The organism is Micrococcus sp. CS26, from assembly GCF_055522295.1.
The window spans coordinates 1-57671 of record NZ_JBVFVY010000014.1 but is presented as its reverse complement, the minus strand read 5'-3'; the positions used below and the strand labels follow the sequence as shown (position 1 = coordinate 57671).

Annotated in this window: 44 protein-coding genes and 1 tRNA gene (1 of these 45 running past the window's edge); 22 read left to right on the top strand and 23 right to left on the bottom strand. The window is 75.5% G+C overall.

All coding sequences use genetic code 11. The annotated features are described in order from the left end of the window. The 3 genes in view from ACZ1IK_RS07750 to ACZ1IK_RS07740 are tightly spaced (at most 37 nt apart) and all read right to left on the bottom strand, a layout consistent with a single transcriptional unit that may run on beyond the window. Positions 1-463, bottom strand: partial view of a cysteine desulfurase family protein gene (locus ACZ1IK_RS07750; protein ID WP_465098441.1) — the start only. The gene continues 740 nt to the left of window position 1, outside the view; the window shows 463 of its 1203 coding nt (coding positions 1-463); it begins with the start codon at positions 461-463; the stop codon falls past the left edge of the window. Positions 464-500: 37 nt separating this feature from the next. Next, a complete protein-coding gene (locus tag ACZ1IK_RS07745) occupies positions 501-1190 on the bottom strand; it encodes a potassium channel family protein (protein ID WP_044659771.1) in 690 nt (229 codons plus the stop codon). Further along, a complete protein-coding gene (locus ACZ1IK_RS07740; protein ID WP_044659770.1) occupies positions 1183-2541 on the bottom strand; it encodes a TrkH family potassium uptake protein in 1359 nt (452 codons plus the stop codon). The genes ACZ1IK_RS07745 and ACZ1IK_RS07740 overlap by 8 nt, the downstream gene beginning before the upstream one ends. 65 nt (positions 2542-2606) lie before the next feature. Here ACZ1IK_RS07740 and folP point away from each other — a divergent pair, with 65 nt between their 5' ends. Genes folP through ACZ1IK_RS07715 form a run of 5 tightly spaced genes read left to right on the top strand, consistent with a single transcriptional unit; the run spans position 2607 to position 7376 of the window. Then, on the top strand, positions 2607-3599 hold the full coding sequence (folP, locus tag ACZ1IK_RS07735; RefSeq protein ID WP_098092348.1) for a dihydropteroate synthase: 993 nt from the start codon (positions 2607-2609) through the stop codon (positions 3597-3599). Beyond that, entirely contained in the window at positions 3596-4387 is a 792-nt protein-coding gene (locus tag ACZ1IK_RS07730) for a dihydrofolate reductase family protein (protein ID WP_448940972.1), read from the top strand. Before folP ends, ACZ1IK_RS07730 begins: the two co-directional genes overlap by 4 nt. After that, a complete protein-coding gene (locus ACZ1IK_RS07725; protein ID WP_448940973.1) occupies positions 4384-5337 on the top strand; it encodes a J domain-containing protein in 954 nt (317 codons plus the stop codon). The genes ACZ1IK_RS07730 and ACZ1IK_RS07725 overlap by 4 nt, the downstream gene beginning before the upstream one ends. 40 nt (positions 5338-5377) lie before the next feature. Beyond that, the gene (locus ACZ1IK_RS07720) at positions 5378-5938 is read left to right on the top strand and encodes a tRNA (cytidine(34)-2'-O)-methyltransferase (protein WP_044659766.1); all 561 of its coding nucleotides are present in this window, start codon (positions 5378-5380) and stop codon (positions 5936-5938) included. 7 nt (positions 5939-5945) lie between these two features. Beyond that, positions 5946-7376, top strand: a complete 1431-nt coding sequence (locus tag ACZ1IK_RS07715) for an anti-sigma factor (protein WP_041105211.1) — start codon at positions 5946-5948, stop codon at positions 7374-7376. 23 nt (positions 7377-7399) lie between these two features. Here ACZ1IK_RS07715 and ACZ1IK_RS07710 read toward each other — a convergent pair whose 3' ends face one another. Together ACZ1IK_RS07710 and ACZ1IK_RS07705 are read right to left on the bottom strand one after the other, a co-directional pair. Next, positions 7400-8179: a PIG-L deacetylase family protein gene (locus tag ACZ1IK_RS07710; RefSeq protein ID WP_036314367.1), complete on the bottom strand. Its 780-nt coding sequence runs from the start codon at positions 8177-8179 to the stop codon at positions 7400-7402. Next, entirely contained in the window at positions 8176-9456 is a 1281-nt protein-coding gene (locus tag ACZ1IK_RS07705) for a S1C family serine protease (protein ID WP_465098440.1), read from the bottom strand. The genes ACZ1IK_RS07710 and ACZ1IK_RS07705 overlap by 4 nt, the downstream gene beginning before the upstream one ends. A gap of 254 nt (positions 9457-9710) precedes the next feature. On the opposite strand from ACZ1IK_RS07705, the gene ACZ1IK_RS07700 reads away from it, so the two are divergent. The 3 genes from ACZ1IK_RS07700 to ACZ1IK_RS07690 all read left to right on the top strand — a co-directional run bounded on the left by ACZ1IK_RS07700 (position 9711) and on the right by ACZ1IK_RS07690 (position 14358). Next, positions 9711-11843, top strand: a complete 2133-nt coding sequence (locus ACZ1IK_RS07700; RefSeq protein ID WP_102708466.1) for a TPM domain-containing protein — start codon at positions 9711-9713, stop codon at positions 11841-11843. Between the two features lie 116 nt (positions 11844-11959). Continuing rightward, complete coding sequence (locus tag ACZ1IK_RS07695; protein WP_002854906.1) at positions 11960-12778, top strand: PspA/IM30 family protein; 819 nt, start codon at positions 11960-11962, stop codon at positions 12776-12778. A gap of 179 nt (positions 12779-12957) precedes the next feature. After that, complete coding sequence (locus ACZ1IK_RS07690; RefSeq protein ID WP_036341163.1) at positions 12958-14358, top strand: sodium/glutamate symporter; 1401 nt, start codon at positions 12958-12960, stop codon at positions 14356-14358. Between the two features lie 133 nt (positions 14359-14491). Here the strand turns inward: ACZ1IK_RS07690 and ACZ1IK_RS07685 are convergent. The 3 genes from ACZ1IK_RS07685 to ACZ1IK_RS07675 form a co-directional block, all read right to left on the bottom strand. After that, positions 14492-14565: transfer RNA gene (locus ACZ1IK_RS07685), tRNA-Met, on the bottom strand. A gap of 175 nt (positions 14566-14740) precedes the next feature. Next, positions 14741-17884: a UPF0182 family membrane protein gene (locus tag ACZ1IK_RS07680; protein ID WP_061867014.1), complete on the bottom strand. Its 3144-nt coding sequence runs from the start codon at positions 17882-17884 to the stop codon at positions 14741-14743. A gap of 110 nt (positions 17885-17994) precedes the next feature. After that, positions 17995-19065 (bottom strand): YlbL family protein, encoded by a 1071-nt coding sequence (locus ACZ1IK_RS07675; protein WP_230594532.1) that lies wholly within the window; start codon positions 19063-19065, stop codon positions 17995-17997. A gap of 196 nt (positions 19066-19261) precedes the next feature. Here ACZ1IK_RS07675 and ACZ1IK_RS07670 point away from each other — a divergent pair, with 196 nt between their 5' ends. Continuing rightward, positions 19262-20662 carry a zinc-dependent metalloprotease gene (locus tag ACZ1IK_RS07670; protein ID WP_041105129.1) on the top strand — a complete coding sequence of 467 codons (1401 nt, stop codon included), beginning with the start codon at positions 19262-19264 and terminating at the stop codon, positions 20660-20662. A gap of 64 nt (positions 20663-20726) precedes the next feature. On the opposite strand, the gene ACZ1IK_RS07665 is transcribed toward ACZ1IK_RS07670, so the two are convergent. Further along, positions 20727-21398, bottom strand: a complete 672-nt coding sequence (locus tag ACZ1IK_RS07665; RefSeq protein ID WP_041105127.1) for a M48 metallopeptidase family protein — start codon at positions 21396-21398, stop codon at positions 20727-20729. 97 nt (positions 21399-21495) lie between these two features. Here ACZ1IK_RS07665 and ACZ1IK_RS07660 point away from each other — a divergent pair, with 97 nt between their 5' ends. Next, on the top strand, positions 21496-22224 hold the full coding sequence (locus ACZ1IK_RS07660; RefSeq protein ID WP_041105125.1) for a ThiF family adenylyltransferase: 729 nt from the start codon (positions 21496-21498) through the stop codon (positions 22222-22224). 42 nt (positions 22225-22266) lie between these two features. Here the strand turns inward: ACZ1IK_RS07660 and ACZ1IK_RS07655 are convergent, their stop codons facing one another. Together ACZ1IK_RS07655 and nudC are read right to left on the bottom strand one after the other, a co-directional pair. Further along, complete coding sequence (locus ACZ1IK_RS07655) at positions 22267-24396, bottom strand: ATP-dependent DNA helicase UvrD2 (RefSeq protein WP_041105123.1); 2130 nt, start codon at positions 24394-24396, stop codon at positions 22267-22269. A 15-nt stretch (positions 24397-24411) separates the two neighbouring features. Further along, on the bottom strand, positions 24412-25401 hold the full coding sequence (gene nudC, locus ACZ1IK_RS07650; RefSeq protein WP_036314348.1) for an NAD(+) diphosphatase: 990 nt from the start codon (positions 25399-25401) through the stop codon (positions 24412-24414). A gap of 72 nt (positions 25402-25473) precedes the next feature. Between nudC and ACZ1IK_RS07645 the strand changes: the two genes are divergently transcribed. Further along, positions 25474-26580: a phosphotransferase gene (locus tag ACZ1IK_RS07645; RefSeq protein WP_041105121.1), complete on the top strand. Its 1107-nt coding sequence runs from the start codon at positions 25474-25476 to the stop codon at positions 26578-26580. On the opposite strand, the gene ACZ1IK_RS07640 is transcribed toward ACZ1IK_RS07645, so the two are convergent. The 3 genes from ACZ1IK_RS07640 to ACZ1IK_RS07630 are packed head-to-tail and all read right to left on the bottom strand — an operon-like array spanning position 26555 to position 33914. Next, entirely contained in the window at positions 26555-30079 is a 3525-nt protein-coding gene (locus tag ACZ1IK_RS07640) for an ATP-dependent helicase (RefSeq protein ID WP_465098439.1), read from the bottom strand. The genes ACZ1IK_RS07645 and ACZ1IK_RS07640 overlap by 26 nt on opposite strands. Next, a complete protein-coding gene (locus tag ACZ1IK_RS07635; protein ID WP_061867017.1) occupies positions 30067-33507 on the bottom strand; it encodes an ATP-dependent helicase in 3441 nt (1146 codons plus the stop codon). The genes ACZ1IK_RS07640 and ACZ1IK_RS07635 overlap by 13 nt, the downstream gene beginning before the upstream one ends. Continuing rightward, entirely contained in the window at positions 33504-33914 is a 411-nt protein-coding gene (locus tag ACZ1IK_RS07630; protein ID WP_061867018.1) for an MGMT family protein, read from the bottom strand. Before ACZ1IK_RS07630 ends, ACZ1IK_RS07635 begins: the two co-directional genes overlap by 4 nt. Before the next feature lie 44 nt (positions 33915-33958). Between ACZ1IK_RS07630 and ACZ1IK_RS07625 the strand changes: the two genes are divergently transcribed. Then, complete coding sequence (locus ACZ1IK_RS07625) at positions 33959-34645, top strand: 3'-5' exonuclease (RefSeq protein WP_049147285.1); 687 nt, start codon at positions 33959-33961, stop codon at positions 34643-34645. Positions 34646-34673: 28 nt separating this feature from the next. Here the strand turns inward: ACZ1IK_RS07625 and hemL are convergent, their stop codons facing one another. Beyond that, positions 34674-35999 carry a glutamate-1-semialdehyde 2,1-aminomutase gene (gene hemL / locus ACZ1IK_RS07620; protein ID WP_061867019.1) on the bottom strand — a complete coding sequence of 442 codons (1326 nt, stop codon included), beginning with the start codon at positions 35997-35999 and terminating at the stop codon, positions 34674-34676. Then, on the bottom strand, positions 35996-36982 hold the full coding sequence (hemB, locus tag ACZ1IK_RS07615; RefSeq protein WP_036314332.1) for a porphobilinogen synthase: 987 nt from the start codon (positions 36980-36982) through the stop codon (positions 35996-35998). Before hemB ends, hemL begins: the two co-directional genes overlap by 4 nt. Positions 36983-37089: 107 nt before the next feature. Here hemB and brnQ point away from each other — a divergent pair, with 107 nt between their 5' ends. The 3 genes from brnQ (at position 37090) to ACZ1IK_RS07600 (ending at position 39970) form a co-directional block, all read left to right on the top strand. After that, the gene (gene brnQ / locus ACZ1IK_RS07610) at positions 37090-38484 is read left to right on the top strand and encodes a branched-chain amino acid transport system II carrier protein (RefSeq protein ID WP_465098438.1); all 1395 of its coding nucleotides are present in this window, start codon (positions 37090-37092) and stop codon (positions 38482-38484) included. A gap of 10 nt (positions 38485-38494) precedes the next feature. Next, positions 38495-39589 carry an NYN domain-containing protein gene (locus tag ACZ1IK_RS07605; protein ID WP_465098437.1) on the top strand — a complete coding sequence of 365 codons (1095 nt, stop codon included), beginning with the start codon at positions 38495-38497 and terminating at the stop codon, positions 39587-39589. A gap of 99 nt (positions 39590-39688) precedes the next feature. Further along, positions 39689-39970: a hypothetical protein gene (locus ACZ1IK_RS07600; RefSeq protein ID WP_036314326.1), complete on the top strand. Its 282-nt coding sequence runs from the start codon at positions 39689-39691 to the stop codon at positions 39968-39970. Positions 39971-39997: 27 nt separating this feature from the next. On the opposite strand, the gene ACZ1IK_RS07595 is transcribed toward ACZ1IK_RS07600, so the two are convergent. Genes ACZ1IK_RS07595 through hemE form a run of 6 tightly spaced genes read right to left on the bottom strand, consistent with a single transcriptional unit; the run spans position 39998 to position 46821 of the window. Then, a complete protein-coding gene (locus tag ACZ1IK_RS07595; protein WP_119217196.1) occupies positions 39998-40837 on the bottom strand; it encodes a uroporphyrinogen-III synthase in 840 nt (279 codons plus the stop codon). A gap of 1 nt (position 40838) precedes the next feature. After that, positions 40839-41972, bottom strand: coding sequence for a hydroxymethylbilane synthase (gene hemC, locus ACZ1IK_RS07590; RefSeq protein ID WP_119217195.1), 1134 nt, complete (start codon positions 41970-41972; stop codon positions 40839-40841). Positions 41973-41976: 4 nt separating this feature from the next. Continuing rightward, positions 41977-43326, bottom strand: a complete 1350-nt coding sequence (locus ACZ1IK_RS07585) for a ferrochelatase (RefSeq protein WP_465098436.1) — start codon at positions 43324-43326, stop codon at positions 41977-41979. Continuing rightward, positions 43326-44042, bottom strand: a complete 717-nt coding sequence (hemQ, locus tag ACZ1IK_RS07580) for a hydrogen peroxide-dependent heme synthase (RefSeq protein WP_115166073.1) — start codon at positions 44040-44042, stop codon at positions 43326-43328. Before hemQ ends, ACZ1IK_RS07585 begins: the two co-directional genes overlap by 1 nt. Before the next feature lie 50 nt (positions 44043-44092). Then, entirely contained in the window at positions 44093-45601 is a 1509-nt protein-coding gene (locus ACZ1IK_RS07575) for a protoporphyrinogen/coproporphyrinogen oxidase (RefSeq protein WP_101965984.1), read from the bottom strand. Further along, a complete protein-coding gene (gene hemE / locus ACZ1IK_RS07570; protein WP_095694759.1) occupies positions 45598-46821 on the bottom strand; it encodes a uroporphyrinogen decarboxylase in 1224 nt (407 codons plus the stop codon). The genes ACZ1IK_RS07575 and hemE overlap by 4 nt, the downstream gene beginning before the upstream one ends. 136 nt (positions 46822-46957) lie before the next feature. On the opposite strand from hemE, the gene ACZ1IK_RS07565 reads away from it, so the two are divergent. From ACZ1IK_RS07565 to ACZ1IK_RS07545, 5 genes are all read left to right on the top strand, one after another. Further along, a complete protein-coding gene (locus tag ACZ1IK_RS07565; RefSeq protein ID WP_095694760.1) occupies positions 46958-48310 on the top strand; it encodes a glutamyl-tRNA reductase in 1353 nt (450 codons plus the stop codon). A 25-nt stretch (positions 48311-48335) separates the two neighbouring features. Beyond that, a complete protein-coding gene (locus tag ACZ1IK_RS07560) occupies positions 48336-48992 on the top strand; it encodes a TetR/AcrR family transcriptional regulator (RefSeq protein ID WP_465098435.1) in 657 nt (218 codons plus the stop codon). Positions 48993-49112: 120 nt separating this feature from the next. Beyond that, on the top strand, positions 49113-49337 hold the full coding sequence (locus tag ACZ1IK_RS07555) for a DUF3107 domain-containing protein (RefSeq protein ID WP_036339227.1): 225 nt from the start codon (positions 49113-49115) through the stop codon (positions 49335-49337). Positions 49338-49407: 70 nt separating this feature from the next. Further along, entirely contained in the window at positions 49408-50973 is a 1566-nt protein-coding gene (locus ACZ1IK_RS07550) for an RNB domain-containing ribonuclease (RefSeq protein ID WP_465098434.1), read from the top strand. Between the two features lie 250 nt (positions 50974-51223). Beyond that, positions 51224-53032, top strand: coding sequence for a DEAD/DEAH box helicase (locus tag ACZ1IK_RS07545; RefSeq protein ID WP_061867030.1), 1809 nt, complete (start codon positions 51224-51226; stop codon positions 53030-53032). 118 nt (positions 53033-53150) lie between these two features. On the opposite strand, the gene ACZ1IK_RS07540 is transcribed toward ACZ1IK_RS07545, so the two are convergent. Continuing rightward, the gene (locus tag ACZ1IK_RS07540; RefSeq protein ID WP_049147253.1) at positions 53151-54011 is read right to left on the bottom strand and encodes a PHP domain-containing protein; all 861 of its coding nucleotides are present in this window, start codon (positions 54009-54011) and stop codon (positions 53151-53153) included. A gap of 64 nt (positions 54012-54075) precedes the next feature. Between ACZ1IK_RS07540 and ACZ1IK_RS07535 the strand changes: the two genes are divergently transcribed. Next, complete coding sequence (locus tag ACZ1IK_RS07535; RefSeq protein ID WP_465098433.1) at positions 54076-55674, top strand: aminopeptidase P family protein; 1599 nt, start codon at positions 54076-54078, stop codon at positions 55672-55674. 33 nt (positions 55675-55707) lie between these two features. Further along, complete coding sequence (locus ACZ1IK_RS07530; protein WP_144786568.1) at positions 55708-57513, top strand: pyruvate kinase; 1806 nt, start codon at positions 55708-55710, stop codon at positions 57511-57513. Positions 57514-57671: the final 158 nt, after the last annotated feature.

The window sequence follows — 57671 nt, the reverse complement described above, 5'->3', positions numbered from 1 at the left end:
GCGTGGCCAGGGCGGTCTGCTCGGGCGCGGCCGCCAGCGCGGCCTCCCATGCGGCGAGGTCGACCCGCCCGTCGTCGTCGACCGGGACGAGCACCGGCTCGGCGCCCTCGTGCGCGGCGAGCCAGTCCACCACGTCGAGCACCGCGTGGTGCTCGATGCCGGTCAGCACGATCCGGGTGCGCTCCGGCGCGGCCGCGCGGCGGGCCCGGTACAGCCCCTGGACGGCGAGGTTGTCCGCCTCGGTGCCCCCGGACGTGAGGATCACCTCGGTGGGGTGCGCCCCGAGCGCCGCGGCGATGCGCTCCCGCGCCTCCTCGAGTCGCAACTTGGCCCGGCGGCCGGAGGCGTGGAGGGAGGCCGGGTTGCCGGGCAGTGCGGCCGCCTCGGCCAGGGCCGCGAGCGCGGTGGGGCGCACCGTCGTGGTGGCGGCGTGGTCCAGGTGCACGCGGTCCGGGGTGGTCACCCGGCCAGTCTAGGAGCCGCGCCGGATGTGCACCGGCTCAGTCTCGGGCGAGGAACCGCTCGACGTCACGGGTCGGGCCCAAAAGGAGGATCGTGTCCTCGGGCTCGAGGACGTAGTGACTCGGCGGGTAGAGCCACGTGTCGCGGCTGCGGACGGCGACCACGCGTATGCCCCGCTCCCCCGCGAGTCCGGTGGCTCGCAGGTCCCTGCCCAGCAGGCGCGACGGCGGCGTGGCCCGGACCATGGCCAGGCCCGGCTCGACCTCGACGAAGTCCTGGAAGGACGTGCTGACCAGGTGCGCCACGCGGCGGCCCATGTCCCGCTCCGGGTGGACCACGTGCTCCACGCCGAGCTGACGCAGGATCTCGCCGTGGCGGTCGTCATTGGCCTTGGCCCAGAGCTGGTGCGTCCCGAACCGCCGCATCAGCGAGACGGTGAGGATCGAGTCCGCGAGGTCGCCGCCGATGGCGACGACGACGTGGTCCATCTCGTGGACCGAGAGCTGGCGCATCGCCTCCTCGTCCGTGCTGTCCGCGCGGACGACGTGGGTCAGCCGGCCGTTGAGCGCCTGGACGGCCTCGGCATCGGCGTCGACCCCCAGCACGTGGCAGTCGGACTCCATGAGCTCGCGGGCGACCCCGGAGCCGAACCGGCCGAGCCCGAGGACGGCCACGGTGGGGCGGTCGCCCCGGCGGGGGGCGAACAGGGAACGGGTGAGATCAGCCAATGAGGGGCCTCTCCTTCGGGTACTCGAAGTGGCGGGTGCGGTCGGTCAGGGCCAGGCTGCCGGCGACGGTGGCGGGGCCGATGCGGCCGACGAACATGAGGAGCATGAGGATGCCCTGCGCGGCCGGCGGCAGCTGGGCGGTGATGCCGGTGGACAGGCCCACCGTGCTGAACGCGGACACGCACTCGAACAGGATCTGGTCGGTCGTGAACGAGGACAGGCCCATGAGCGCCATCGTGGCGACGGCGATCGCGGTCGCGGAGAGCATGATCACGGTGATCGCCTCGCGGTGCGTGGTCCGGGAGAGCCGGCGGCCGAACGCATGGACGGCGCCCTCCCCCCGGATCTCCGCGAGCACGATGAACAGCAGGACGCTCGCCGTCGTGATCTTCACGCCCGAGGCGGTGCCGGCGGGGCCGCCGCCGATGAACATGAGCACGTCGGTGGCGAAGAGCGTCACGGGGTGCATCTGCCCGTAGTCCAGGGTGTTGAAGCCGGCGGTACGGGTCGTGACGGACTGGAAGAACGCCGCGAGCACGCGCGAGGCCGGGTCCAGACCGCCCAGGGTCCGCGGGTTGGACCACTCGAGGACGAGGTACATGAGCGTGCCGCCCACCAGCAGCACCGCGGTGCCCACGAGCACGAGCCGGACCGTGAGGTTCCACCGCTCGGGTCGGCGCAGGTCTCGCCGCAGGGTCAGCACGACCGGCAGGCCCAGGCCGCCCAAGATGATCGCCGCCGCGATCGGCAGGCAGATGAACGGGTCCGAGACGAAGCCCATGAGGTTGTCGCTGAACAGCGCGAACCCGGCGTTGTTGAATGCGGAGACCGCGTGGAAGACCCCCTGCCACAGTGCCTGGCCCGGGGACATCCCCGCGCCCAGCCAGAAGCGCAGGCTCAGCAGCAGCGCCACCGAGGCCTCGACGGCCGTGGAGTACAGGATCAGGGCCCGCAGCACCCGGGGCAGGTCCCCGATCCCCTCGGCCCGGGTGGAGGCCGCGGCGTCGAGGCGCTGGGTGAGGCCGAGCCGCCGGAGGATCACCAGCCCCAGCAGCGACGTGAACGTCATGACGCCCAGGCCACCGAGCTTGATGAGGGCGAGGATCACGACCTGGCCCAGGGGTGTCCAGAACGTCTGGGTGTCCACGACGCCGAGGCCCGTCACCGTGGTGGCGCTGGTCGCCGTGAACGCGGCCTCCAACGGGGTGGGCGCGCGGCCCTGATACGAGGCGGGCAGCAGCAGTGCGCCGGTGCCCGTCACGATGGCGACGAGGAAGGACCCGACCACGAGCTGGGTCGGACGGATGCGGGGCCGGCGCGGGCCGACCCGCGGCGACGAGGTGGATGCCACGGGAGGGAAACATAGTCCTCCGGGGGCGCACTGTCACTGTGCGGCGCCGGTGGTTGAATGGCCGGGTGCCGACCCCCTCCGTCCCCCTCGTCCACCCGGTGCACCGGTTCGCCCACCAGGAGATCGACTTCCGCCGCCGGATCGTCACGATGGCCGTGGTCAACCGCACCCCGGACTCCTTCTACGACGACGGCGCCGGCGCCGTCCTGGAGGACGCCCTCGCCCAGGCCCACGCCGCGGCGGACGCCGGAGCCGAGTGGGTCGACGTCGGCGGCGTGCCGTTCGCGCCCGGGACTGAGCTCGACCCGGCCGAGGAGGCGGCGCGGGTGGTCCCCCTGATCGCGGCCCTGCGGAGCGGGGACGGAGCCGGGTCCTCCGAGGCGTCGCGCCGGCTGATCCTCTCGGCGGACACGTTCCAGCCGGCCGTGGCCGAGGCGGCCCTGGCCGCGGGGGCGGACGTCGTCAACGACACCACGGGGCTGTTCCACGCGGACCTGGGCCGGGTGGTGGCCGCCGCGGGCGCGCACCTCGTGGTCACCCACTCCCTCGCCCACGTGCACGGACCCCGGGCCGTGGTCCCCCGGCCGACCTACGGCGACGTCGTCACGGAGGTCCGCGACCACCTGCGGCGCACCGTCGACCGGGCCGTGGCGCTCGGCGTCCCCGAGGAGAGGATCATCGTGGACCCCGGCCACGATCTGAACAAGAACACCCGGCACACCCTCGAGATCACGCGGCGGCTGGACGAGATCGCCGCCCTGGGGCTGCCCGTGCTGGCCGCGGTCTCGAACAAGGACTTCATCGGCGAGAGCCTGGACCGGCACCGGCACGAGCGCCTGCCCGGCTCGCTGGCCGCGGCCGCGGCCTGCGTGTACGGCGGCGCCCGGATCCTGCGCATGCACGACGCCGACGCCTCCGTCTCGGCGGCCCGCATGCTCGAGTGCGTGTTCGGGTGGCGTCAGCCGGCGCGCCTGGTCCACAACATGGGCGCGGAGAACCCGCCGCCGGACCGCAGCACCCTGGCCGAACACCGCGCCCACCGCGGGGGGCGGGCATGAGACGGCTGACCGAGACCGGCCCCGGCCTGGACGACGACGCCCTCCGCGCCGCCCTCGCGGCCCCGGCGGCCGAGGACACCGGCCCCGGAGCCTGGGTCCGCGTCGTGTTCATCGCCTCCGCCGACGGTGCGGCCACCCTGGACGGCCGTGCGGGCGGGCTCGGCTCCCCCGCGGACCAGCGCCTGCTCTCGCTGTCCCGGCACGACGCCGACGTCGTGCTCGTGGGGGCCGGGACCATCCGGGCCGAGGGCTACGAGGGAGCCCTGCTGTCCGATGCGGACCGGCGTCGACGCGCGGAGGCCGGCGGGCCCGCGGACCCGCCCGTGGTCGTGGTCAGCGGCAGCCTGGACCTGGACCCGGCGTCCGCGTTCTTCACGGCCGCCCCGGTCCGCCCCTGGATCCTCACGTCCCGGGCCGCCCTCGCGGCCGAGCCGGAGCGGGCGGCGGCGCTGGCCGCGCACGCGGACGTGCTGACGGTCGGCGAGGAGCACGTGGACCCCCAGACCGTGGTGGCGACCCTGCACGCGCGCGGCGCCCGCGTCGTCCACTGCGAGGGCGGACCGCGCCTGTTCGGCAGCCTCGCGGCGGCCGGCCTCGTGGACGAGGTGCACCTCACCGTGGCGCCGCTGCTGGCCGGACCCGCCGCCGGCCGCGTCCTGACCGGTGAGGACGGCCCCGGCCTCCCCGCCCGGCTGCAGCTGGTCCAGGTGCTCCACGACGACGGCATGCTGTTCCTGCGCCTGCACCACGAGCGGCATGCCTCCCCCGGCCCGGACCCCACGCCGTGAGCGCGGCCGAGGAGCACCGCACCGCCTACGAGGTCCTCGGCGTGCCCCGCGACGCGACCGCCGAGGAGGTCCGGCGGGCCTACCGCCGCGCGGCCCGGGCCGCGCACCCCGACGTCGGTGGCGACCCCGCCGCCTTCCGGGCCGTGACGCGGGCGTGGGACCTGCTCGGCGACGCCGAGGCCCGGCGCCGGTACGACCTCTCGCTGCCCGGCCCGGACGTCGGTCCCCGCAGCCCCCGCGCGACGGCCGGACCAGGGCGGGCGAGACCGTCGGGACGGTCCGGACCCGGCGGACGTGCCGCCCGCCCCGTGCGCTACGAGCCCCCGCCCGGCGAGGCGGAGGCGGACCCGACCGTGCTGGACCTGCCGCGATCGAGCCAGCGCGTCCACGGGGCGCCGCGGCCGCGCGGGATCCTGCCGGACGAGCACCGGGTGCGGCGGCAGGCCCGCACCCTCGACGTGCTGCTGCGCCACGTGGCGGACGCGCTGCCGGCCGCCCGGGTCCTGACCGGGCTGCGGCTGGGCGGGCGCTGGGGACGGCACCTCGACGTGGACCACGCGGTGCTGTGCGGCCACCGCCTGGCGCTGATCGGCTCCGTCATGGTCCCGGAGGGGACCTACACCTGGGACGGGGCGGACCTGCGTTCCCGGGCCCGTCCCGTGGCCCCGCCGCTGCTCGGCCCCGCGATGATGGCGTGGCAGCAGGCCCTGCCCCAAGTCACCGTCGGCGGATTCGTGCACGTGATGACGGACCGCGACGCGCGGCACGCACCCGTGATCCGCCACACGCGCGGCGCCGACGCGCCGGAGGCGCAGGCCGACCTGCTCACCGCCCCGCCCGCACCCGGGATCGCGTTCGCGCGCGAGGTCGCGCTCTTCCTGGGCACCGGCACGGACCCGGACCTCGTGGACCGGCGCGCGCTCGGCGCGCTGGTCGACCGGCTCCACTGAGGCACGCCCCCGCCCGGCGGCGCCCCACTAGGCTGGGCGCGTGCCCGACTCCCCCACCCCACCCCGACCGAACCCGCACGAGGGCGCCGACCGCGCCCCGGCGCCCGGCACCCCCGGCTTCCGGATCCTGCTGCTCACCCCGGAGATCCCCGGCAACACCGGCAACGCGATCCGGCTCGCCGCCCTCACGGGGGCCGAGCTGCACCTCGTGGAGCCGCTGGGCTTCGGGTTCGAGGACGCCCACCTGCGCCGCGCCGGCCTGGACTACCACGACCTCGCGGTGGTGACGGTGCACCCGGACCTCGACGCTGCGCTCGCGGCCCTCGCCCCCGCCCGTGTGCTGGCCTTCACCGCGCGCGGGTCCGTGCGGCACGACCGGGTCGCCTACCGGCCCGGCGACGTGCTGCTCTTCGGCCGCGAGTCCACCGGCCTGCCCGAGGAGGTGCTGACCGATCCGCGGGTCACCGAGACCGTCTGCCTGCCCATGCAGCCGGCCCGTCGGTCCCTGAACCTGGCGAACGCCGTCTCCATCGCCGTGTACGAGGCCTGGCGCCAGCACGACTTCGCCGGGTCCGCTGCCCGCCCCGATTCCCTAGACTGAGGCCACCATGCAGACTCCTGACGCGTCCGAGCCCCACGCCGACCGCCCCGATGACGCCGGCCAGCCCGCCCTGGACACCCTCCTGCGCCGCAGCGCCGAGGGTGACCGGGCCGCGTTCTCCGCGTTCTACGACGCCACGGTCCCGTGGGTGCACGGCCTGGCCGAAGCGATGTTCGGCCCCGGCGACGACGCCGCCGCGGCCACGGTCCGCACCTACCTGACGGCATGGGAGGAGGCCTCCGAGGCCGGGCTCGACCTGAGCGAGCGTGACGACGCGACCCACCGCGAGCGCCAGGTGTTCACGTGGCTCGAGGTCCTCGCCCACCGCGTGATGACCTCGCTGCGCCGCGCCGGCGGCTCCGCGGCGGAACGTGGGCGTCGTCCCGGCCCGGCCGGGCCCGCGCCGTTGCCCGAGGACCTCGTCGACCGCGTGGCCCCGGACGCCTACGAGGCCGTGCGACTGGCGTGGCTGGGCGGCTGCACCGACCGGGAGGTCGCCGATCGGCTGGGTCTGCCGGCCGACCAGGCCCGCACCCTCCTGCGTGACGGCGTGCGGCAGGTCGTGGCGGCCCGCCGCGACCTCACGCAGGACGCCGCCCGGCCGTCCGCGCCGGCCCCGGCGACCGGCCCGGCACTCGGCGCGGACGTGCGCGAGGACGTGGACGCCGGCCGCGCACTCGAGCTGGCCGACCTCTCGGCCGTGCACGCCCTCGACACGGCCGGGCACACCGCGGCCTTCTCCGCCGTGCAGCGGCGGGGCGGCGAGCTGGCCCTGTGGCGCTCCCGGGTGGACGGTGCGCGCCAGGCGGTGGCCTGGGCGTTCCGGTCCGTGACGGCCGAGCCGCCGTCGGCCCTGCTCGACGAGGTCCTGCGTCGCCTGCCCGCCCAGGACGTGGGCATGGACCTGATCGGCGACGAGTCCGCCCCCGCCGGCCCGCCGCGGGACCGCCTGCGCTGGCTCAAGGTGACCGCCCTCCTGCTGCTCGCGGCCCTCGTGCTCGGCGTCGGCGGGTGGACGGTGTGGAGTCAGTTCACGCGGCCGGGCATCGTGCACCGCATCGACCAGTCGAAGGACCTGTTCACGACCTCGGAGTACCCGGCCCAGGACGGCGGCACGGTCCAGGCGTTCCTGTCCCGGGAGCAGAACAGCGGCTACCTGACGATCAGCGGGATGCCCCAGCTGCCGGAGGGTCAGTCCTACCAGCTGTGGCTCTACCCCTCGGACGGCACGGCCCCGGCCTCGCTCGGCACGTTCGACGCCAACGGCTTCGGCGAGCCCGTCACCTTCCGGGGGCTGGACCGCTTCGCGGCGATGGGCATCTCCGTGGAGCCCAGCTCGGGCTCGGAGGTGCCGACGTCGGAGCCCGTCGTCGGCGTGGACCTCGACCCCACCGCGCAGACCGGCCCGCGCTACGGCGGTCGGCCGAGCACCAACTGAGATCCCCCGCAGGGGGGGGCGGTTCAGAACCCGGCGATGGTGCTCGGACCGTTGACCGTGACCAGGTGGAACGCCTCGGCGTGACCCGGCGCGGCGGCCGGGCCGGCGGCGCGCCGGTGATGTTCGGCCATCTGGGCGAGCACGTGCCGCCGCATCGCGTCGACGTCCGGGTGCTGGGAGAGGTGGGCGTCGAGGGCGCGCAGCTTCTGCTCCGCCAGGCCCGTGACGTCCACGACCGTGTTCCGGCGCGCGGCGGGGGCGGCGTACAGCAGCAGGTTCCGGACCTTGAACGCCTCGAGCCCCTCCGCCGCGAGCTCCGGGTACGCGTACGGGTTCTCGGCCGCCGGGTACGCGGCGCGCACCACGGCCTCGCCGCAGGCGAGGTGGTCCGGGTGGGCGGCCTGCATCCGCTCCCAGTCCCGCTCCGGGTGGGTGCTGAGCACCACGTCCGGGCGGACGCGGCGCATCAGCGCCACGAGCTTGCGGCGCACGCCGTGGTCCGGCTCGAGGTGTCCGTCGCGCTCGCCGAGGAAGTGGACCTCGGCGGCACCGACGACGGCGGCGGCCGCGCGCTGTTCGGCGTGCCGGCGGGCGGTCATCGCCTCCGGGCCCTCCGAGTCGAAGCCGCCGGCGTCCCCGTCCGTCACGATGCACAGCTCGATGTGCAGCCCGGCCGCGCGGAAGCCGGCCAGGGTGGCGGCGGCCCCGAAGTCGAGGTCGTCCGGGTGGGCGCCGACGGCCAGGACCCGGCGCCAGCCGTGGTGGGCCGCGAGCGCGGCGGGGGTGGTGAGCGTGGTGGTCACGAGCGGGTGTCCTCCGTGAACGTCACCTCGGTCGTCTGCTCCGCGCCGTCGCGGAGGTAGGTGACGTCCACCGAGTCTCCCACGCGGTGCTCGCGGACGACGGCGGTGAGGGACTCGGAGTCGATCACCGCGCGGTCGCCGACGGCGGTGATCACGTCGCCCTCCTTCAGCCCGGCCGCGTCGGCCGCCGACTCTCCCACGACCTGCTGGACGCGGGCGCCGTCGCTGAACACGGTCCGGGCGTTCTCGCTGCCGTCCTGCACCTCGGCGGGCTCCGGGGTGACGCTCACGCCGAGCATGGCATGCGTGGCCTTGCCGTGGTCGATCAGGTCCTGTGCGACCCGCTGGGCGTAGTCCACGGGGATGGCGAAGCCGACCCCGATGTTGCCCGCCTCGCTCGGGTCCTGGCCGGCCGAGGCGATCGCGACGTTCACGCCCACCAGGCGACCCTCGGCGTCGACGAGCGCGCCTCCGGAGTTGCCGGGGTTGATGGCCGCGTCGGTCTGCAGCACGTTGATGTACACCTCGCCCCGGGTGCCCTGCGGGGTGCCCGGCAGCTGGAAACGGTACTGATCGGTGCCGGAGGACGAGCCGGAGCTCTCGCCCTGCGGCTCGGGCGCCTCGGAGGACGCCACCGCGATGGTCCGGTCCAGGGTGGAGATGATCCCGTCGGTCACGGTGTTCGGCAGGCCCAGGGGGGCGCCGATGGCGACGGCCTCGTCCCCGACCTTCAAATCCCCGGACCGGCCGATCTGGATGGGGGTGAGGTCCGGGGCGTCGATCTTGATGACGGCCAGGTCGGACAGCGGGTCGGTGCCCACGACGGTGGCAGCGTAGACCTCCCCGTCCGAGGTGCGCACCGTCAGCTCGGCGTCGTTGGCCTGGCCGCCGAGGGTGACCACGTGGGTGTTCGTGAGGATGTGCCCCTCCGTGTCCAGGATCGACCCGGAACCGGAACCGGAGGCGGAGCTCGACGTCGCGGAGATGGTCACCACGGAGGGCAGCGCGGTCCTCGCGGCGTTCCCGACGGCGGTGTCCGCCACGGGCTGTCCCCCGGCCTCGGCCGAGGTGTCCGTCGCCTGCGAGGAGGAGGAGCTCGCGGCCTCGGACGCGGCCTCGCCGCCGTCCTCCGCGACCGCGCAACCGGAGAGCCCCACCATGAGCACGGCTGCGGCGAGCAGGCCCGCCCCGGCACGGGCGCGGGACTGGGGCCGGGGACGCGCGACGGTGCGGGCCGTCGGCACGGGGGGCTGGGTGGGGGCGGCGGTCTGGTCCACGGGGTCCTCGCTTCGGGTCGGGCCCCGGGCGGTCGACACAGACGCCCGTCGTCTTGCGGACGCGCGCCCCGGGGCACGTCCACGCTAGCGTGCATGACTGAACGCCGCCTAGAGGCCGAACGTCCGCTCCTCCCACGGTCCCGGCCGCGCCGGATCCCTGGTGCCCGATTCCCACGCCGCCCTACACTCAACCCCAGGATCCGGCGGGTCCGCCCGGTGCGGCGGCTCGCCTCCGCCGTCGAAGGAGACCCCGCATGACCGTGCCCACCCGCCCCGCCGATGTCGGCCGTCTGGCGCGCGCCGTGACCGCCGCGGGTCTGGGAGGCCTGGGCCTCCTGGTGGCGGCACCCGCCTCGCACGCCGTGACGGTGCCGCCGGGCGTGTACGTGGTGGACGAGGCCGGGGTGCTCTCGACCTCCGATGAGCAGCGGCTGACCCAGGAGATCCAGGACCTGCGCCGGGACACCGGGCAGGGGCTGTACGTCGTCTACGTGGATGAGTTCAGCACGGACGCCCAGACGCTGGCCCAGGACGTGGCGCGCCAGCGCGGGCTCGGGACGAACGACTCGGTCCTGGCGATCGCGGTCGAGGACCGCGCCTATGGGCTGGACAGCGGCGGGGACGCGGACCTGCAGAACCAGGTGACGCGCACCTACGTGGGCCCGGAGCTGTCCAAGATCGGCACGGACCCCGGCTCGGCGGAATGGCTCGCGGCGGGCACCGCCGCGGTGCAGGGGCTCGACGACGCCGCCGACGGCACGCTCGACGGCACGGGGGCCAGCGGGGCCGAGTACGATCCGGCCGGTGCCCTGCCGGCCGGCACCGCGGGCGACGGGAGCACGGCCCAGGGCGCCTCCGGCGGCGGGGCCCTGACGGCGGTGCTCGGCGCGGGCGCGGTGGCCGCGGCCGTGGGCGGCGGCGTGCTCGTGGCCCGCAGCCGGAAGCGCACGCAGGGCGGCGCGGTCGAAGGGGGCCGCACCGAGGAGGTCCGCCGCGACCCCCTCGACGAGCTCAGCGTGGAGCAGCTGCGCACCCAGGCCGGCTCGAAGCTCGTGGCCGCGGACGACGCCATCCGCTCCTCGGAGCAGGAGCTGGGCTTCGCCGAGGCGTCCTACGGGGAGAAGTCCGTGGCGACGTTCCGCGAGGACATCGATCGGGCCAAGGAGCACATGCGGGCCTCGTTCCAGCTCCAGCACCAGCTCGACGACGAGATCCCGGACACCGAGGCCGAGCAGCGCGCCTGGCTCAAGGAGATCATCCAGCGCAGCGAGGCCGTGGGTGCGGCCCTCGCGGCGCACAAGAAGGAGTTCGACTCCCTGCGCGACCTCGAGAACCAGGTGCCCGAGGCCCTGGAGCGCGTCGACGCCCGCCTGCCCGAGGCGCGGTCCCGGGTGCAGGAGTCCGAGTCGGCGATCGCCGCGCTGCACGGCCAGTACGCGGAGTCCGCCCTCGCCGAGGTCGCGGACAACGCGACGCAGGCCCGGGAGCGGCTCGAGTTCGTGGAGACCGCCGTCGCGAAGGCGCGGAGCGCGTGGGACGCCCAGGACCGCTCCACGGCGGCGCTGGCCGTGCGTGCCGCCGAGGAGGCGCTCAGCCAGGTGGACACGCTCACGGAGGCGGTGGGCAAGGCCGAGGGGTCCCTGCGGGCCATGCTGGGCAACCTGCAGACGGGCCTCGCCCAGTCCGAGCAGGACGTCGCCGAGGCCGAGGCGCTCGTGGCCAACGGGTCGAACCCCGAGCTGGCCGGCCCGGTGGCGGGGATGAAGAACGCCGTGAACGCGGTGCGCCGAGCCCTCGCGGCCGGCCGCCCGGACCCCCTGGAGCTGCTGCACCAGCTCGAGGCCGCGCACCGCCAGCTCAACACCCCGCTGGCCGGCGTCCGCGACGCTCGGGAGCAGGCCCGCCAGGCCTCCCAGGTGCTCACCTCCACGATCGCCCAGGCCCAGGCGCAGATCGACGGCACGGCCGACTTCATCGGCGCCCGGCGCGGTGCGGTGGGCTCGGAGGCCCGGACCCGGCTCGCGGAGGCCGACCACACGCTGCGTTCGGCGATCAGCCTCGGCCGCACCGACCCCGTGGCCGCCCTCCAGCAGGCGCAGCGCGCCTCCCAGCTGGCCGAGCGCGCGAGCGAGCTGGCCCGCGCGGACGTCGAGGGCTTCGGCTACGGCCCCGGCATGGTGGGCGGCATGTACGGTGCACGCCCGCGCGCCGGAGTGGGCGGCAGCTTCGGCGGCGGCCTCGGCGGCGCACTGCTCGGCGGCATCCTGATGAACTCGATCCTGAACAGCGGCAGCTGGGGCGGCGGTGGCTTCGGCGGGTTCGACGGCGGCGGCCTCGGCGGCGGCGACTTCGGCGGGTTCGGCGACATCTCCGGCGGCGGCTTCTGACCGCCGCCCCATGAACTCCGGCGCCCCGGGCGCCGGCCCGGCCCGCACGCGCGGGACGGGGTGGACGCAGGCCGACGGTCTGCGCTGACGTGAAAGACCGACGAAAGGCAGACACCATGGTCAAGCAGTCCATCTTCGGCCGCATCAGCACGCTGGCGAAGGCCAACATCAACGCGATGCTGGACAAGGCCGAGGACCCCCAGAAGATGCTGGACCAGATGGTCCGCGACTACACGAACAACATCGCGGAGGCCGAGGCCGCCGTCGCCCAGACGATCGGCAACCTGCGGATGATCGAGGACGACTACCGCGAGGACCAGGACGCGTCCCGCAGCTGGGGCCAGAAGGCGCTGGCCGCCTCCCAGAAGGCCGACGACTTCCGCACCAAGGGCGACACCGCCTCGGCGGACAAGTTCGACAACCTCGCCAAGGTGGCCATCGAGCGCCAGATGGACTTCGAGCGCCAGGCGAAGTCCGCGGAGCCGACCATCGCCTCGCAGCGCGAGATCGTGGAGCGCCTGAAGACCGGTCTGGACCAGATGAAGGTCAAGCGTCAGCAGCTGGTCGCCAAGCGCGACGAGCTGACCGCCCGCGCCAAGTCCGCCCACGCCCAGTCCGCGGTGGCCGACGCCGTGAAGTCGATCGACCTGCTGGACCCGACCTCCGAGGTCTCCCGCTTCGAAGAGAAGGTCCGTCGCGAGGAGGCCCGCGTGCGCGGCCAGCAGGAGATCGCCGCCTCCTCCCTCGACGCCCAGTTCGAGTCCCTCGAGGACCTCGGCGAGAAGACCGAGGTGGAGGCCCGCCTCGCCGCCCTCAAGGCCGGCGGCGCCGGCCAGGCCGCCCTCACCTCGGGCGACGTCGACGCCGATGAGACCCTGACCCTCGACTACGCGGCCGAGGGGACCGCCGAGGAGACCGGCACCGCGCGCGGCTGACCCCGCCCCTCCCCACGGCCCGTCGCCCGGCCCACGCCGGCGCGGCGGGCCGTCCTCGTGCGCCCCGGCCCGGTGCTCCTCCCGGACGCGCCCCGGCCCCCGCGCTCCTTTGGTACTGTCCCGGGGTCCCTCGGCACGCTCCGTGGGACACCCCCGTCCCCGCACAGAGGAAGAACCCCATGCAAGAGCAGTTCACGGCCTGGTCCGTGCTGGTCGACGCCGGCCTCATCGGCGCGCTCCTGGCCGTGGGCACGCTGGCCCGTGCCGTCATCACGCCCCTCCAGACCCTGATGATCCCGGCCTCCGTCATCGCGGGCATCCTGGGCCTGGCCCTCGGCCCGAACGGCCTGGGCTGGCTGCCGTTCAGCTCCCAGCTGGGCACGTACGGCTCGATCCTGATCGTCATCGTGTTCGTGTGCATCGCGCTCACCGACGACTTCGACGTCCGCAAGATCGGCCGCCCCGTGGGCGCGTTCGCGTCCTACGGCGTGCTGATCTACTCCTCCCAGGTGGCCATCGGCGCCCTCGTCACGCTGGTCCTCCTGCAGCCGCTGTTCGACGCGCCCGACTCGTTCGCCGCCCTGCTGTTCGCCGGCTGGGCGGGAGGCTTCGGCTCCGCGGCCGCCGTGGGCCAGGCGTACGCGGCCAACGGTGATGCGACCGTCACCTCGCTGGCCTACACCTCGGCCACCGTCGGCATGATCGTCGGCGTGGTGGGTGGCATCATCCAGGCCAAGATCGGCGCGCAGCGCGGCCACGCGCGGGAGTTCGCGGGCCTGACCTCCATCCCGGAGGAGCTGCGCACCGGGGTGCTGAACCAGGTGGAGGAACGCCCGGTCATCGGCCGGCACACCTTCTCGGCGGCCTCGGTGGAGTCGCTGGCCTTCCAGGTCGGCGTGGTCGCGATGATCGCGGCGGCCGCGCACGGCGTGGTCTCCTGGATCACGGCCGTGTGGCCGAGCGTCGTGGGTGAGGACGGTCCCCAGCTGATCATCCCCGCGTTCGCGATCGCGTTCCTCCTCGGCCTGATCGCCCGCGTCCTGTTCCAGGCCACGAAGACGGCGAAGTTCCTCGACCCGGGCTCGCTGAACTCGGTGTCCGGCACCGCCACGGACATCCTCATCGTCTGCGGCATCGCCGCGATCGCCCCGACCGTGGTCGTGGACTACTGGCAGCCGCTGCTGCTCCTGTTCGTGATCGGCCTCGCGCTGGCCCTGTTCCTGGGGATCGTCGTGGCGCCGCGCGTCATGACCGACGCGTGGTTCGAGAAGCAGCTGTTCACGTGGGGCTGGGCCACCGGCGCCGTCGCCACGGGCGTGGCCATGCTGCGCATCGTGGACCCGAAGCTGAAGTCCGGGACCATGGAGCAGTTCGGCGTGGCCTACATCCCGGTGGTGCCCGTGGAGATCGCGGCCGTGTCCTTCGTGCCGCTGCTGCTCCTCGCGGGCCTGTCCTGGGCCGTCGTCGGCATCTGGGGCGCCATCGCGGTCATCGCGATCATCGCTGCCGTCTGGCTGCGCCGCACCGACCCGGGCCGCCGCACCCCGGCCCAGCAGGCGGTCCGGGCCTCGAGCCGCTGACGCTCCCGCTCCCCCGCGTTGATCGCCCGAGGGCGGTCGGCTCGCCCGCCAGCACCGTGCCGGCGGGCCGGGGCGACCGGGTCCGGACATGCGAGAAGGCCCCCAGCAGATGCTGGGGGCCTTCTCCTTCTCGTTGCGGGGGCAGGATTTGAACCTGCGACCTCCGGGTTATGAGCCCGGCGAGCTACCGAACTGCTCCACCCCGCGGCGACTTCTAGAACTATACACACCTGTCCCGTCGAGTTCAAATCAGCGTCAGCACCCCGCCATCCGGCGGCCATGCGGCGGCCATCTGCCCCGAGACGACAGCGGCCCCGACCACGCGCGGTGCGTGGCCGGGGCCGTCGTCGACGGTCCGGCGGGCCCGGCCCGCCGACGCCCGTCAGCCGCTCGGCGTCGGGCTGGGGCTCGACGACGGCGCGGGGCTCGCCTCGGCCGGGGCCTGGTCCTGGGCAGGCGCGTCGCCGCCCAGGGCGTCGTCGGCGGCGGTGGCACGCTTCAGGGCCTCGTTGAGACGCTTCTGCTGCTCGCCGTAGCCGGCCCAGTCGCCCTCGGCCAGACGCTCCTGGCCCTGGGTCAGGGCGTCCTGCGCCTCCTCGAGGGCCGCCGAGAGCTCCTCCTCGACCGTGCCCGGAGCCGACGGCTCCTCGCCCGGGGCGGGCGCCTCCGCCTGGTTCTCCTCCGGGGTGACCGCGCCCGAGTCGCCGTCGAACACCTGGTCCAGGGCCTCCTGGAGGGTGTCCGCGAAGCCGACCTTGTCGCCGAACGAGACGAGCACCTTGCGCAGCGTCGGGTAGGTGGTGCCGCCCGAGGAGCGGACGTACACCGGCTGGACGTAGAGGATGCCGCCGGCCACCGGCAGGGTGATCATGTTGCCGTTGAGCACCTCGGACGCGCCCTGGCGCAACAGGTTCAGCTCCCGCGAGACGTCCGCGTTCGAGTCGAAGTTCGCCTGCGCCTGGCCAGGGCCGGGCACCGTGGTGGACCGCGGCAGCTCGAGCAGTCGGAGCTGCCCGTAGCCCTCGGCCTTCACGCCGTCCTCCCCCGTGCCGGCGTCGCCGGCGGCGGAGAGGAACCCGTAGAGCACGTTGCGCTGCTGGGCACCGTCCGTGATCTGCGGTATGTAGCTGCTGGTGAGGGAGAACGCCGGCTCGTCCTGGCCGGGCATCTGCAGCGTCATGTAGTACGGCGGCTGCTTGACGTCCTCCTCGCGCGTGGGGTCCGACGGCACGGACCACGCGTCGTTGTTCTCGTAGAAGTCGTCCGCGTCGGTCACGTGGTAGCGGCCGAGCAGCTCGCGCTGGACCTTGAACATGTCCTCCGGGTAGCGGACGTGGTCCAGGAGTCCGGCGCTCATCTCCGAGTACGGGCGCAGCGAGGACGGGTAGACGTTCTGCCAGGCCTGCAGCAGCGGATCCTGGTCGTCCCACGCGTAGAGAGACACCGAGCCGTCGTACGCGTCCACCGTCGCCTTCACCGAGTTGCGGATGTAGTTCACCCGGCCCTGGAGCGCCGGGTTCTGGCCCTGGCTCAGGGAGTCCACCGTGACCTCGCCCAGCTGCTGGGCGGTGGAGTACGGGAACTGGTCCGAGGTCGTGTAGGCGTCCACGATCCACTGCACGCGGCCGTCGACGATCGCCGGGTAGGGGGCGGTGTCCACCGTCAGGTAGGGCGCGACCTTGCGGACGCGCTCGGCCGGGTCGCGATCGTAGAGGATCTGCGAGGCCTCGTTCACGTCCGAGGACAGCACGAGCTCGGGCGAGCCGAACTTCACCGCGTACGCGAGCCGGTTGAAGAGGTTGCCCACCGAGGGGCCGCCGTCGCCGGAGAAGGTGTACGCCGTGTCCTCCTGGGAGTCGGCCGTCTGCGGCCGGTCGCGTTCGACGGCCGGCGCGCCCTCGGGCGCACCCACCACCGAGTACGAGGGCGAGTTGTGCCCGAAGTAGATGCGCGGCTCGTAGTCCTGGTCGGAGGCCAGCGGCCCGCGCGTGGGGATCTCGGAGAGCAGCCACTGGGGCCGGCCGCCGGCCGCGACCTCGGAGGCGTCGGCCACGACCATGCCGTAGCCGTGCGTGTAGATGGTGTGGCGGTTCACCCACGACTGGGAGTCGTCCACGTTGACGTCACGGGCCGCCAGAATGGTGTCCCGCGTCTGGCCGTCCACCTCGTAGCGGTCCACGTGCAGGGTGGTGGGGAACGCGTAGTACGGACGGAACTGCTGGAGCTGCCCGAAGGTCTGGGAGATCAGGTTCGGGTCCATGAGACGGACGTTGGCCGTGTTGGCCTCCTCGCCCGCCAGGGCCCCGGCCTCGGTGTCCGTGGCGCCCTCATAGTTCGTCACCTCGACGTCGTCCAGGCCGTACGCCTCGCGCGTCATGGCGATGTTCCGCTCGATGTACTGGGATTCGAGCGTGCGCTCGGACGGCTTCACCTGGTACTCCTGCACGATGAAGGGGTACGCCGTGCCCACCACGAGCGCCGTGATGACCAGGACCGCGGTGCCGATCAGCGACAGCCGCCACCGGCCCGAGACCACCGTCCACACGAACAGGCCGGCCACGATCACGGCCGTGACCGCCAGGATCGCCGACGTCGGGATGACCGCGTTCACGTCCGTGTAGAGCGCGCCGGCCCAGTTGCCGGTCTGCGACTGCGTGGTGCGGTAGCGGTTGAGCCAGAAGTTGACGCCCTGCAGCAGCAGGAACACGGCCAGGGTGATGCCGATGTGGGCGCGCGCCGCCGGGGTGATCCGCACGCCGCCGCCCTCCTCCACGCGCACCGCGCCGTACAGGTAGTGCACCAGAAGACCGGTGATGCCGGAGACCAGGACCACCGAGATCAGGTACCCGACCACGAGCGTCAGGAACGGCAGGGTGGCCATGAAGAACATGAGGTCCAGGCCGAACTCCGGGTCCGCCTGGCCGTAGGGCACCTGGTTCAGGAACAGCAGGACCGTGTTCCACCCGTTCATCGCGGTGGAGCCGGCGAACACGCCGAGCACGAGCGGGACACCCAGGAACACCAGGCGCCGGATGGGCTCCAGCTGGCGCTGGGCCTGGCTGAGCGAGTCCCGCGCGGCCGCGGACGCGTCCGCGGGGCGGTGGCGCCAGGCCGTGCGGATCGCCAGCCACACGGCGAGGGCCATCCCGAGCCCGGCGATCAGGAACAGCGCGGCCTTGGCGACGACCTCGGTCCAGAAGACCTCGGTGAAGCCCAGCTGCGAGAACCACAGCACGTCCGTGTAGACGTTCGTGAACACCACGAACAGCCCCACGAGCACGGCCACCGCGATGATGGTCAGCACGAGCGCGCTCGGCCGGCCCGGCCGGCCCCTGCCGCGCGCGGCGGAGGACCCGCCCCCGCCGAACGGGCCACCAGGACCGCGGTCGCCGTCGTCGCCCGGGCCGCGCGGGGCGCCGCCGAAGGGGCCGAACGCCCCGAACGGGCCGGACTGGCCCCCGGCGGTCCCGCCGCCGTCACGGGGCGGGCCGCCGAACGGTCCGCCGCCTCCCTGTCCGAAGCTCACTGCTCTGTCCTCTTCCCTCCCGCGTCCGCGGGGCTCTGCTCCGGTCCGGGGCGCTGCGCCCCGGACATGTCGTCCGGTCTGGTGGTCTGGTGGTCCTGGTGTGCGTCGGCTCAGCCGCACGTCCGGGCGGCGGCCGGGCTCTCCCCCCGGGCCACCGCCTCGACGATGTCGCGGGCCTGGCCCAGCGTGTCCACGGGGTACACCGTCAGACCCTCGGGCACACGGCCGGCCAGCTCCTCGCAGTTCGCCGTGGGGGCGAGGAACGTCGTGGCCCCCGCCTCGGCGGCGCCGCGCACCTTCTGCGGGATCCCGCCGATGGGACCCACGACGCCGTCCCCCGAGATCGTGCCCGTTCCCGCGATCGGGGCGCCCCCCGTCATCGCGCCCGGGGTCAGCCGCTCGATCACGGTGAGCGCGAACATCAGACCCGCCGAGGGCCCGCCGATGTCCGGCACGGTCAGCTCGACGTCCACCGGGACGTCGTAGGCGGTCTCGATCAGGGCCCCCATCTGCCACGGCTGGGGCGCGCCCTCGGGGGCGGCCGCCACCGGCACCTCGAGGTCCTGCTCCACGCCGTCGCGGCGGACCGTCAGCGTGACCGGGTCGGGCCCCGCGGCCCCGACGGCGGCGCGCACGGCCTCCAGGTCGGCCACGGGCCGTCCCTCGGCGGCGATCACCTCGTCCCCGGCCCGCAGGACACCCTCGGCGGGCCCGCCGGACACGAGCTGCTGCACGACGAGCCGCTGGGGCACCTCCCGGCCGAGCTCGTGCAGGGCCGCGGCGGTCGCGGTCTGCTGGGAGTCCGACATGGCCGCCGAATTGGCCTCGCCGACCTCGTCGGAGGTGACGCCGGTGGGATACATCAGCTCGCGCGGGGCCACGTCCACGGCGGGGTCCGTCAGGCCGCGGCCGAGATCGAGCAGGGAGGTGGTGCCGATGGGAGGACCCCCGACCATCACGGTGGTCATGTGCAGGGTCCCCTCACCCGGGTCCGCCTCGCCGCCCTCGACGCGCAGCACGGGTCGACCCTCGCGTTCGCCCAGCAGGTCCACGGCGGGGCCGGGGCCCTCGAGGATGTAGGGGGTGGGGGCCAGCAGTGCCAGCCCGGCGCTGCCCAGGGCGAGCCATCCGGAGAAGGGCACGCGGGCGGCGCGGGTGGTCCTCGAGGGCACTGCGCGCACGCGACACCGTCTTTCCTGGGGGTCCTGATCGGGCCGTCCTCGCCGCCGGGCACGGGCCGCGCGGCGACGGTCACACCAGTCTACGCGGGGCCGCGACCCCCGCCTGCCCCGCGCGACGCCGTGCGCCATGGGCGAACCGCGCCGCCGCGACGTCGGGAGGGCGGGCGCGTCGCGCCGACGCGGATACGCTGGAGACATGAGCAACGACGCGCGCACGCCCGGATCCGACGACGGCCGCGACCCCCTGGAGGAGATGCTGCGGCAGCTCTTCGGCGGCCAGGGCCCCGACCCGGACGAAGTCCGACGCGCCATGGAGGGCCTGGGCGGCCCCGGCGGGGTGCCCTTCGACCCGTCCCAGCTGAATCCGGCCATGATGCAGCAGGCCATGGCCCAGTTCCAGGCGATGATGAGCTCCGGCTCCGGCTCGGACGGCCCCGTGAACTGGTCTCTGGCGAAGCAGGCCGCCCGCCAGGCCGTGGCCGGCGAGGACCCGGCCGTCGGCTCGTTCGCGCGACGCGAGGTGGACGAGGCGCTGCGGCTGGCCGAGCTGTGGCTCGACGGCGTCACGCAGACCGAGCCCGTCGGCAGCGTCGGCGTGGCCTGGTCCCGTGCCGAGTGGGTGGAGGCGACCATGGACCAGTGGCGCCGGCTCACCGAGCCCGTGGCCATCTCGATGTCCCGTGCGATGTCCGCGGCCATCGAGCAGCAGCTGCCGGGTCAGCTCCCCGAGGGCATGGACGCCTCCCTGCTCGGCGGGCTGCAGCCCATGCTGAAGAACATGGGCGGCACGATGTTCGGCCTGCAGCTCGGGGGCGCCGTGGGCGCCCTGGGCAAGGAGGTGCTCTCGGGCACGGACATCGGCCTGCCCGTCGCCGGCCACCGTCTCGCCCTCGTCCCCGTGAACATCGAGGAGTTCGGCGACGGGCTCTCGGTGCCGGACGACCAGATCCGCATCTACCTGGCCCTGCGTGAGGCCGCACGCATGCGCCTGTTCCTGCACTCGCCGTGGCTCGAGCGGGACCTGTACGCCGCCGTCGAGCAGTACGCCGCGGGCATCCGCCTGGACACCGAGGGCATCGAGCGGGCCGCGCAGTCGGTGGACCCGATGGACCCCGGTTCCCTGCAGGCCGTGTTCGACGGGGCGTCCTTCATCGCCGCCCCGGACGCCACCCAGCAGGCCGCGCTGGACCAGCTGGAGCTGCTCGTCGCCCTCGTGGAGGGCTGGGTGGACGTGGTGGTCGCCGAGGCCGCGCGCCCGCTCGAGTCGGCGGCCGCCCTGCGCGAGACCATGAACCGCCGCCGCGCCTCGGGTGGCCCGGCCGAACAGGCCTTCGCCGCCCTCGTGGGCCTCGAGCTGCGCCCGCGCCGCCTGCGCGAGGCCGCCGCGTTCTGGGAGCACGTCACGGCCGAGCACGGCACGGAGTATCGCGAGGAGATCTGGCGCCATCCCGAGCGTCAGCCCACGGCGGAGGACCTCGAGGACCCCGCCGGGTACACCGGGCGCCGCTCCGCCGCGGACGCCAGCACCGAGTCCCTCGACGACGAGCTGCGCAAGCTCCTCGAGGGCGGCTTCGGCGACGCGCCGCGCGAGGGCTGAGCCCCTTTCGGCACGACGGCCGCGGGCGGCCCGGCACCTCGGGTGCGGGCCGCCCGCCGTCGTGTCAACCCGCGTCCTCGTCCTCCGCCCACCGGTCCGGCGCCGTGCGACCGCGGCCCTCGGCGAAGGTGACCCCGTCGAGGAAGGCCATCGCCTCGGCGTAGCGCGGGTACCGGTCCACGAGGCGTCGGAAGGCCGGGCCGTGTCCGGACTCCAGCAGGTGGGCCAGCTCGTGGACGAGCACCGCCGCCACCACCCAGTCCGGCATGCCGCGCAGCTGCGTCGAGAGCCGGATGGTGCCGCGCCCCGGCGTGCACGAGCCCCAGCGGCGGCGCTGCCGGGCCGACCACGTGACCGAGACCGGACGGGCCCGCCCGCCCAGGTGTGCCGCCGAGAGCCGTCCCGCCCAGGCCAGGAGCGCGTCGTCGGAGCGGGCGTCGGCGGGGCGGCCGTCCGGGTCGGCCGCGGGCTGCCCCGTCCCACCGCGTGCGCCCACCTTCGCGACCATCCGGCCGATCCACTCGCGCTCCTGCGCGGCCGAGAGACGGGCCGGGACGTTGACCTGCAGGCGGCCGTCGCGCCACGCCGCCGAGACGGTGCGGGTGCGGGCCGTGGAGCGCACGAGCCGCACGGGCGTGCCCTCCCAGTCCAGGTCGGTGCTCTCGCGGGCGGGACCGCGGTGGGCGGCCGGGACGGCACGCGGAGGGCGGCCGGGGGCGGGCGGGACAGGGCGCATCGGGCCATTCTCCGGCATGGGCCGCAGGCTGTGGACAATCCGGCGCGGTCCGGGGGCGCCCTGGCAGGGTGGGAGGCACCGAGCCGAGAGGAGAGCCGTGCGCACCGTCGCCGAGACCGTCACCACCGTCCCTCATGACACCGCCGCGTCAGCGCCGGAGCCGGGGGTGTGGGCCCCGCCGACCGACGTCCATGTGGCGGGCCTCGACGCGGTGGGCGCGGCGATCGCCCACGCCCTGGCGGGGGCCGGGGCGCTGCGCCTGGCCCTGTGGGATCCGCGGCCCGTCGACGCCGCGGACCTGGGGACCGGCCTGCTGCCCGGGGACCTCGGTCGGCCCCGGGCGGGTGCGCTCGAGCGCCGGCTGGGCGACGTGGCCCCCGGGCTGCGCCTCTACGCGCACCACGGCCCGGTGCCGGTGCTCGTGGGGCAGGCGACGGTGGCGGTGGGGTCCGTGCTCGACGCGGACCTGGCCGCGCAGGCCCTGGCCGCCGACCACCCGCTGCTGCCGGTCACGGTGGGACCGAAGGCGGTCACGGTCGGACCGTGGTGCGCCCCCGGGGTGCGCGGGTGCCCGCTGTGCCGATGGCCCGCGGATCCGACGGGCGTCCCCGATGCCCCGACGGCGCCCGGCCCGTCGGCGCACCGGGGACAGGTGGACGGGCTCGCGGCGCTGCGGGCCGCCGTGCTGACCGTGGACGCGCTGCGGGCCGGACCGGCCCCCGGCGTGCTGCGGGCCGATCGGGTGACGGGACGCACGCGCCGGGTGCGGGTCCGCCCCCGGCCCGGCTGTGCCTGCGACCCGGACGCGCTCGGCTGGGCGTTCTGACAGGGTCGGCGCCGCCGGCGGAACGGAGCGCGGGTCCGCGGCTCAGGCCGCCGGGGTGCCGTGCAGCAGCTCGAGCAGCTCCGGTCCGTGCTTCTCCAGCTTGGACTTGCCGAGGCCGGGCACCTTCAGCAGCTCTGCCGGGGTCTTCGGCATGGCCTCGGCGATGGCCACGAGGGTGGCGTCCGTGAACACCACGAACGCGGGCATCCGCATCTCGGCGGCCGTGCGGGTGCGCCAGTCGCGCAGCTCCTCGAGCACGGCCTCGTCGTAGGTGGCGGGGCAGTCCAGGCAGCGGCCGACCTTGCGCTCGGCTCCCGTCTCGAGGGGCTTGCCGCACGTGCGGCACACGGCGACCTTCGCGCCCCGGCGCCGCGGCGCCGTCGGGCCCGCCGCGGAACCACGGGCCGGGGCGTGCTCGCGGGTGCCGCCGAGGGTCGGGTCGATGGCCCACAGGAACCGGGAGGGCCGCCGGGTGGAGCGCCCGCCCGTGCCCCGCGAGAGCGTCCACGTCAGCGACAGGTGCTGGCGGGCACGCGTGATGCCCACGTAGAGCAGGCGCCGTTCCTCGTCCACCTCGGCCTGGGTCTCCGCGAAGGAGATCGGCATGAGCCCCTCGGACAGGCCCACGAGGAACACCGCGTCCCACTCGAGGCCCTTGGCCGAGTGCAGCGAGGCCAGGGTGATGCCCTGCACCGTCGGCGCGTGCTGGTGCTGGGCACGCTCGTCGAGCTCGGCCACGAGCTCGGTCAACGTGAACTCGGCCCCGCGCGTCGTGGCGAGCTGGTCGGCGAGGTTGACGAGGGCGTGCAGGGACTCCCACCGTTCACGGGCCGCGCCGGAGGCCGCCGGCGGTTCGGCGGAGTAGCCGAGCGAGGAGAGCACGTCCCGCACCCGGTCCGTGACGTCGTCGCCCGTCAGGTCCTGGGCGGCGCGGGCGGCGGCCCGCAGCTGCAGGATGCCGTCGCGCACCTCGCGCCGGGAGAAGAACCGCTCGCCGCCGCGCAGCTGGTAGCCGATGCCCGCCGAGGACAGCGCCGTCTCGAAGGCCTGGGACTGGCCGTTGGTGCGGAACAGGACGGCGATCTCGGAGGCCGGCACGCCGTCGTCGATCAGCGCCGCGATCCGGTCTGCGACCCAGCCGGCCTCGGCCTCGTCGTCGGTGCACTCCGCGAACACGAGGTCGGGGCCGGCCGGCCGCTGGGAGACGAGCTCGAGGGGGTCGGGCCAGCGCGGCATCGTGCGGTCCCGCTCCCCCGCCTTGGTGCGGTCCGCCAGCAGGCGGTTGGCCGCCTCCACGATCTGCGGGCTGGACCGGTAGTCACGCACGAGACGGACCACCGTGGCCGCGGGATACCGCTCACGGAAGTCGGTGAGGAAGCGGGAGGTCGCGCCCGTGAACGAGTAGATCGTCTGAGAGGCGTCGCCGACGACGCACAGGTCGCCGCGGTCGCCGAGCCAGAGGTCGAGCAGGCGGTGCTGCAGCGGCGAGACGTCCTGGTACTCGTCCACCACGAACACGCGGTACTGGTCCCGGATCGTGGCCGCGATCTGCGGCTCGGTGGACAGGATCCCCACGAGGATCAGCAGCACGTCCTCGAAGTCGATCATGTTCCGGGCTGTCTTGGCCTCCTCGTAGCCGGTGTAGAGACGGGCGACGGTGGTGGCGGTCCAGCCGGCGGGCATCTCCCGCTCCTTCGCGGCCTCGGCGTAGCCCTCGGGGGCGTGCAGGGAGACCTTGGCCCATTCGATCTCGCCGGCGAGGTCGCGCAGGCCGGCCCGGTCCACGGTCATGCGCATGCGCTGGGCGACCTCCGTGAGCAGGCGCACCTTGTTCTCGATCAGCGAGGGCATGGGCCCGCCCACGGCCTGGGGCCAGAAGTACTGCAGCTGGCGCAGGGCCGCCGAGTGGAACGTGCGGGCCTGGACGCCGGCCACGCCGAGGTCGCGCAGGCGGGTGCGCATCTCCGCGGCGGCGCGCGCCGTGAAGGTCAGGGCGAGGGTGCGGTGCGGGTCGAAGACGCCGGAGGCCACGCCGTAGGCGATGCGGTGCGTGATGGCGCGGGTCTTGCCGGTGCCGGCGCCGGCCAGGATGCAGACGGGCCCGTGCAGGGCCGTGGCGGCCCGGCGCTGCTCCGGGTCGAGGCCGCGGAGGATCTCGTCGGGAGTGCTCATGCGGGACGAGTCCTCCTAGGTGATCAGGGTCTGCGCATCGGGCAGCATCCCACCGTACCAATCCTCGATGAGCGCCCGCGCGATGGACACGGCCCCGGGCAGGGTGACGTCGCCCTCGCGGGCCAGATGCGCGAGCTCCTTCCGCTCGAACCAGCGCACGGAGAGGATCTCCTCGCCGTCCGGAACCGGCTCGACGCCGGCCGGGGCCAGGGCGGTGAACCCGAGCATGAGCGAGCGCGGGAACGGCCACGGCTGGGAGCCGCGGTAGCGCGGGTGCGTCACCGTGATCCCGGACTCCTCCGCGATCTCCCGGACCACCGCGTGCTCCAGGGACTCCCCCGGCTCCACGAACCCGGCCAGGCAGGAGTACAGCCCCTCGGGCCACGCCGCGTTGCGGCCCAACAGGATCCGCCCGGCCGGGTCGATGACGGCCACGATCACCGCCGGGTCCGTGCGCGGGAACTGCTCCCGGGAGCAGTCGCGGCAGCGACGCACCCAGCCGGCCGCCTCGACGTCCGTGACGCCGCCGCAGAACGCGCAGAAGCGGTGGGTGGCGTGCCAGTTGGCGTTCGCGACGGCGGCCACGAACAGCCCGGTGTCCGCGTCGCTGAGGGCGGCGGCCGCATCGCGGAGGCCGACCCACACGGCGTCGGCGAGCGCGGCGGCCGCGTCCTCGGGCAGGGCCGCCGGCGGCTCGACGGCGACGGAGACCACCTCGCGCTCCCGCCCGTGCGGGCCCCGGTCCGCCGCGGTGCCGCGGCCCAGATACGCGGCCTCGGCCGGCACGGGACCGGAGGGCGCGGTGAAGACGAGCCGGCCGTCCGCGACCGGTGCGCGGCCGCCCTGCAGCCACAGGACCTCCGTCCCCTCGCGCGCCCAGGACGCCGCCAGGTGGCCCGGGTCGAGGCGGGCCACGGCACCGCGGTCCAGCTCCTCGCGGGCCAGCGGCAGGGCCAGGGGTGGTGCGGCGGTGGGGTCGGACGACGACGGGGGGCAGGAAGCCATGCGTCCAGGCTAGCGACCCGTCTCCGGTGCGCCCGACGACGGGGGAGGGCGTTCCGCGCCTAGGCTGGAGGGGTGGATCGTCAGCCCCTTCGTCTCGCAGCCCTGGCCGCCGCGGCCGTCCCCGGCCTCGCCCCCGTCTCCGTGGAGGCGAGCCCGGACGACCCCGCGGACTTCTCGACCGCCGTCGTCGTGGACGGTGAGGGCCAGCGGTGGCGGGTCCGCTCGCCCCGCACCCCGGAGGCGGGCATCCGTCTCGAGACGGAGCTGCAGGTGCTGGCGGGCCTGACCCCGGCGGTGCGCGCCGGCCTGCCGTTCCGCACGCCCTCCGTGGCGGGCGCGGTGCGGCTCGAGGGGCTGCGCACCTTCGTCTACCAGGACATGCCCGGGCGTCCCGTCACCCTGGAGGAGCTGGCCCGGCTCGGCGAGCCCGCGGTGCAGGACGTGGGCCGCGTGCTGGCCGCGATCCACACGCTGTCCTCGGATGTCGTGGACCACGCGGACCTGCCCTCCTACACGGCGGAGCAGATCCGGCAGCGTCACCTCCACGCCCTCGACCAGGCGGCCACCTCCGGCCGCGTGCCGCCCCTGCTGCTGCGCCGCTGGGAGGAGGCCATGGAGGAGGAGGCCCTGTGGCGGTTCACCCCGGTGCCCGTGCACGGTGACCTGCACGAGGACAACCTGCTCCTCGAGCGCGGCCGCGTGGTGGGCGTGACGGGCTGGACGGACCTGCACGTGGGCGACCCGGCCGGCGACGTCGCCTGGCTGGCCGCCGCCACGGACCCGGACCTGGCCGACCGCGTCCTCGACGCCTACGCGGCCCGGCGGGCCGACGCGGGGGCCGCCGACGACGGCGACGCCCACCTGATGCGCCGTGCGGCGCTGCTCGCCGAGTTCGCCCTCGCCCAGTGGCTCACGCGGGGCCTGGACCGGCACGACGAGGGGATGGTCGCCGAGGCGGAGGCCATGCTGGCCGAGCTCGAGGGCGACGTGCGCGCCGCGCAGGAGGCGGCCGCGCGCCAGGCGGAGGCCGACGCGGCCGCCGACGCCGCCGAGGACGCCCGGGATGCGGCGGAGGACGCCCGGGAGGCCGCGGCCGCGAGGACCGCGGACCCGGAGACGGGGTCGCTGCCCGCCGTCGAGGTGGTGCGGCCGATCAACGGCGGGCCAGGGCGTCCGTGATGTGACGCTCGAGCTCCTCCTCCCCCGGCAGGTCCGGGAAGGAGCGCTCCTGCCCGTGGGCCACGTACACGAAGCTGGCCCCGATCCGTTCCAGCGGGATCCCGTGCAGCCGTGACCAGGCGAGCCGGTAGACGGCCAGCTGCAGCGACTTGAGCTCGAGGTCGCGGCCCCGCGGCACGGCGCCGGTCTTCCAGTCGACGAGCTCCCAGTCGGCCTCGGGGTCGAAGGGCAGGCGGGGGTCGCCGCCGGAGCGGTAGATCGCGTCGACCCGGCCGCGCAGCGTGATCCCGCCGACCGTCGTCTCGACCGGGGCCTCGACGAAGGCCGGGGTGCGCTCCGCCCAGCGCGAGGAGCGGAACCACTCCTGCATCGGGCCGAGGTCGAGGGCCTCGTCGACCCACAGGTCCGCGGCGTCCTCGGCCGAGTCGATGTCCAGCATGCCGGTGGCCCCGAAGCGCTCCTCGAGCCACGCGTGGAACGCCGTGCCGCGTCGCGCCGCGTGCGCGGGCGGCCGGGGCAGGGGCCGGCGCAGCTGCTCGGCCACGGCCTGCGGGTCGGCGGCGAGCTCGCCGTAGAGGGACACGGAGACGTGCTCGGGCAGGGCGGTCTCCCCGCCCGTCCCGGCGACGTCCCGGCGGCGCAGCAGCACCCAGTCCACCTGGCGGGCCAGCTCCGGGTCGTCCCCGAGCGCCGCCGGGTCCGCGGCGTGCACGGCCGCGGCGGCCGCCTCCACCCCGTGCCGGCGGGCCCGGGAGCGGTGCGGCAGCGGCTGCCAGCGTTCCTCGTCCTCGGGGTCCTCCGGGTCGGCGACGAAGGCCTCCGGGCCGTCGAGCGGGTCGAAGGGCCAGCGGGCGACCAGCGTCCGGGCCGCGGCGGGGTTGGCCTCGGGCAGGTCGTCCTCGGCCGGGGCGGGGCCGAGCGCGACGCCGGGCACCTCCCCCGCCAGACCGGCCACCTCCTCGAGGAAGGCCGAGGCCGGCAGGGGCTCCTTGTTGACTCCCTTGAACAGGGAGGTGCTCAGCCACAGGGCGGATCGCGCGCGCGTGTACGCGACGTAGGCCAGGCGCCGCTCCTCGCGCTCGGCGTGGGCGGCCACGGCCACGGCATAGGGGTCCGGGTTGCCCTCCTGGGCCGCCTTGGAGCTGTACTTGGTGCCGGCCGACTGGACCCAGTCCCGCTGGTCCTGGGCCCACGAGCCATCCCACTGCGGCAGCGACGCGCGGTCCCCGCGCAGGGGCCACGGCAGCGCGCCGGCCCCGGGGCTGGTCCAGCGGTCCGCCCGCGTGGACGGGAACGTGCCCTCCTGCAGGCCGGGGACCGCGACGACGTCCCACTCGAGCCCCTTCGAGGCGTGCGCGGTGAGCACCTGGACCAGGCCGGGGGTGGGTTCGGCGTTCTCGACGCCGAGGCCGTCCTCGTGCTCGAGGACGGACTCCGTCCAGGCCAGGAACGCCGTCAGGTCCGTCGCCGTGGTGCCGGCGCCGAAGTCGCGGGCCGCGTCCTGGAACGCGTTCAAGTGCCGCCGGGCCGCGGCCGCGGAGACGCCGGGCCGCAGGGCCACCTCGACGTCCAACCCCGTCTCACGGATCACCTCCGCGATGAGGTCGGCCGGGTCCTCCCCGGTGCGCGTGGAGAGCCGGCGCAGCTCGGCGTTGACGGCCCTCAGCCGGGCCAGGCCCTCGGGTGAGAAGCCGCGGCCGCGGGAGCCGACCCAGTCCGTCCCCTCCCCGGGCAGGGAGTCGAGGGCCTCCAGCAGGGCGGCGGCGTCGGCGTCCTCCTCGGGGCTCACGTCCCGGGCCGGGTCCGGGGCGTCCCCGGCGGGGTCCTCCCGCCCACCGCCGGCCCGCCGGGCCCGCAGCCGCGAGACGAACCGGGCGCGCTCCTGCAGCACCTCGAGGTCGGCCACGCCGATGCGCCAGCGCGGGCCGGTGAGCAGGCGGACGAGCTGGTCGCTGCGCGTGGGGTCGGCCAGCACGTGGAGGACGGCGAGCACCTCGGCGACCTCCGGCAGCGCCAGCAGCCCGGAGAGCCCGAGCACCTCGTAGGGCAGGCCGGCGGCGTCGAGCGCGTCCAGCACGGGGCCGAACTGGGCGCGGGTGCGGCACAGGACGGCGCGGCTCGGGGTGGTCCCCCCGGGCCCGGACCCGGTGAGGGCGCCGAGGCGGGCGACGACGTCGGCGGCCTCCTCCTCCGCGGTGACGAACCGGTCCACCCGGACGACGCCCTCCCCCGCGCCCGGCCGGGGCCGCAGGGTGCGCACCTCCACCGGCGCGCCGCCCGTCGCGGCGGCGTGGGCGTTCAGCGGTGCGGCGACGGCGTTGGCGACCGCCAGGATCGACTCCTCGTTGCGCCACGCGATCGTCAGGTGCGAGACGTCCGCGTTCACGCGCCGCGGGGCGCCGCCGGGGCCGGTCTCCAGTCGGGGGAAGGCGTGCGGGAAGGCGAAGAGCTGCCCGGCGGAGGCGCCGCGGAAGCCGTAGATCGACTGGTGGGGGTCACCCACCGCGGTGACGCAGTGCCCCAACCCGGGCGCGTCGTCCTCGGGGCCGCGCGGGCCGAACAGCCCGGCGAAGATCCGCATCTGGGCGTGGGAGGTGTCCTGGAATTCGTCCAGCAGCACCACGGGGAACCGCGCGCGCTCCTGCTCGCCGGCCGCCGGCACCTCGACGGCGATGCGCGCCGCGTGGCGCAGCAGGTCGCCGAAGTCCATCACGTCCTGCTCGCGCTTGACCTCGTCGTAGCGGGCCACGAGGTCCGCCATGAGGGCGCGGTCCGCCAGGCCGGTCAGGAACTCCTGGATCTCCTTCGAGGGGGTCTTGGCGCGCGGGGGCAGCGGCAGGGCGCTCCCCTGCTCGGCCAGCCGGGCGAGGAACTCGCGCACCTCGTCCGCACTCACCAGGTGCTCGGCCATGTCCCCGGCCAGCCGCAACGCCTGCGTGATGAGCCGGGACGGGGCCACGCCGAGGGTGTCCGCGACCACCGGATGCGAACGCACGACGGCGCCCATGAGCCGGTGGGCGTCCGCGCCTCCGAGCAGCCGCGCCTCCGGTTCCACGCCGATCCGCAGGCCGTGGTCCCTGACGAGCGCGCCGGCGTAGGAGTGGTACGTGGACACCCAGGCGCGGCCCAGGTCCTCGGGCTCCCCGTCGAAGCCGGGGATCTCGAGGCCGGAGCGCAGCAGGGCGTCCACGCGCCCGTTGATCCGCTCGGCGAGCTCACCGGACGCCTTCCGGGTGAACGTGACGCCGAGGACCTCGTCCGGGCGCACGAGACCGTTGGCCACGAGCCAGACCACGCGGTCGGCCATGGTGGCGGTCTTGCCGGAGCCGGCGCCGGCCAGCACCAGGCGCGGAGTGAGCGGGGCGGTGACCACCTCGGCCTGCTCCTCCGTGGGCGGGGGCAGCCGCAGCCGCGCCGCGATGTCCTCCGGGGAGTGGACCGCGTCCTCGACGCGCGGACGATCGGTCTGAGCGGCGGGATCGCCGGTCAGCGGGGCCATTCGGTGACCTGCCTTCCTTCGGAGCAGAGCGGACAGACGGAGGGCAGCGCGCACCGGCGGGCGCCGGCCTCGTGGAGGGCGAGGAAGCGCGGCCCCGTGGTGCGGCGGGCCGCCGTGAACACCTGCTCGAGCGCCCAGGTGTCCTCGTCCTCGAGGGCCGGCTGGTCCTGCACCTTGGTCTTCTGGGTGCCGGCGCCGAGCTGGACGAGGGCCGCGCCGGCCGGTGTCGTGGGGTGCTCCAGACCGGCGAGCGCGGCGCGCAGGGCGGGGTCCGTGGCGGGGTCGTCCCGGACCTGCTCCAGACCGCCGGCGCGGACGGCCACCTGATAGGCGGCCAGCTGGGGCTGGCGCGCCATCTCCGCGCCGGTGGGCGCGCTGCGGCCGGTCTTGAGGTCGGCGATGAAGGGTCGGCCCTGCGCATCCGCCTCGAGCCGGTCCACGACGCCGGTGATCCGGACGGTGGTCCCGCCCCAGGTCAGGTCCGCGAGGAGCCGCACCTCCTGGGCCACGGGCCGACGCCCGGCCGCCCGGGCGATGCTCCAGTAGCCGATGTAGGCGTCCACCAGGCCGCGGGCCCGGTCGTGCTCGATCTCCGTGATCCAGCCCTCCGGCAGGCCGAGTTCGGGCAGGCGGCGTTCCAGTTCGGCGCGCACGTCCTCGGGCACGCCCTCGGGGTGGTGTTCGGCCACCGAGTGCACGAGCGTGCCCACGGACTGGGCGAGGGTTCCGCCCGCGTTCGCGCCGACGTGGTACAGCACCCAGTTCAGCGGATTGCGCAGGGCCGTCTCCACGCGGGAGGGCGAGAGCGCGACGACCTCGCGCTCCGGGTCGACGAGCGCGGCCTCGGTGGACAGCGGCAGCAGGCCCCACCAGCGTCGGGGGTCCGCGACGGTCACGCCGTCCTCGGCGAGGACCGCCAGGCCGGCGGCCGCCGCGGCCCGGGATGTCGCCCCGTCGGCCGCGTCCGCCTCGTCCCCGGCCTCCAGGACGCGGCGCAGCCGGCCGACGAGCGCGGACGCCGTGATCGGGTCGGGGACCGCGGTGAGCCGCCGGACGCCGGCGGCGTCGCGCGCCTCGGCGGGCAGCCGTTCGGGCGGGTCCACCAGGTCGAGGAAGTCGGAGGGGCCCTCATCCGGCGAGCGGACGGCCGTGACGACCACCTGACGCCGTGCCCGGGAGACCGCGGCCGCGAGCATGCGCAGCTCGTCCTGACGCACCTCGCGCAGCCGGGTGCGGTGATCCGTGGGCCACGGGGCGTCCGCGGGCAGGGTCACGAGGTCCACGAGGTCGGTGGCGCCGAGCAGCTGGCCGCGCAGCCGGGTGTTCGGCCACACGCCCTCCTGCAGGCCCACGACGATCACCGTGTCCCACTCCTGGCCGGCCGCCGCGGCAGGGGTGCGCACGTGCACGGCGTCACCGGACTCGGCACGGCGGGCCAGGGTGTCCACGGGCAGGTCCTGGGACTCCATGTAGACGGCGAACGACTCGGGCGACGCGCCCGGGAACTGGTCCACGAAGCGCTCGGCCACCTTGAACAGGGCGACGACGGCGTCGAGGTCCGCGTCCGCCCGGCGGGACTCGCGGCGCTCGTTCGCGTGCTCGGCGGGCCGCAGCGCGAGCGAACGCCACCGCTCGGCCCGACCGGAGGCGGACCACAGCGCCCACAGCACGGTCTCGGGCGAGGCCGAGGGGGCGCGGGCGGCCTCCAGGCCGTCCCGGAGCATCCAGTGGACGCGGCGCAGGGCGCGGTGCCGCTCGTGCTCGGGGCCGGCCAGGCTCGGGTCCAGCAGGGCCGCGGCGAGCAGCGCGTCCGAGGTGCGCCGGCCGCCCCGGCCCCGCTCGGCGGCCAGCAGGTCCTGGCGCAGCCGCCGCACGTGCAGCGCGCTGGCCATCCCGTACCGGCCGGTGAGCAGTCCCACGACCTCGTCCGGGTCGAGCACGTCCTCGACCCGGGCCTCCGGATCCTCCGCGAGCGCCCCCGCCGCGTCCACCAGCGTGAGCAGGGGCGCGACGGCGGGCTCCTCCTTCAGCACGAGCCCGGCGGCGTCGCGCAGCACGGGGACGCCCTCGGCCTCCAGGTGGCGGGCGAGCGCGGCCACACGGGAGCCGGAGCGGGCGACCACGAGGATCCGGTCCAGGGGCACCCCGTCCTCGTGGTGGACCCGCAGCACCCGTTCGAGGACGAGCTGGTCCTCGTGGGCGCGGGTGGGCACGACGTGCGCGCGGACGGCGCCGTCACCGTCCGCCGGGACGGTCTCGGTCCGGGTCCGTTCGACGCCGGCGGTGCGCTGGCGGACCCGGCGGGCCACGCGCAGGTAGGCGTCCTGGACCTCGGCGCGCATGCGGTGCCCGCGCGTCAGCACCCGGACGCGCCCGTCCGGGGACGCGGGCGGGGCGGCCCCCGGCACGGGATCGGGGTCGAGGACCCCGGGGTACCGGGCGAGGAGGTCGGGCCGGGCGCCGCGGAAGCCCTCCACGGTGGTGTCCGGCGACGCGGTGAGCAGCACGTCCCGCCCGCGTCCGAGCACGGTGAGCAGGTCGTGCACGGCGGGGGTGGCCTCGTGGAGGTCCTCGACCACGAGCACGGCCAGGCGGTCCCGCTCCGCCGCCACGAACGCCTGCGCCGCGGCGTCGCGCTCCGGGTCCTCGGGATGCCGCTCGGTGAGCACGCGGACGGCGGCGGACAGCAGCCCGGCGGCGTCGAACGCCTCGGCCATGCCCAGGTCGATCCGGTCCCGGTAGTCCTGCAGCAGCACGGCCGCGGCCTCCCACTCGGGGCGCCCGTGGGCGGTGCCGAGCTCCTGCAGGCGGCCCGGCTCGAGGCCGAGCTCGCTCATGCGGTCCACGAGCTCGCGGACCTCACGGCGGAATCCCCTCGCCTCCACGGCGGGGGCGACGTCGTCCGGCCAGTCCGGCGCGGCGGCGAGGCCGGCGGCGTAGCCCTCGAGCAGCTCGGCGATCACCGTGTCCTGCTCGGCACCGGTGAGCAGCCGGGGGGCGACCTCCAGATGCCTCAGCGGTCCCGTGACGCGGGCACGGCGCAGCAGGTCGAACGCGTAGGAGGACCAGGTCCGCACGGGGGTGACGGCGCGGGTGCCCCGACCGGCGGCGGCGAGCCGGCGGGTCAGCGCGTCACGCAGCCGCGCCGCCGCATCCCGGCTCGGGGCCAGCAGCAGGAGGGACTCGGGGTCCAGCCCCGCCTCGATCCGGCGGGCCGCGTACTCGACCGCCACGGTGGTGCGCCCCGTGCCGGGGGCGCCCAGCACGAGCACGGCGCCGTGCCCGGGGGCGAGCGAGGCGATCGCCTCCTGCTCGTCCGTGAGCGTGATCCGGTCCTCGGGCGCGGCGGCCGTGCGCACCAGCCGAGCGGCCCGTTCCGGCGCCGCCGCGTCGTCGTCGAAGGGGTCCACCCCGTGTTCCCTGGTCATGGCCTCATCCTCGCACCGGGCCCGGACACGATACGGTCGGCGATCGCACGGATCGCCCGCGCGGCGCCGTCGTCGGGCTCCCAGCGGGCCCGGGGCAGGTCCATGCGCCCGGCCGGGGTGCGGGGCATGGCCTCGCGTTCGTGCTCGACGGCGGCCCGCGCGGCCAGCTCCGGAGGCAGCGAGCCGTCGGCCCGGACCACGCGCCACCAGGGCGTGCCGGGGCTCGATTCGGCCATCGCCCGGCCGGCCTGCCGCGGACCGCCGACCCCCAGCAGGCCGGCCAGCCCCCCGTAGCTGACGGCGCGTCCGGGCGGGACCAGACGGGCGAGCGCCTCGAGCCCCTCGCCGAGGGTGAGCGGTCCGTCGTCGCGGTGGCGGGCGCCGGGGAGCACAGGGTGATCGGTCACGACCCCATCCTGTCGTGTCCGCCGCTCCGGGTAGCGTGAGGCGCGTGACTTGGCATGAGAGCATCCGCGCCGGCTTCGACCTCGAGACCACCGGACGTGATCCGCGCACCGCGCTGATCGTGACCGCCACCCTGGTGATGGTGGACGAGCAGGGCCGCGCCGCGTCGTCGGCCGAGTGGCTCGTGGACCCGGGCGTGCCCATCCCGGCCGAGGCGGCCGAGGTCCACGGCGTCACCACGGAGCGGGCGCAGGCGGAGGGCATGCCCGCCGCGCAGGGTGTCACGGAGATCACCGAGACCCTGCGGGACCTGTTCGCCGCGGGCATCCCCGTGGTGGCGTTCAACGGCGTGTACGACTTCACGGTGATGGACCGGGAGGCGCGCCGCCACGGGCTGACGCCGCTCGAGGCCCGCCCCGTGATCGACCCGTTCGTGCTGGACAAGCAGGTGGACCGGTTCCGCAAGGGCAAGCGCACGCTCTCCGCGGTGTCCGAGCACTACGGGGTGACCCTGGAGAACGCGCACACCTCCGCGGCGGACGCCCTCGCCGCCGTCCAGGTGGCCGACGCCCTGGCCGCCCAGTACGAGCAGCTGCGCGTCGCGCCGGCGGACCTGCACGAGCGGCAGGTCCGCTGGAAGGCCGAGCAGGCGGAGAGCTTCGAGCAGTACCTGCGGCGCAAGGACCCGCAGGCCACCGTCTCGCGCCACTGGCCGGTCGAGGCCGAGCGCTGAGCGCCCGGCCCCGACCCGCGCTCGGGTCTCAGGCCTGGGGCGTCGCCGCCGCGGCCGCCTTCGCCGCGGCCGGCAGCGCGTCGAGCACCCGGGTGACCGCCGCGTCGTCGTGGGCGGCGGAGACGAACCAGGCCTCGAACACGGACGGCGGCAGGTACACGCCGGAGGCCAGCATCGACTGGAAGAACGGGGCGTAGCGGAAGACCTCCTGGCCCTGGGCGTCCCGGTAGTCCCGCACGCCGGTGCCGGAGGTGCCGAACGCCAGGGAGAACAGGGTGCCGGCCCGCTGGATCGAGTGGTCCACGCCCTCGGCGTCGAGCGCGGCCACGAGGCCCTCGCGCACGGCGTCCGAGGCGCGCGTCACGGCCGCGTAGACGGCCTCGTCGGCGCGGGAGAGCGTGGCGTGGCCGGCGGCCATGGCCACCGGATTCCCGGAGAGGGTGCCGGCCTGGTACACGGGGCCGAGCGGGGCCAGGTGGTCCATGATCTCGGCGGAGCCGCCCAGGGCGGCCGCGGGCATGCCGCCGCCGATCACCTTGCCGAAGCACCAGATGTCCGGGGTCCAGCCCTCGGGCTGTCCGGACAGGCCCCAGCCGCCCGTGGCGGTGGCGCGGAAGCCGGTGAGCACCTCGTCCCAGATCAGCAGCGCGCCGTGGCGGCGGGTGATCTCGCGCAGGAACGCGTTGAAGCCCTCGGCGGGCTCCACGACGCCCATGTTGCAGGGCACGGCCTCCGTGATGAGCGCGGCGATGCGCTCATCGTGCTCGGCGAACACGGCCTCGACGGCGGCGCGGTCGTTGTAGTCCACCACGAGGGTCTCGGAGGCGGCGGCCTCGGTGACGCCCGCGGAGCCGGGCAGGGCGGCGGTCGCCACGCCCGAGCCGGCCGCGGCCAGCAGGCCGTCCGAGTGGCCGTGGTAGCAGCCGGCGAACTTCACGATCAGGTTGCGGCCGGTCACGCCGCGGGCCAGGCGCAGGGCCGTCATGGTGGCCTCGGTGCCGGTGGACACGAAGCGCACGCGCTCGACCGGGACCTTGGAGGCGATCAGCTCGGCCAGCGCGGTCTCCTCCAGCGTGGAGGTGCCGAAGCCGAGGCCGCGGTCCACGGCGGCGTGCACGGCCTCGACGACCTCGGGGTGCTGGTGGCCCAGCAGCATGGGGCCCCACGAGCAGACCAGGTCCACGTACTCGTTGCCCTCGACGTCGGTCAGGTACGGGCCGCGTGCGCCGGCCATGAACCGGGGCGTGCCGCCCACCGAGCCGAAGGCGCGCACGGGTGAGTCGACGCCGCCGGGGATGACGGCCTGGGCCGCGGCGAAGGCGGCGGCGTTGGTGGTCGGCTGGGACGCGGTCACAGGGACCCCTCCTTCATCCAGCGGCCGAGCTCGGCCGCCCAGTAGGTGAGCACGGAGTCGGCGCCGGCGCGCCGGATGGAGAGCACGGACTCGACGATCGAGGCCTTCCGGTCGATCCAGCCGTGCGCGGCGGCGGCCTCGATCATCGCGTACTCCCCCGAGATCTGGTACGCGGAGACGGGCACGTCCGCCATGTCCGCCACGTCGCGCACGATGTCCAGGTAGCTCATCGCGGGCTTGACCATCACCATGTCCGCGCCCTCCTCGAGGTCGAGGGCGACCTCGAGCAGGGCCTCGCTCCGGTTGGCGGCGTCCATCTGGTAGGTCTTGCGGTCGCCCGTGAGCTGGGAGTCGACGGCGTCGCGGAACGGCCCGTAGAACGCCGAGGAGTACTTCGCGGCGTAGGCGAGGATCGCGGTCTCGTGGTGGCCGGCGCCCTCGAGGGCCTCCCGGATCACGCGGACCTGGCCGTCCATCATCCCGGAGGGGCCGAGCACGTCCGCACCGGCCTCGGCCTGCGCGACGCCCATCCGGGCGTAGATCTCCAGCGTCGCGTCGTTGTCCACGGCGCCCTCGGCGGTGAGCACGCCGCAGTGGCCGTGGTCGGTGAACTCGTCCAGGCACAGGTCGGACATCACGACGAGCCCGTCCCCCACCTCCGCCTTCACGTCCCGGATGGCCCGGTTCAGGACGCCGTCCGGGTCCAGGGCGGCGCTGCCGACGGCGTCGCGCGTGGTCGGCACGCCGAACAGCATGATGCCGCCCAGGCCCAGCTCGGCGGCCTCGGCCGCGGCGGCCTTGAGCGAGTCCGCGGTGTGCTGCACGACGCCCGGCATCGAGGCGATCGGCACGGGCTCGGCGGCGCCCTCCTTGATGAAGGCCGGCAGGATCAGCTCGGCGGGGTGCAGGCGCGTCTCGGCGGCGAGGCGGCGCATCGCGGCGGACCGGCGCAGACGCCGGGGACGGTGCAGCGGGAAGGACATGACGGGGTCACACGCTCCTGGTTCGGGGACCCGTCCAGTCTAGGCGCGGAGGCTGACCGCGCGCCGGGTACAGTCATGGCGCCCCGTTCGCCGTCGAGAGGCCCGTGATGCCCCCGCGCCTGCGCCCCGGTCAGACCCTGCTGCTGGCCTCGCTCGTCTTCGGCCTGTTCTTCGGCGCCGGCAACCTGATCTTCCCCGCCGGCCTGGGCCGGGATGCGGGCGCCGCGGTCACGCCGGCCACGCTCGGCTTCCTCGTCACGGCGGTGGGGCTGCCGGTCCTGGGCATCGTCGCCTCGGCGGTGACGGGGGCGCGCTCGGTCCGTGAGATGACGGCGCCCGTCTCCCGGCGCTTCGCCGTGGCGTTCACGTGCCTGCTGTACCTGACGATCGGCCCCCTCTTCGCCATCCCCCGCACCGCCACGGTGTCCTATGAGATCGGTGTCGCGCCCCTGGCGGGCGACGGCGGCCTGCGGCTGCTCGGCTTCACGGCGGCGTTCTTCGCGGTCGCCGCGGTGGCGGCGTTCCGTCCGGGCCGGCTCATGGAGTGGGTGGGGCGCTACCTGACCCCGGCGTTCCTGGTCCTGCTCGGCGCCCTGGTGGCGGCCGCCGTCGTGGCCCCGATGAGCACGGGCGCCCTGCCCTCGCCGACCCCCGCCTACGCCGACGGGGCGCTCGTGCGGGGCCTGCTGGACGGCTACAACACCATGGACGCGCTCGCCTCGCTCGCCTTCGCGGTCGTGATCGTCGACGCCGCCCGGCGCCTGGGCGTGACGGGCCCGCGCCGCATGGCGGTGGAGCTGGGCAAGGCGGGGCTGCTCGGCGGTGCGGCGATGGCGGTGGTCTACGCCTCCCTGGCGTACGTCGGCGCCACGAGCCACGGCGCGTTCGCGCAGGCCGCGAACGGCGGCGACGTCCTCGCCCGCACCGCGAGCCACTTCTTCGGCGCGGCGGGCGTGTACCTCATCGCGGCCATCGTCGTCGTCGCGTGCCTGAAGACCTGCATCGGACTGATCGTGGCGTGCACCGAGATGTTCGCGGAGATGTTCCCCGGGTCCTACCGGCTGTGGGCGAGCCTCTTCCTCGTCGTGTCCTTCGCGCTCGCCAACCTGGGCCTGGAGGCGATCATCGCCTGGTCCGTCCCGGTGCTGATGTTCCTCTACCCGATCGCCGTCGTCGTCATCCTGCTCGGTCTCGCCTGGGCCTGGGTGCGGGACCACCCGGCGGTGGCCCGCTGGGTGGTCGCCTGCACGGGGCTCGCCGCCTTCTTCGACCTGCTGGGCGCCCTGCCGGAGGCGCTCGCGACGACGCCGCCCGTCACCGCCCTGACGGGCCTGGCCGGCCGGGTGCTGCCCGGCTACGCGGTCGGCTTCGGCTGGGTGGTCCCGGCGCTCGTCGGGCTGGTCGTCGGCACGCTGGCCGCCGCCTCGCGGCCCCGCCCGCGCCGGGGCGAGCGGGAGGCGATCCCGGTCACCGCCGGCCACGGGCGCACCGCCGCCGACTAGGGTGGGACACATGCCCGAACCCACCCCCGCATCCCTGCGCATCGCCGTCCTGATGGACAGCGACAACGTCTCCCCCAAGTTCGCCCCCCTGATCCTCGAGGAGCTCGCCACCTACGGCACCCCCACGATCAAGCGTGCGTACGGCGACTGGACCACGACCAACCTCAACGGCTGGAAGAAGGCGCTGAACCACCACGCGATCCAGCCGGTCCAGCAGTTCGCCTACACCGTGGGCAAGAACTCCTCGGACTCCGCGCTCATCATCGACGCGATGGACCTGCTCTGGATGGGCAACGTGGACGCGTTCGCCCTCGTCTCCTCCGACTCCGACTTCACGCGCCTGGCCACCCGCCTGCGCGAGGGCGGCAAGCGCGTGATCGGCCTGGGCGCCCGCAAGACCCCCGCCTCGCTGCGCAACGCCGTGGACCAGTTCATCTACCTCGAGCTGCTCGGCACCGCCACGGACCACGACGTCGACGACGACGAGACCGGCGAGGACGCCCCCGCCAAGGAGGAGAACGCCAAGGCGTCCGAGGGCTCCGGCCGCTCGGGGTCCCGCCGCGGCGGTCGAGGCCGCGGTCGCGGGTCCAAGACCACCGACGCCGCCGAGTCCCCCGAGGCCACGGACGCGGACGCCGAGGCCCCCGCCGCCGACGAGGCGCCCGCCGGGGACGCCGCCGCCGACGAGGCGCCCGCCGGGGACGCCGCCGCCGGCAAGGACGGGAAGGCCGCGGAGGCGAAGTCCGGGGCCGGTCGGCGGGGCCGCCGTGCGTCGTCGTCGGACGTCACCGAGGACCCGACCCCGCCCGAGGTGCCGGTCGAGGCCGAGCCCGAGCACGACGAGGCCGACGCCGCCCCGCGCATCGACCTGCAGGCCGCGCTCACCAAGGCCGTCAACGCCACGAGCACCGACGACGGCTGGGCCACGCTGTCCCTGATCGGCCAACACCTGAGCCGCACCCACGTGGACTTCGACCCGCGCGACTTCGGACACTCCAAGCTCTCCACCCTCGTGGAGGACCAGCCGTACCTGCGCACCCGCACCGAGGGCCGGACCATGGAGGTCTCGCTGGTCCGCCGCCGCAGCCGCCGCGCCGAGGGCTGAGCGGCACGGCCCGTCGTCCCCCGCGGCCGGCGGGCCGGTCCACCGGCCGTTCACCCGCCGGCCACCCGCCCACCACGCCCGTTCGGTAGGCTCCCCGGCATGGGGAACACTCTGGACTTCCTGCGCGGCGTCGACCGCCTGCACGCCTTCTACACGGAGAACGTGCGCATGCTCGCGCACGCGTACGACCTGACGGATGAGGAAGCCTCGGAGCTGCTCGCCAACACGGGCTTCACCAACGTCTCGGTCGCCATCCTGCGCGGCCCGCGGGTGGACATCATGGCCGCCGCCACCGGCGTGCCGCAGGACGAGAGGCACGACGCCGGCCCGGCGCCGACGGAGGACGACGCGCCCGACCCGGACGGCGGCCGCCCCGACTGAGCCTCGCTTCGAGTGCGGACGGGCGGCTCAGGCCGCAGCGCGCAGCACGGCCAGCACTCCGGCCGCATCCGGCGTGGGGGCCGTCCCGAGCAGGGGCAGACCCCGCCGCGCGCATGTGTCCCGGGTCGGCGCGCCGATCGCCACGAGCCGCACCCGCTCCCCCACCAGCGGCGTCAGACCCGCGGCCACGAACTCCTCCGCCGCGGACGAGCTGGTGAGCACCACGGCGGTCCCCGCCGCGACCTCGGCCAGCCGCGCGGGCGTCACGACGTCCCCCCGGCCCTCGTCCGCCGCCCCGTCGAGCAGCCGCCTGCCGGCCTGCGCCGGATACGGCACCGTCCGGTAGGCGAGCCCGGTCCGCACGTCCCAGCCCGCCGCGCGCAGGCCGTCGGCGAGGCGGGACCGGGCCCGATCGGACTGGGGCAGCCACGCGCGGGCGCCGCGGGGATGCAGGGCGGCGAGTCCGGCGATCAGGCCCTCGGCGGAGCGGTCCTCGGGCGGCAGCCACGGCGCCGCGTCGCAGCCCGCCTCGGTCAGCACCCGTGCCGTGCCCGGTCCGGTGACCGCGATCCGCGCGCCCGCCGGGACATGGCCGTCCCAGCCGACGGCCCTGAGCGCGCGCACGGTGTTGGGGCTCGTCACCACGAGCCAGCGGGACCCGTCCGAGCGCACCGGCCCGGCCGCATCACCGTCGGCCCCCGCCCAGTCCGCGAGCAGCGCGCGCAGGGGGCCGTCGTCGTCGGGCAGTGCGAAGTCGGTCAGCGGCAGGAAGCCGACCCGCAGCCGCCGCCCCGCCACCTCGGTGCCGGCGAGACCGGCCTCGAGGTCGCCGGCCTGGGCCGGCTGGCGGGTGAGCAGGACGCGCATCTCAGGCCGGGTCGTCGGGGCGCGGGGCGCCGTCGCCCCGGTCCACCCCGCGCACCGTGCCGGGCAGCAGGTCGGCGCCCTCGGCCACGAACTGCTCGGCCACGTGCACGCCGAGTGCCTCCGCGGCCACGAACAGGGTGTCCTCGAGCCACTCGTCGCCGGCCGCCGGGTCGCCGGCCACGTCGGTCGGCACCGGGTCGAGCTGCACGGACGAGGTCCGGCGCAGCACGCGCGAGCCGTCGAGGGCGGCCACCATCGCGGTCATCTCGATGCGCGGCGCGCCGGCCTCGCCGTCGGTCACGCGGGCCACGGCCCCGATCGGCGCGGCGCAGCCGGCCTCGAGGCGGCGCAGCAGGGCCCGCTCGGCGGTGACCGCCACGTGGGTGTCCCGATCGTCGACCAGCTCGAGGGCGGCGTGCAGCCTCCCGACCGGCGCCTCGGGGTCCAGGAGCGCCCGACCGAGGAAGGACTCGTCCTCGGCCCGGATCTCCACGGCCAGGGCGCCCTGCCCGGGGGCGGGCACCATGACCTCCGGGTCGATCCGCTCGGTGATCACGTGGTCCAGGCCGAGCCGGTCGAGCCCGGCACAGGCCAGGATCACGGCGTCGAGGTCACCGCGGGGCGAACCCGCGGCGGCCGGGGCGTGATCGTCGTGCTGCTCCAGCCCGGGCACGCGGGCCAGGCGAGTCTGCACGTTGCCGCGGATGTCCACCAGCTCCAGATCCGGGCGCAGCGCCTTGAGCTGGGCCACGCGGCGCGGCGAGCCCGTGCCCACCCGGGCGCCCTCGGGCAGGGTCGCCAGGGTGAGGCCGTCGCGGGCGCACAGGGCGTCCCGCAGGTCGGCCCGGGCCGGCACCGCGGCGATCTCGAGGGTCTCCGGTTGGACGGCCGGCAGGTCCTTGAGCGAGTGCACGGCCGCGTCCACGACGCCGTCGAGCACGGCGGCCCGCAGCGCCGAGGCGAACACGCCGGTGCCGCCCAGCGAGGCCAGCGAGCCGGTGGTGACGTCGCCCTCGGTGCGGATCACCACCAGCTCGTGGGCCAGGCCGGAGCGCTCCGTGAGCGTCTCGGCCACGTGGGTGGTCTGCGTGGTCGCCAGGGCGGAGCCCCGGGTGCCGATGCGCAGGGGGGTCACGGTCTCAGGCCTCCTCGGCGGGGGCCGCGGCGCCCGCCTCGTGCTCGGCCAGCCCGCGCACGGCGGCGTCGACAGCGGACGTCGTCGGCCGCGTCGAGCCGTCCCGCATCACCTTGACGCAGCAGTCCGGCCGGCACACGTCGTACCACGCCGGGAAGCAGCCGACCGCGGCGCGACCCTCGCGCCGGCCCAGCCGCTCCTCCACGATGTCCACGAGCCCGGCCACGAACCGCGGGTCGGTGCCCGGGGTGGGGCTGCGACGGAACCCCACGCCCAGCCCCTCGGCGGTCTCCTTGGCCTCGGTGTCGAGGTCCCAGACCACCTCCATGTGGTCCGAGACGAACCCCAGCGGCACGACGATGAAGCCCGCCACGGCACGCCCCTGCGCGTCCGTCTCGGCGCCCTCGCCCGCGAGGTGCTCCATCGCGTCGTTGATGTCCGGCTCCAGCCACGGCACCGAGGGCGGGCCGGAGCGCGACTGGTACACGAGCGACCACGGCACGTCCGCGGCCTCGGGCACGCCGGCGAGGATCTCGCGGGCCACGTCGAGGTGCTGCGCCGAGTACACGTCCGCACCCTCGTCGCCCGGCTCCGCCCCCGCCTGCGCGCGCAGGTCTGCGGCGAGGCCGCGCGGGCCGGCCGCGGCGGCGTCGGAGGTGGGGATCGAGTGGGTCGCGAAGAGCACGTGGATCCGCGCGTCGTCCCCCAGCTCCGCGCGCAGCGAGGCCAGGTTCGCGCGCAGGCCGTCCCGGAACGGCTCGATGAAGCCGGGGTGGTTGAAGTACTGGCGCGTCTTGTCCAGGTCCACCTTCCCGGTCAGGCCGGTCTGCTCCATGGCCATGCCCATGTCCTCGCGGTACTGGCGGCACGAGGAGTAGCAGGAGTACGCGGAGGTGGTGACCGTCAGGATGCGGCGGTGCCCGTCGGCGTGCATCCGCGCGAGGGTGTCCGGGAAGTAGGGCTCCCAGTTGCGGTTGCCCCAGTACACGGGCAGGTCCAGGCCGCGGGCGGCCAGCTCGGCCTCGATGGCCGCCTTCAGCGCGCGGTTCTGCGCGTTGATGGGGCTGACGCCGCCGTTGGCGCGGTAGTGGGTGGCGACCTCCTCGAGGCGCTCGTCCGGGATGCCGCGCCCGCGCGTGACGTTGCGCAGGAACGGGATCACGTCGTCCTGGCCCTCGGGCCCGCCGAAGGAGGCGAGCAGCAGGGCGTCGTAGTCCTTGGGGGCCATCACGCCGCACGCGTCGTAGTCGACGCCGGCGGCGGCCTTCTCGGGCGTCCGGAGGGCCGGGGCGACGCCGGCGTCCGGGCCGGTGTGGACGGGCGCGTCGGCGCGGGGCTCGGGGGCGGCAGTCATCAGGCCAGCACCTCCGCGATCTCGGCGGTCTCCAGACGGCGTCCGGTGTAGAACGGCACCTCGCTGCGCACGTGCAGGCGGGTCTCGTTGTTGCGCAGGTGGCGCATCATGTCCACCAGGTCCGTCAGCTCGTCCGCCTCGAGGCCCAGCAGCCACTCCCAGTCGTTCAGGCCGAACGCGCTGGTGGTGTTCGCCCACACCTGCGGGAAGTCCTGGCCGAGCTGGCCGTGCTCGCGGAGCATGCGGGCCCGCTCCTTCGGGTCCAGCAGGTACCAGTCGTACGAGCGCACGAACGGGTAGAAGCACAGCCACTTCAGGGCCTTGCGGCCCATGGCGAAGGCGGGGACGTGGTCCTTGTTGAACTCGGCCATGCGATCGGCGCCCATGGCCGAGAGCACCATCGTGGTGCCCTCGAGCAGACGGGTGCGGCGCAGCTCGCGGATGCCGGCCTGCAGGTCCTCGGGCACCTGGCCGTACATCCACACCATGACGTCGCCGGCCTCGCGCATGCCCGAGACGTCGTAGACGCCGCGCACGGTCACGCCGGTCTGGGCCACCCGCGCGACGGCCTCGTCGAACTCCTTGGCGGCCTTCTTCGCGTCGCGGCCCTCCAGTCCCAGCCAGCCTGGCTCGCCCTGCGGGCGGGCGAACACGGTGTAGGTGGTGAACCAGTCCTTGCCGGCCTCGGCAGGGGTGGTGGTGCTGTCCTTGGTCATGGTCCTCTTCCTTGGGATCCGATTGCGTCAGGGGTGGTCTGGGGGCGAGGTCAGCCGGCGGGCGGTGCGTCGGCGCCGAGGGTGCGGTCCACGCCGGCGACGACGGCGGCCAGCCCGGTGCCGTGCACCCAGCTGCCCACGAGGTCGAGGCCGGGCACGTCCCGTGCCCAGTCGATCAGCGTGTCCGCCTTCGCGCGGTCGGGGCCGGCCTGCGGCGGGATGGAGCGGCGCCAGCGGGTGACGGTGCGGGCGACGACGTCCTCCTCCGCCAGCGGCACCCCGGTGAGAGTCGCCGTGTCCACGAGCGCCTGCGCGAGCAGCTCCTCGTCCGCGCTGCGGTGGCCCAGGGCCTCGGGCCCGCCGCCCTGGCGGCCGTAGGACAGGCGCAGCACGTGGCGGTGGGGATGGCGGGCGACACCGTCCTCCTGCGGACGCGCGACGACCTCGCGCAGCCACGCCCACTTGGCGGTGGCGTGGGTCAGGGCCTTGGCGGCCACGTCCGTCCCGGCGCCGACCAGCACTCCGGTGCCGCGTGGCGCGTCGTCCAGGCCCGCGGCCTCGACGACGAGCGTGGCCAGCGCGATGCCCTCGCCGAGGGCGGGGCCGGCGTCGGGGTCCAGGGCCTCGGCCGAGAGCGGGGCCAGCAGGTCCCAGGCGGTGACGCCGTCCACGGCCAGCACGACGCGGTCCACGTCGAGCCCGCGGACGACCTCGTCGTCCCGGTCCGAGATCTGGGCCCACCAGCCGCCGGTGGCGGGCACGCGGGACAGGGCGGCCACCCGGACACCGCGCAGGACGGTGGCCCCGTCCTCGCGCAGCGCCTCGACGAGCCGGCCGGTGAGGCGGACCATGCCGCCGTCCAGACCGGCCACGAGCGAGCCGGGGGTCCCGGTGGACCGCAGCGCGGCGACGCCCGCGGCCAGCCCGCCGTGCTCCACGGCGGCGGCGAGCAGGCCGGGGGCCACGCGCTCCAGCTCGACGACCGCGGGGTCGGCCGAGTGGACTCCGGCGACGACGGGGGCCACGAGGCGGTCGAGCACCTCGTCGCCGAGGCGGTCGGCCACGACCTGCGCGACGGTCACCGGCTCGCCGGCCGCGAGCGCGGCGGCCCAGCGATCCATGGGGGCCTCGGCGTCCTGCCGGGCGCGCTCCAGGCCGGCCGGCGTGAGGGCGGCGGCGAGGTCCTCGGCGTCGAGGTCGCCGGGGATGCCGACGATGCCGAGACGCGGGGCGCGCACGGGGCCGGCGGGACCGTGCAGCCACGAGCCGAGGGGCTCGGGCGCGACGATCTTCTCGCCCAGCCCGAGCTCCTCCACGAGCGCGCGCACGGCGGCGCCGCGGACGGCGAACGACTCGGCGCCGCCGTCGAGTTCGAGGGTCTGGGTCTCGGGGGCCCCGGTCTCGCCGTGCGAGGGGACGTCGAGGAAGCGCGGGGAGACCGCGCCCCCGAGCACGGAGGTGGCCTCGGCGAGGGTCACGTCCCAGCCCGCCGTGGACAGTCGGTGGGCCGCGACGAGGCCGGCGATGCCGCCGCCGACCACGAGCGCCGTGCCGCTCATGCGCGCTCCTCCCGCTCGGCGGTCTCGACCCCCGGTGCCGGGTCCTGGCCCTCCCGCTCCGGCACGGGCAGGGAGTGGATCAGCTCGACCACGCGGGTCAGCACGGCCGCGTCCGTCTCCGGCGGCACGCCGTGGGCGAGGTTGACGACGTGGCCGGGCGCGAGGGCGCCGGAGGCGACGACGTCGCGCACGTGGGCCTCGAGGACCTCCCACGGGGCGGCGAGCAGGGCCGGGTCGATGTTGCCCTGCAGGGGCACGGCGCCGCGTCCGTCGGGGCCGGGGTTCGCGCTGAGCCGGCGGTGCGCCTCGGCGAGCGTGAGGCGGTGGTCCACGCCGACGGCGGTCGCGCCCGCGTCACGCAGGTGGTGCAGGAACTCTCCGGTGCCCGTGCCGAAGTGCAGGAGCGGGGCGCCGTCGGGGACGCCGGGCCCGGCGAGGTCGGCGACATGGGCGAGGGCCGCCGTCGAGTGCGGCTGCACGTGCTCGAGGTAGTCGTCCGCCGAGAGCGAACCGGCCCACGAGTCGAACAGCTGCGCGGCGGAGGCGCCGGACTCGAGCTGGGCGCGCAGGAACTGGCCGGACACGGTGGCGGCCCAGCCGGCCAGGGCGGCCCAGGTCTCGGGGTCGGCGTGCATCATGCGTCGCGGGCCGAAGTGGTCGCGGGAGGGACGGCCCTCCACCATGTACGCCGCCAGCGTGAAGGGGGCGCCGGCGAAGCCGATCAGGGGGCGCGGGCCCAGCTCGGCGACGGTGGCCGCGACGGCCTCGCGGATGACGTCCAGGGCGGCGTCCTCGAGGACGGGCAGCGCGGCGACGTCGTCGGCGGTGCGGACGGCCTGGCCGAGCACGGGGCCCACGCCGGGCTGGATCTCCACGTCCACGCCCGCCAGGCGCAGGGGGACCACGATGTCCGAGAAGAAGATCGCCGCGTCGACGTCATGGCGGCGCACCGGCTGCATCGTGATCTCCCGGACCAGGTCCGGCATGAGGCAGGAGTCGAGCATCCCGATCCCCTCGCGCACCTGGCGGTACTCCGGCAGCGAACGGCCGGCCTGCCGCATGAACCACACGGGGTGGCGGTCGGGGCGCTGGCCGCGCAGCGCGCGGAGGAGCGGGCTGGCCACGGTCGAGCGTGACGGATCCTCGGTGCGCAGCGGGTGCTCGGCGGGCAGTGCCGGGACGGCCGCGGGGGTCTCGGGGGTCTGGGACAGGGCGGACATGCCCCCAGTGTCCCACCGGTCGTGTCGCGGTGGCACATCCGCGTCCTCCGTGAGCGTCGTCACACTGGCCGACGGCACCCGGGTCAGGTCCGCCTTCCCGGACGGGCGGGGCGGTCGGGGCTAGACTTGGCCCGCTGTGACTGTCTTCTCTCTCGTCGCCTCCCACCATGACCTGGACCTGGACACGGTCGCCCGCCTCAGCGCCGGCGCGACCGGGGTCGGGCCCGCCCTGCCCGGCAGCGGCGCGGCGGGCGCCGTCGTGCTGGCCACGTGCAACCGCGTGGAGATCTACGCCGAGGCCGACGCGGCCGGCGTCGAGGCCGCCCGCGCGGGGCTGCTGTCCGCCGTCGCCGCCTCCACCTCCCTGCCGGACGAGGACGTGCACACCGCGTTCCGCACGCTCGACGCCGACGCCACGGCCCGTCACCTCTTCGAGGTCGGCGCCGGACTGGACTCCGCCGTGGTGGGCGAGCGCGAGATCGCCGGTCAGGTCCGGCGCGCCCTGACGGCGGCCCAGGAGGCCGGCACCGCCTCGGGCCCGCTCGTCCGCCTCTTCGAGTCCGCCACGCGCACGGCCAAGGACGTCGGCTCCCGCACGGCGCTCGGCGCGGCCGGCCGCTCGGTCGTCTCCGTCGCCCTGGACCTCGCGGAGGAGCTGCGCGGTCTCACCGACGCCGCGGCCCAGCGTGACTTCTGGGCCGGGGCCACCATCCTGCTGATCGGCACGGGCGCCTACGCCGGCACCACGCTGGCGCAGCTGGCGGACCGGGGTGCGACCACCGTCGGCGTGCACTCGGCCTCGGGCCGCGCGGAGCAGTTCGTCGCGGACCGCGGCGGCTGGGCCCTCGCGCTCGGCGGCGAGGCCGTGGCCGGCGCCGTCGCCGAGGCGGACGTGATCATCGGCTCCTCCGGTGGCGAGCGCCAGATCAGCCCCGAGCGCCTGCAGGAGCTGCGCGAGGGCGGACGGCGCCCGCTCACGGTGGTCGACCTGGCCCTCTCGCGCGACTTCGACCCCGCCGTCGCGGACCTGCCGGACGTCGACCTCATCACCCTCGAGTCGGTGCGGCTGGCCGCCCCCGAGCAGGCCCAGGTCGCCGTCGCCGAGGCCCGCGCGCTCGTGGACGATGCCGTCGAGGAGTACCGCGCCGCGCAGCGCGGCCGCAGTGCCGACGCGGCGATCAAGGCCCTGCGCCGCCACACCCTCGGGGTGCTCGACCGGGAGCTCGAGCGCGTGCGTGCCCGCCACGGCTGCACGGCGGCTGCCGAGGAGGTGGAGTTCGCCCTGCGCCGCATGGTGAACCAGCTCCTGCACGAGCCCAGCGTGCGCGCCAAGCGGCTCGCCGCCGAGGGCCGGCTCGACCGCTATGAGGACGCCCTCGAGGCGGTCTTCGGGATCGAGGCCCCCGGCCGCCCCGCCCCCGCCGTGGGCACGGTCGAGGCGGTCTGCCCCGCGCACGAGGACGAGGGCGGCGCCGCGCGCATCGCGTGAGCCGGCCCCGCGCCAGGAGGACCCCGTGACCGCCCACCCCGCCGCCACCGCGCCCGACGAGCCCGGGCGAGGCCGTCGTCTGCCCCGGCACGAGCGTCGCCGCCAGCTGTTGGACTGCGCCCGCGCGGTCTTCGCCGCGGAGCGGTACGCGGGGGCCTCCATGGAGCAGATCGCCGAGCGGGCCGAGGTCTCCAAGCCGGTCCTCTACCAGCACTTCCCCAGCAAGCACGAGCTCTTCCTCGAGCTGCTGGACGCCGAGGTCGCGAGCCTGCGCGCGCTCCTCGAGGCGGCGATGGACACCCGCCGGGACAATCGCGAACGGGTGCGGGCCACCGTCGCCGCCGTGTTCGAGTACATGGCCTCCCCCGAGCGGACCCACCGCCTGATCTTCGACTCCGGCATCGACGGGGACCCGGAGGTGCGCACGCGCAGCGAGGCCGTGCACCGGCTGCTCTCCTCCGAGGTCGCGCGCACCATCCGCGCGGACACCACCGTGGCCGAGGCCGAGGCCGAGGTGCTCTCCCGCGGACTCGTCGGCTACCTCCTGGGCGCCGCCCGTCACTGGGCGGACCGGCTCGACGCCGACGCCCGCCCCGCCGCCGCCGAGATGGCCCGCACGGTGGACGACCTCATCTGGCGCGGCCTCACCTCGTTGCCCTCCGCGGACGACGCCCCGCGCTGACCCGGCCGTCCGGCCCGTTTCGCCCGCGGGTGAACCTCGTGGGCGCCCGCCCACCTCACCGAGCGGTCCCGTAGGCTGACGGCGGACCGCACAGGACGCGACGAAGAGAAGAGGTTCCCCATGGAGATCCGCATCGGTGTGCAGCACGTCGGCCGCGAGGTCGTCATCGACAGCGAGCAGTCGGCGGACGAGGTCCGCTCCCTCGTGGACGCCGCCGTCGCCGACGGCACCCCGCTGGTCCTGACGGACGCCAAGGGCCGCCAGGTGGTCGTCCCCGGTGACCGCATCGGCTTCGTGGAGATCGGCGCGAAGAAGTCGGGCCCGCTCGGGTTCGCCGCCTCCTGACCCGCCCCGCACGCCCCGGTGATCCGCCGGGGCGTGCGTCGTCTCGGCCCCCTTGCCCAGGAGCATCGCCATGTCCTCCCACGCCCTCGGCCTCCGCGGCCCTGCCGACCCGGCCCTGCTCGAGCGCCTCGCCGCCCTGCGGACGGAGCTCGAGCTGCCGTCGGCCTTCCCCACCCCCGTCCTGGCCGAGGCGGAGGCGGCCGCGCATGGGGTGCACGTGGGCCTGGCCGGGAGCCCGGACCACGCGGACCGCACGGCCCTGCCGTTCGTCACCGTGGACCCCGCCGGCGCCACGGACCTGGACCAGGCCCTGCTCCTGACCCCCTCCGACGACGACGGCATCCTGGTCCGCTACGCGATCGCGGACGTGCCCGCCTTCGTGGCACCGGGCGGCGCCGTGGACGCCGAGGCCCGCCGCCGCGGCCAGACCGTCTACCTGCCCGACGGCCGGGTCCCCCTGCACCCGGAGGTGTTGAGCGAGGACGCCGCCTCCCTGCTGCCGGACCGGGACCGACCGGCGTTCGTGTGGACGTTCCTGCTGGACGCCGCGGGCGCCGTCGTCGAGACCGGCCTCGAACGCGCCCGCATCCGCTCCCGGGCGCAGCTGACGTACGGGCAGGTGCAGGCCTTCCTCGACGCGCAGCCGGGGGCACAGGCGCCGACGACGCCGCGCCCCGGGGTCACCGACGCGGACCGGGCCGCCGCCGAGGGGTGGCCGGCCGAGGTGCGCGACTCGCTGGCGCTGCTGCCGGAGGTGGGCCGACGGCGGGCCGCGCAGGAGGCCGCCCGCGGCGGTGCCTCCCTGAACCTGCCGGACCAGGAGGTCCGTGTCACCGAGGACGGGGCGCACGAGCTCGTGCACCGGGCGCCGTTGCCGGCGGAGGAGCACAACGCCCAGCTCTCCCTGCTGACCGGCATGGCCGCGGCCGAGCTGATGCTGGCCGCCGGAGTCGGGATCCTGCGTACGATGCCGGCGCCGGACACCGACGCCGTCGCCGCCTTCCGAGAGCGCACGCGCGCCCTGGGCGCCCCGTGGGACGAGGGCCAGGACTACGGCGCCTACCTGCGTTCCCTCGACCCCGCCGACGCGCGGCACCTGGCGGTGCTGCACGCGGCCACCGGGCTGTTCCGCGGCGCCGGGTACACGGCCTTCGACGCGCAGGCCGAGGACCCGGCCCTGCGCACCCCGCCGGACGAACCGGCCCAGGCCGCGCTCGCCGCCCCCTACGCCCACGCCACCGCTCCGCTGCGCCGGCTCGTGGACCGCTTCGTCCTGGCCCTGTGCCACGCCCATGCCATCGGCGCCCCCGCCCCCGCATGGGTCCGCAGCGCCCTGCCCGCGCTGCCCGCCCTCATGGCGGACTCGTCGCGCCGGGCCTCGGCCGCGAGCCGGACGGCGGCGGACCTCGTGGAGGCGGCGGCACTCGAGTCCCGCGTCGGCGCGGAGCTCGAGGGGATCGCGGTGCGCGAGGCGAAGGACGGCACGGAGGTGTGGCTGCTCGACCCGGCCGTGAGCCTGCGGGTGCCGGGCAGCGTCCCGGCGGGCACCCGGGTGCGCGTGCGGATCGAGGGCGTGGACCGCGCCTCGGGTGCGATCACGGCCGCGGGGGTAGACTGGCCGCACAGCTCACGCTGACCCAGGATGACCGGTCGCTCTCTGATCACCCTGACCCGCCGCCCGCGCCCCTGACGCCCGGGACGGCACCATGACCTGCCGGATCCGGCACGGCCCGCCGCGTACGGCGCGCCCGCCCGGTTCCACGGGGCGCCGCCCGTCGGCCGCTCCGCGTGCTTGCCTCGCGATCGGCTTCCGCTTGAACCGCGCGCACGGCGGAGCCGGGCCTTCCGCCCGCCGTGACGACGCCTGACCAGGAACGCGAGTCGCCATGACCCAGAACTCCGAGCACACCCCCGCCTCCGCCGACCTCGACCCGACGGTCGCCGCGATCGCGGAGGACATCGTCACCGAGGACGCCGCCCCCGTGGCCCCCGAGCAGACCTTCGCCGACTTCGGGGTGCACCCCGCGATCGTCGAGGCCCTGGAGGCCAAGGGCATCGTCCACCCCTTCCCCATCCAGGCCATGACCCTGCCGGTCGCCCTCGGCGGCCACGACATCATCGGCCAGGCCAAGACCGGCACCGGCAAGACCCTCGGCTTCGGCATCCCCGCGCTACAGCGCGCCATCGGCCCGGGCGAGCCCGGCTGGGACGGCCTCGAGGCCAAGGGCACCGCGGGCGCCCCGCAGGCCCTGATCGTCGCCCCGACGCGCGAGCTCGCCGTCCAGGTGGCCGGCGACCTCACGGCCGCCGCGGCCCGGCGCCCCCTGCGCATCGCCACCATCTACGGCGGCCGCGCCTACGAGCCGCAGATCGAGGAGCTGCAGCGCGGCGTCGAGATCGTCGTCGGCACCCCCGGCCGCCTCATCGACCTGATGCGCCAGCGCCACCTGCGCCTGGACCTGGTGAACACGGTGGTGCTGGACGAGGCCGACGAGATGCTGGACCTCGGCTTCCTCCCCGACGTCGAGACCCTGCTCGCCGCCGTCCCGGCCGTGCGTCAGACCATGCTGTTCTCGGCCACCATGCCGGGTCCCGTGGTCGCGATGGCGCGCCGCTACATGACGCAGCCGACCCACATCCGCGCGGCGGACCCGGAGGACGAGGGCCTGACGAAGAAGGACATCCGTCAGCTCGTCTACCGCGCCCACCACATGGACAAGGACGAGCTCGTGGCCCGCGCCCTGCAGGCCGAGGGCCGCGGCCGGACCATCATCTTCACGCGCACCAAGCGCACGGCCGCTCGCGTGGCGGACGAGCTGACGGCGCGCGGCTTCGCGGCCGGCGCGCTGCACGGCGACCTCGGCCAGGGCGCCCGCGAGCAGGCGCTGCGCGCGTTCCGCAACGGCAAGGTGGACATCCTCGTGGCCACCGACGTCGCGGCGCGCGGCATCGACGTCGACGACGTCACGCACGTGTTCAACTTCCAGGCGCCGGAGGACGAGAAGACCTACGTGCACCGCGTGGGCCGCACGGGCCGCGCCGGCAACAAGGGCGTGGCGGTGACCCTCGTGGACTGGGAGGACATGCCGCGCTGGTCCCTGATCGACAAGGCGCTCGGCCTCGGCCAGCCCGAGCCGGTGGAGACCTACTCCTCCTCCCCGCACCTGTTCTCCGACCTCGGCATCCCGAAGGGCACGAAGGGCCGTCTGCCGCAGGCCAAGCGCGTGCTCGAGGGCCTCGAGGGCGAGACGCTCGAGGACCTCGGCGGCCCCGAGGCGAAGCAGCGCGACGGCGGCCGCGGACGGGGTCGCGAGGGCGGTCGGTCCCGCGACGGCGAGCGCGGCGGCCGTGAGGGCGGCCGCGGCGGACGTGGCGGACGGAACCGGGGCGGCCGCTCCGGCGAGGGCCGCGACGATGCACGCGGCGGAGGCCGCGGCGAGCGCTCGGCCCGCGGGCGTGGTGAGGTACCCGCCGAGCAGCGCGCCGAGGGCCGGGGCCGTGGTCGCGGCGAGGGCCGCGAGCGCACCGCCTCGCGCTCCGAGGCCCCCGCAGCCCGGACGCCGGAGCCGGTGGCCGGCGTCGAGCTGACGGAGGCCCGCCGGGCCGAGCGCGCCGAGGCGCGGGCCGAGGCCCGTCGTCGCCGGGGCGGCCGCACCCGCACGCGCCGCCGCAACGGCGAGGTCGTGGACGGCTGACCCTCCCTTCCGGGCCCCCGGGAGTCTTCTGCGCGAATGACCCTTCTGACCGCCGTGCAGGCGGCCGGAAGGGTCATTCGCGCAACGGATCCTCCGCCGTCGCCCCGGCCGTCCGGGCTCAGCCGCGGATGATCGCCGTGCCGGTGCCCTGCCGCTCGATCTCGGCGAGCACCTCCGCGCCCGTGGTGTGCTCGCCGATCGGATTGGGCTTGCCCGTGCCGTGGTAGTCGGACGAGCCGGTGACGAACAGCCCGTGCCGGTCCGCGAACGCGCGCAGCCAGGTGCGCTCCTCCGCCGGGTTGTCCCGGTGCTCGACCTCGACCCCCGCCAGTCCGGCCTCGGCCATCTGCTCGAACACCTCGTCGCCCACCACGCGGCCCCGCATGCGCGCCCGGGGATGCGCGAACACCGGCACCCCGCCGGCGGCCCGGATGAGCGCGACCGCCTCGGCCGGGTCCGGGGCGAAGTGCGGCACGTAGTACTTGGACCGGCCGGCGAGGATCTCCCGGAACGCCGCGGAGCGGTCCGGGACGGCCCCGATCGTCACGAGGGCGTCGGCCAGGTGGGGCCGGCCGATCGTCGCGTTCTCCGCCGCGTGCTCCTGGACCAGCTCCCACGTGATCGGGAAGTCCGCGCCCAGGCGCCGCACCATCTCCTGCGCCCGGATCAGCCTCGCGTCGCGGGCCAGGCCGACCTCCCGCAGCAGGGCGGGGTCCTCGGGGTCGTGCAGGTAGCTGAGCACGTGCACGCTCACGCCGTCGGCGGAGGTGCAGGACATCTCCATGCCGGGCACGAGCGTCAGCCCGGTCTCCCGCGCGGCGTGGGCGGCCTCGGCCCAGCCGGCGGTCGTGTCGTGGTCGGTGAGCGCGAGGCCGTCCAGCCCGGCCCGCGCCGCCGCACGCACCACGTCGGCCGGCGGCTCGGTGCCGTCGGACTCGGTCGAGTGCGTGTGCAGGTCGTAGCGGGCCATGGCGGCCATGGTACCGAGACCCGCGCGCGGCGGCCCCGACCTGCCCGCGCCCACCGGTGCCATGATGGAGGGCATGACCGATGCCGCACAGCACCCCGCCCAGACCACCCCCGACCAGCCCGCCGCCGCCCCCGAGGCGGGCGCCGACGGCACCGGCGCGGTGAACCCCCAGCCGCTGGCCGAGCGCGTCGACAACCGCTCGCAGCGCCCCGCCTCGAACGCCTTCCGCGACTTCATGGCCTCCGACTGGGCGCCCTCGTCGCAGGCCCTGCCCGACCCCGACGCCTCGGCCCCGTACGCCGCCCGGCGGCGGGCCGCCGTGTCCGCGCGCTTCCCGGGCGAGCGGATCGTGGTGCCGGCCGGCCGCCTCAAGGTCCGCTCGAACGACACCGACTACCGCTTCCGCGCGCACTCCGCGTTTGCCCACCTGACGGGCCTCGGCGTGGACCACGAGCCGGACGCCGTGCTCGTGCTCGAGCCCACGGACCCGGGCGCCGGCGACGACGGCACGGACCACACCGCCACCCTGTACTTCCGTCCCCTGGCCGGCCGGGACACCGAGCAGTTCTACGCGGACTCGCGCTCGGGTGAGTTCTGGATCGGCCCCCGTCCGACCCTGGCCGGCCTGGCCGCCCGCACGGGTCTGCGCACGGCGGGGCTCGAGGAGCTCGAGTCCGCCGTCACCAAGAACGTGGCCGCGGACGGCACCGCGGTGCGGCTGCTGGCCGAGACCGACCAGGACGTGGACGCGCTGCTGGCCGCCGTCCGGACCGAGGCCGGCGTGGACCTGGCCGCCGCGGCCGAGGCCGACGCCCAGACCGCCGAGTTCCTCTCCGAGCTGCGCCTGGTCAAGGACGCGTGGGAGGTCGAGCGGATGCGCGCCTCGGTGGCCGCCACGATCGCGGGCTTCGAGGACGTCGTGCGGGCCCTGCCGCGCGCCGTGGGCCACGACCGCGGCGAGCGCGTGGTCGAGGGCGCCTTCTTCGCCCGCGCCCGCCTCGAGGGCAACGACCTGGGCTACGACACGATCGCGGCCTCCGGCAACAACGCCACGATCCTGCACTGGATCCGCAACACGGGCGCCGTGCGCCCGGGTGAGCTGCTGCTGCTCGACGCCGGCGTCGAGGACGACTCCCTCTACACCGCGGACATCACCCGCACCCTGCCCGTGTCCGGCACGTTCACGGACGTGCAGCGCCGCATCTACCAGGCGGTCCTCGACGCCGCGGACGCCGCCTTCGCGATCGTGCGCCCCGGCATCCGGTTCCGCGAGCTCCACGCCGAGGCCATGCGGGTGCTCGTCGACCGCCTCGACGGCTGGGGCCTGCTGCCGGTCTCGGCCGAGGTCGCGCTCTCGGACGAGGGCCAGCACCACCGGCGCTGGATGCCCCACGGCACCTCGCACCACCTCGGCCTCGACGTGCACGACTGCGCCCAGGCCAAGCGCGAGCTCTACCTGGACGGCGTGCTCGCGCCGGGCATGGTCTTCACGATCGAGCCGGGTCTGTACTTCAAGGAGGAGGACCTGGCCGTCCCCGAGGAGTACCGCGGCATCGGCGTGCGCATCGAGGACGACATCCTCGTGACCGAGGACGGGGCCGAGAACCTCTCCGCGGTCCTCCCCCGCACCCCGGACGAGATCGAGGCCTGGATGGCGCGGCTCCAGGCGTGATCCGGCGCGGAGGGCGCCCCTAGGGTTCGGACCATGGGTATCGACCTGACCACCGAGCTCACCGCCCTCCGCGACCGCCTCCTCTCCGCCGAGGCGGAGCACGCCGACCTCATCTCCCGCGTCCGGGAGCGCCACCGGGCCTCGGCCCGGAACCTCGTGCACTACGTCGCCCTGCGCGGCACCGACCTGCGGCCCCTGCAGGAGGCGCTGAGCGACGCCGGACTGTCCTCTCTGGGCCGCATGGAGGCCGGCGTGCTGGGCCACGTGGACGCGGTGCTGGCCGCCGCCCGCGCGCTCGACGGCGACCCCGCCCCCGCGCCCGAGGACGACGCCCTGACCTCCGCCGAGGGCCGCGCCATCCTCGCCCGCAACGCGGCGAGCCTGCTCGGTCCGGCCCGCGGCGACCGGGACGCGCGCATCATGGTGACCATGCCCTCCGAGGCCGCCACGGACCCGGAGCTCGTGGCCCGGATCGCCGAGGCCGGCATGGACCTGGCGCGCGTGAACTGCGCCCATGACGACGAGCAGGCGTGGGCCGCCATGATCGCGGCGGTCCGCCGGTGCGCCGGTGCGGGCCGGCCCGCGCCCCTGGTCGCGATGGACCTGGCCGGGCCGAAGGTGCGCACGGGCCCCATCGAGCCGGGCCCGCGCGTCGTGAAGGTGAAGCCGACCCGGGACCCCTCCGGGACCGTCACCGAGCCCTCCCGCGTGTGGCTCGCCGCCGGGCCCCACGATGCCGTGGCCGCGGCGGACCGGCCGGACGGCGCCGTCGTCGTGCCGCTCGCGGACCCGGAGGGGACGACCCTGGCGGTCCTGCAGCGCGGCGACGAGATCGAGCTGACCGACGCGCGTGGCGCACACCGCAGGCTCGAGGTCGAGCAGGTGGACGGCGAGGGCGTGCTCGTGCGGGCGGAGAAGACGGTCTACTGGGCGACGGGCACGGCACTGACGACGCCGCACGGTCCGCTCGAGGTGGGACCGCTGCCCCCGCTCGAGCAGTCGATGCGCGTGCACGAGGGCGAGCAGATCGTGCTGACCCGCTCGCTCGAGCCGGTTCCCGCGGTCGACACGCCGCCCTACCGGATCGGCCTCACCCTGGCGCAGGCGTTCGCGGACGCGACGGTCGGCGACCGGGTCTCCCTCGACGACGGACGGATCGGCACGCGGATCACGGGGGTGTCCGACGATGAGATCACCCTCGAGGTGACCCAGGCCGGCCCGCGCGGGGCGAAGCTCAAGGCGGAGAAGGGCGTGAACTTCCCGGACACGCACCTGGACATCCCGGCCCTCACGGACGAGGACCTCGCCCACATCCCGTTCGCGGCTCGCCACGCGGACATGGTGAACATGTCCTTCGTCCGCTCGGCCGAGGACGTGGCCCAGCTGATCGACGCGCTCGAGGCCGAGGACGCGCCGGACGTGGACATCACGCTGAAGATCGAGACGGTGGAGGCCTTCCGGCAGCTGCCGCGGATGCTGCTCGAGGCGATGCGCTGGCGGGACGTCGGGGTGATGATCGCCCGCGGCGACCTGGCGGTGGAGGCCGGCTTCGCACGCATGGCCGAGCTGCAGGAGGAGATCCTGTGGCTGTGCGAGGCCGCGCACGTGCCCGCGATCTGGGCCACCCAGGTCCTCGAGTCCCTCGCCAAGACCGGCCTGCCCTCACGGGCGGAGATCACGGACGCCGCGATGGCGCAGCGGGCCGAAGCCGCGATGCTGAACAAGGGCCCGTACATCGACCGCGCCGTCACCGTCCTCGGCGACATCCTGGGCCGGATGCACGGTCATGCGAGCAAGAAGCGCGACATGCTCCGGCGGCTCGAGTCCTGGTCCCTCTGACGGGGCTCAGCCGCGCGGCTCGTCCTGGGGCCGTGGCGGGTGGCCGCCGCGCGCCTCGATGAGCTTGGCGACCTCCTCCGGCGGCAGGGTCACGCCGTAGGAGCGGTCCAGGCCGGTGGGCGCGGGGTCCGCCTCCGGGGCGGGCCGGGCCGGCGCCT

Excerpts from the sequence above, each read along its gene's own strand:
- ACZ1IK_RS07730 (WP_448940972.1), top strand. The coding sequence starts at position 3,596 with ATGAGACGGCTGACCGAGACCGGCCCCGGCCTGGACGACGACGCCCTC.
- ACZ1IK_RS07715 (WP_041105211.1), top strand. The coding sequence starts at position 5,946 with ATGCAGACTCCTGACGCGTCCGAGCCCCACGCCGACCGCCCCGATGAC.
- ACZ1IK_RS07700 (WP_102708466.1), top strand. The coding sequence starts at position 9,711 with ATGACCGTGCCCACCCGCCCCGCCGATGTCGGCCGTCTGGCGCGCGCC.
- ACZ1IK_RS07695 (WP_002854906.1), top strand. The coding sequence starts at position 11,960 with ATGGTCAAGCAGTCCATCTTCGGCCGCATCAGCACGCTGGCGAAGGCC.
- ACZ1IK_RS07690 (WP_036341163.1), top strand. The coding sequence starts at position 12,958 with ATGCAAGAGCAGTTCACGGCCTGGTCCGTGCTGGTCGACGCCGGCCTC.
- ACZ1IK_RS07670 (WP_041105129.1), top strand. The coding sequence starts at position 19,262 with ATGAGCAACGACGCGCGCACGCCCGGATCCGACGACGGCCGCGACCCC.
- ACZ1IK_RS07665 (WP_041105127.1), bottom strand. The coding sequence starts at position 21,398 with ATGCGCCCTGTCCCGCCCGCCCCCGGCCGCCCTCCGCGTGCCGTCCCG.
- ACZ1IK_RS07655 (WP_041105123.1), bottom strand. The coding sequence starts at position 24,396 with ATGAGCACTCCCGACGAGATCCTCCGCGGCCTCGACCCGGAGCAGCGC.
- nudC (WP_036314348.1), bottom strand. The coding sequence starts at position 25,401 with ATGGCTTCCTGCCCCCCGTCGTCGTCCGACCCCACCGCCGCACCACCC.
- ACZ1IK_RS07640 (WP_465098439.1), bottom strand. The coding sequence starts at position 30,079 with ATGGCCCCGCTGACCGGCGATCCCGCCGCTCAGACCGATCGTCCGCGC.
- ACZ1IK_RS07635 (WP_061867017.1), bottom strand. The coding sequence starts at position 33,507 with ATGACCAGGGAACACGGGGTGGACCCCTTCGACGACGACGCGGCGGCG.
- hemB (WP_036314332.1), bottom strand. The coding sequence starts at position 36,982 with ATGTCCTTCCCGCTGCACCGTCCCCGGCGTCTGCGCCGGTCCGCCGCG.
- brnQ (WP_465098438.1), top strand. The coding sequence starts at position 37,090 with ATGCCCCCGCGCCTGCGCCCCGGTCAGACCCTGCTGCTGGCCTCGCTC.
- ACZ1IK_RS07605 (WP_465098437.1), top strand. The coding sequence starts at position 38,495 with ATGCCCGAACCCACCCCCGCATCCCTGCGCATCGCCGTCCTGATGGAC.
- ACZ1IK_RS07600 (WP_036314326.1), top strand. The coding sequence starts at position 39,689 with ATGGGGAACACTCTGGACTTCCTGCGCGGCGTCGACCGCCTGCACGCC.
- ACZ1IK_RS07595 (WP_119217196.1), bottom strand. The coding sequence starts at position 40,837 with ATGCGCGTCCTGCTCACCCGCCAGCCGGCCCAGGCCGGCGACCTCGAG.
- ACZ1IK_RS07585 (WP_465098436.1), bottom strand. The coding sequence starts at position 43,326 with ATGACTGCCGCCCCCGAGCCCCGCGCCGACGCGCCCGTCCACACCGGC.
- hemQ (WP_115166073.1), bottom strand. The coding sequence starts at position 44,042 with ATGACCAAGGACAGCACCACCACCCCTGCCGAGGCCGGCAAGGACTGG.
- ACZ1IK_RS07575 (WP_101965984.1), bottom strand. The coding sequence starts at position 45,601 with ATGAGCGGCACGGCGCTCGTGGTCGGCGGCGGCATCGCCGGCCTCGTC.
- hemE (WP_095694759.1), bottom strand. The coding sequence starts at position 46,821 with ATGTCCGCCCTGTCCCAGACCCCCGAGACCCCCGCGGCCGTCCCGGCA.
- ACZ1IK_RS07555 (WP_036339227.1), top strand. The coding sequence starts at position 49,113 with ATGGAGATCCGCATCGGTGTGCAGCACGTCGGCCGCGAGGTCGTCATC.
- ACZ1IK_RS07550 (WP_465098434.1), top strand. The coding sequence starts at position 49,408 with ATGTCCTCCCACGCCCTCGGCCTCCGCGGCCCTGCCGACCCGGCCCTG.
- ACZ1IK_RS07545 (WP_061867030.1), top strand. The coding sequence starts at position 51,224 with ATGACCCAGAACTCCGAGCACACCCCCGCCTCCGCCGACCTCGACCCG.
- ACZ1IK_RS07540 (WP_049147253.1), bottom strand. The coding sequence starts at position 54,011 with ATGGCCGCCATGGCCCGCTACGACCTGCACACGCACTCGACCGAGTCC.
- ACZ1IK_RS07535 (WP_465098433.1), top strand. The coding sequence starts at position 54,076 with ATGACCGATGCCGCACAGCACCCCGCCCAGACCACCCCCGACCAGCCC.
- ACZ1IK_RS07530 (WP_144786568.1), top strand. The coding sequence starts at position 55,708 with ATGGGTATCGACCTGACCACCGAGCTCACCGCCCTCCGCGACCGCCTC.